Source organism: Metabacillus crassostreae, from assembly GCF_016908395.1.
GTDB lineage: Bacteria > Bacillota > Bacilli > Bacillales > Bacillaceae > Metabacillus > Metabacillus crassostreae.
Window position 1 is genome coordinate 461,372 of the sequence record NZ_JAFBDU010000001.1, and the last position, 57,671, is coordinate 519,042.

Below are 57,671 nucleotides of genomic sequence, written 5' to 3' on the forward strand. Positions count from 1 at the left end.
ATTGCTTACAATACATGTAAACGATGGAGTGGTTTGTTTTTGTCTTTTTCGACATGTATGGTAAAATATTGAAAATAGTATAATGTTATTTTAAAAGAATTCCTTTTAAGTTGTGATATTTGTATGAATGAATTTACATTGTCTAATCGGAGGCTTCACGATGAAGAAGATTGCGATAATTTTAACTGCTTTAAGTGTTCTACTAATTTCAGCTTGTGGAAATAAAGATGAATTTGATGTGAAAGGTCATATTTTAGAAATAGAGGATTCAACAAGTATTGTTGTTGGAACTGGAAATGGAGATCCAACAGCAACCTATCCAGCATATACTATTTTTGTACAAGAAAATACCTCGTTTTCAGGTGATGTTCACAAATTTTCAGATTTAAAAGTAGCACAACGTGTACAAATATCAATTGAAGGGGATAAGGTAATAGATAAGGTTGAAGGTGATATTGTAGCAACCGAAATTTTTGTAGACTGATTGTTTTATATTTTTTCTATATAAAAGAGGTAAAACATAATCAAATTAATTAATCAATCTACAAAGATGAATTAATCCAAAGTATTCTGAAATATTTATTAATTAGTTTAGTCGGAAAAATATGATCGATTCATTTCGCTGCAGACACTTGCTTTCCTCTACACCCGCAGGAGTCAAGTGTCTTTCGCTCCATTCCACTAGTTCTTAAAAATAGTATGCAAAACACAAAACAAAAAATCTATTGATGATAGCAATTTCGACCCGAACTTTTAGGTGAAAGTATATTGAACTAAAACCTACTAATTCGGGATTATCATAAGCTTACTTAAGTCCCAGCACCTACATAGTTAAACTTCATGCTAGCAGCTCTTTTCAAAGGTAAATTAGTTTACCCAATTGCCTCTAATGTTTCATAATAACGCCTTGAAACCTTGTTTCTACCAGCATTTTTGGAATCATAAAGAGCTTTATCACAAATAACGTAAAGAGATTCCATTGAGATATTTTCGGTAGGAACAACCGTTATAATACCGATACTTAACGAATACTCAATAGGTAATTCTTCAAGAGTATATATTTTCTTAGAACTTAGAATTTTTTCTGCAAATAGAGAAGATTGTTTTTCGTCTGTGTTCGGAAGAAAAATAGCAAACTCATCACCACCTTACCGACCAAATAAACTACCTTTTTCCATTGCCTCATAAATATGGGAGGATATATCTTTAAGTACACGGTCACCTACTTCATGTCCATACTGGTCATTTATCTGTTTAAAGTAATCAAGATCGAAAAGAAGTAAAGATACTGGTTTTTGTAATTTTTGATATTGAGTTAAATATAGTTTTGATTGCTGAATAAAGCTTCTACGATTTAACGCATTTGTTAGATCATCATATAGAGATAATTTTATTAACTCTTCATCCGCTCTTTCTTTTAACAGTAAAATGAAGCCGATATTACCTAAAATCATCGATAAATATAGAGATAGGAACGACACACTTTGAGTAATACTTGGTGTAAACAATCCCATTGCATAATCATTTAATGCAGAAATGCCCCTAAAGATGAGAGAAAACAGTACGAGAAAATAAAGAGAACCTAATACTTTTTTTAATGGTGCTGTAGATTGATGAAATAGTAATTTATAGGCAGGTAGAATGATAACTAAGGCAGAGCCAATGGAAGCGAATGCGATTCTAGCATTCTCTAGATTGTAAAATAGGATAATGAAATGAAAGCCAATAGTATTGATTAGCGTTAAGAAAATATAGATTTTCTTAACACGCTTAGTAAAGGCCTGCAAAAGCATTTTTAATAGTAAACAAAAATAGGCTTAGATCAGTATAAAATAAATTCATACTAAAGTAAGCTGTTTAAATAATTAGTATTTGGACATTTTAGATATATCTAGTTAATCTATTAAGTCGAGGTGCTATTAACGTATGACTTCAAAAAAACATAATATCTTTAATGCTTTAATGATTGCTCTGCCGTGGATATCTGTTTTGTTTATAGGTAAGCGTAGTATCAAGCGCTATTCTTTATCAAGCGTTGTGATCGGAATTTATGAAATCATAAGTCATCTTTATGGTCGTAAGAAAAAGTATTGGAAATTCTATGATAAGCCACAAAAATTTATAAGAGATGAACTCCCGTTTGATATTGGTCCATATGTACCGATATCGATGTGGATCCTAAAATATACTTATGGAAACTTTAAAAAGTTTGTCCTTGTTAATGTGATTTTTAATCTATTCTTTGCTTTTATTTTTATAGCTTTTCTAAAGAAAATAAAAATTTTACGTTTATATCGATTAAATTATTTTCAATTTTTTATATACATACACTATAAAGCATATTTACTATATGCTGTGCAGTTTTTGATGGAAAAGGTGAAGAGAAGAAGAGGGATGTATAGCGCTACAAAGAAGGACGAAAAAATACCTAGCTAGAATTTTTTTAACGATACGTTCAAATATTTTTCACGATACGTGGGCAAAAAGAAAAAGAAAAAGAAAAACAACAAAAAAGCTTTTAACCAGTGTTGGTAGTGACGTTTCTTACAAAAGTAAGGAACGTTTTTTATTTAGGTTGAAAATTCAAAGGAAGAATGAAAATAAAGTAAATTAATCAGAAATTGCTGATTGAGATTAAGTATAAAAATATTTTTTTAAAACACACGCTACTCAATTTGTTTTTTTCTATATATACAAAATGGAAAGAAACTTACATAAAAAAGGTAGTGATGATAGATGGCTTTATATCGAATGATACGTTGTGATTTTTGGGACGATCTAGAAATATTAGATGAGATGACGATAGAGGATCGGTACTTTTATTTTTTTCTATTAACAAACATTAGAACAACTCAAATTGGAATTTATAAAATATCCAAAAAAAAGATATCTGCTGAATCAGATCTTTCGATTGAGAAGGTTCATTCACTTGTCGATCGTTTCGTTAACCATCATAAGTTAATCCGATACAATCCGGTAACAAGAGAGATTGCCATTAGAAACTGGGGTAAACATAACCTGAATAAGGGTGGTAAGCCAATGGTGGATTGTATTAAGTCTGAATTAAAGCAGGTAATTGACATTTCGCTCATTCCATTTATCTCAGAAGCAATTGAGAAAAAGGAAATGCGCAGTCTATATGATGATTATTATCATGAAAAACAAGTAAATCAAGATAGTAGCAATCAAGTTGAAGCACATACATATCAGGATTCAAAAAGTGATGATGTTGATGAAAAAGAAACCCTCATTGCTTCTGCTTTAGAACAAGACAAACTAGATCAAGAAGATAATACGAACGCAGAAAATGATGTAAATATAAAACAGCTTCCACAAAAAAAAGCAACAAAAGATGTAAGTGAAATTGTTGGATTTTGGGACAATAATGGCTTTGGTTTGTCAAACGTGAATGCAAAAGAGCAGCTGTTATCCTGGCTTGAGCATTCAAATTTTTTACAGCCGAAGAAAGTAATCTTAAAGGCTTTGACGATAGCTTGTGCGAATAATAAGCGGAAATTAAACTATGTGGTTGGTATTCTTAAAAACTGGGATCATCAATCATTACGGACGGTTGAAGAGATTGATTTATATCAAGAAAAGCAAACTAAAAATCAAAAGCATAATACATACAATCAAAAAGCTGGAAGGGCGATACCTGGAGAATTTGTTTTGGATATAACAGCAGGTGAAGATGGATGAGTATCGCAGAAAAAGCATTCTTGGGAAGCTTGATGAAGGCAGAGTATCTCCTAAAGGATACTGTTATTAGGCCTGATCATTTGGAAAGCATAAAACATAAAGAATTAATGCGAAGTATGGTCGATTATCACCGATGTGGTAAAAATATTGATTTAATCTCGTTAACTACCTTACCAGATCTTGATTCCTTCGGTGGGATGTCCTATCTTTCTGAGCTGTTATCTTATGGTGATGTAGAGAGGTTTGAAGGAATTGAAAGGATTATTCTTGATCTTTGGAAAGAGCGAGAAAAGAGGAATATATTAACAATAGCAAATATGAATGATTGGGATATATCAAAGGTTATTACTAGCTTGGATAAAATTAATCAAAGTAAAATGGATGATCACACGTCCCTACAACATGCGTTGTCATCAATCTATGAAGCACCATGGGAGGATCAAGAAAATTTAGATCATGCAACAACTGGAATTAAAAAGCTAGATGAAGTAACAGGTGGATTTCAAAACGGAGAAGTAACAATTTTAGCTGCAAGGCCATCAATGGGGAAAACAGATGTGATGCTTCATTTTGCCAAAATGGTAGGCTGGGATGGATATTTGCCACTTGTCTTTTCCTTAGAAATGCCGGAAAAATTAATTACTAAACGATTAATAGCTTCAACAGGGAGCTTTAATCGCTCAAAAATGCGAGACCCGAAAAATATGTTAACAGCTACTCAAAAAAATAAATGGTCAGATGTAATTCATGACTTAAATGAAACAAATATCCACATCTTTGATGGTGCTGGACAAACAGTTGCTGAAATGAGAGCAAAAACAAGAAAAATGATTCATCAATACCCAAACAAAAAACCAATTCTTTTTATTGATTACTTAACACTCATCTCTCCTAGTGATGTTTATGGAGGGAATTCTCATTTACAAGTAACAGAAATATCAAAATCTCTGAAAATGATGGCAAAGGATTTTGATTGTCCTGTGATTTGTTTGGCCCAACTAAACAGGTCAGTCGAAACAAGAGCGAACAAACGACCGCTGATGTCTGATATCAGGGAGTCAGGCAGTCAGGCAGTGTTGAGCAAGACGCTGATGTCATTTTGTTTCTTTATCGTGAAGCCTATTATGACAAAGATACTCAAGATCATTCTCTTGAAATCATTGTCTCCAAAAATCGAAATGGTCCTGTTGGATTTATTAAAGTACATTACAACGAACATACAGGGAAAATTGAGGATCAAAAGACCCAAACATTAATCAAGGAATAATCTTTGTAATAAGGACGTTTACAAAAAATTTAAATGACAAGGTGTTGTATGAGATGATCATAAAAGAACTTTATCTTGAATCCCTTCTGCTGGAAGAATCTCCATTAGCGCATTACATATTCTATTTACTTAATGAAAAGAAAATATCTTTAAATGACGATGTGTCAAAATTGAACTTTGACTTGGCAGATCATCAAAAAGTAGCCGAATTAATAGAGAATAATGTTCTAGGTTTCCATAAAGTTGACATCTTCTCATTAAAGATGAATCAAAATGAATATGTTTTTATTTTTGCGGATAGCAAGCAAAAGGCTATTCAATTCTTCAAAGAAACTTTTGGTCACGTTCCAATGAATTGCCATGCGTATTCACTAGATTATGAACTTACTAGAGGAAATGAAGTGGTTTCGTTTCGGAAGATGAGGATGGAATATGAGTGTTTTCCAGTTGTAGCGGGTTTTTTTAATAGGGTGGGGATGAAGGAAGCTAGTGGGGTTAGATTATAAGAAGAGGTTAATTGAGAAGAGATTTGTCCAATAGGAAAGGATCTTAAAAGATCCTTTCCTATTGGTTATTCTGCAAATATAATCAATAAATACCAATTTATAGTTGACGTAAATTGTTTTAGAGTGGTATTATTTGTTAAATAGTAATGATTACGAATTGAGGGTGGTGATATATGAAAAATTTGGTTTATTTTTAGTTTTTAAATCGTAATAATTACGATTTTATCATTTTGAATGTAAAGGGGATTTGAATGAAAAGGGAAATTGATTTTATTAAATTAAATCCAACACAAAACATGACAATCCTTGTCAAAACTAATTATCCATCTGTAGAGCATAAGATTATTGCTTCTAAGATTATGTCATACGAGAGCGTGTTTGCAGAACAAGTAGGATTTATTGAAGAACCGAGAAGTGATTACGCTGCTGCTCATTTACAAATGGCTGGTGGAGAATTCTGTGGTAATGCTTGTATGGGCTTGGCAGCTTTAATTGCGTCAGAAAAGACGCTTAAGAAAAATGAAGTGATGGAAATCTTGTTAGATGTATCTGGTACAGATCAATTAATAAATTGCCAGGTAAAACGAAATTTAAATGTATTTTATTGTCATGTAACAATGCCTATCCCTATGAAGGTTGAGCAGAGAACCATAAAGTACGATGGTGTGGATTTGAATATGATTATCGTAAGATATAAAGAATTTATTCATATCGTTTTAGAAGTTGCTGAGGATCGTAAGGAGATGAAAGAGAAGGCACAATCATTAGCAAAGCTGCTAGGAGTAACGTTAGGATCTAACTTAATTGGTGTTTTATTATATAATCCGAAATCAAGAGAAATGGAACCACTTATTTATGTACCAAGTTTAGATAGTATGATGTGGGAAAGAGGATGTGGATCAGGAACAGCGTCTTTAGGAGCTTATTTAGCTTGGAAGAATAAAGGTGAAATTACAGCCGAGATAAAACAACCTGGTGGAGTTATCAATGTAGTTGCTAATTGGCAAGAAGGTGAAATTACAAACCTACAGATTGGAGGATCTGTTGACATAGTTGCTCAAGGTAAAGCATTTGTAGATATTTAAAGGAGTGAAATGGAATCATGATTGAATTAAGAACTTTTCACGATTGTTTACATGGCTATTTAGAAAAATTCGATAGTCTAATAACAAGATATGAACATACAACTAATACCTGTAGAGAATTTGAGAGTGTAATAGATGATTATTCAATATTTATTACAAGTGAGAGCAATAGAGAAACATGGGAACAAATAGCACAACAAGAAACTAGTGATTTTGATCAGCTTTTATCAAATTTGAGAAAAAAATCAGCACAATGTGTCGCTATTATGGAAAAAGATCGTGCTTTAAAGTTGTTGAACGGAAATGATGGGATGTCCGATTATTTTAAAAATATAGAGTCATGTATTGAGAAGGAATTCGGTGGTTTTCAGATCAATTCTGAATCAAAAGTATTATTAATCGGATCAGGTTCATTTCCTATGACACCTTTGTTAATAGCTAAGCAAACTGGTGCAGAAGTTGTTGGTATAGATATTGATAATGAGGCAATTAAGCTTGGGTTAAACGTTGTAAAGAGATTGGGTAGTGAGTTAAATATTAGACTTGAAAATAAGTTAATAGAAGATCTAAATTTTTCACATGAAGCAACCCATATTATTTTCAGTTCAACTGTTGAAAGAAAGTATGAAATACTAGATCAATTACATTCAATAACAAATCAAAATATTGTTGTGGCTATGAGATATGGTAATGGACTCAAATCCTTATTTAATTATCCAATGAAAAAAGTAAATGAACAAAAGTGGAAAATGGTTGATAATTTATTACGTCCAGATCATGTTTTTGACATTGCGTTATATAAGAAGGCTTAGCTTGTGTTTATAAGAAAGGGAGGATTGTATGAGTGATTTTAAGCGAGTCTTAATTTTAGGAACGGGTCCTACTTCTATTCAACTTGCTGTAAATTTAAAAAAACGATTGGATTGTTATGTAGGAATTGCTGGAAGAGAATCTGTCCGCTCAGATGCATTTTATTCTACACTCAAAAATAGTGATAATCGAATTCGTGTAAGTATTCAAAATGAAAAGCATAGAGCGATGAAAGGAGAATCCTCTATTGATCAGGTTTTCCAAGGCTATGAAACTATTCGCGGGGAATGGGATACTATCTTTCTATCTGTAACAACAGATGCCTATATTGAAGTATTAAAACAAATCAATAATCAGCTCTTAAAATTAGTAAGATGTATTGTTTTAATTTCTCCAACTTTCGGGTCAAATAATTTAATTCGGAATTTTATGAAGCAACATAATGCAAATCCAGAGATTATTAGTTTTTCGACATATTATGGTGATACTCGATGGATAAATAATAATCCCTCAAATCATGTTTTAACAACGGCAGTGAAGAAAAAAATATACATAGGTTCAACGAACGATTCTTCAGAAAATATTGAGAAACTACATAAGCTATGTGAGCAATTAGGCATAGAACTAGAAATGATGAATACTCCAATTGAGGCGGAAACAAGAAATATTTCTTTATATGTCCACCCACCGTTGTTTATGAATCACTTTTCTTTAGGTGCAATATTTGATGATTTAACTGTCAAAAGTTATGTGTATAAAATTTATCCTGAAGGGCCTATTACTCAATATTTAATTCGTGATATGTTGGCACAATGGAAAGAAATGATGCAGGTTTTAGAGAAAATAAATATAAAAGGTATAAACTTACTTAAATTTATGACGGATGATAATTATCCGATAAGATTGGAAAGTTTATCTAGATATGATATTGAAAACTTTAGTTATTTAGATAGTATTCACCAAGAGTACTTGTTATATGTTCGTTATACTTCACTGTTAATCGATCCTTTTTCAAAACCAGATAATGATGGAAAATATTATGATTTTTCAGCAGTCCCAATTAGAAAAATGTTTGTTAACAGAGAAGGGTATTTGGATATTCCTAGGATGCCAAAGGAAGATTATTATCGTATAAAAATAATTCAAGGAATTGCAAAGTATTTGGACTCTGATTGTCCAACAATAGATAAATTCATTAAAACATATGAAAGTAAAATTCAAGAAGTAGCTCAAACTCATGAAAATGAATTGTTATCTAATGCCTTTGTTGTTCAAAGCTTTGAGGAAGATTTAAATATGATCTGTAGTGAAATAGGAAAAAGTATAGGAAAAAAAGTAGGTTGAGTAGAACTTCTCTTCGACTTAGAGATAAATATTTTACGTAAATAGGAATAATTTCGTTTTATTATGACAGAATATTTTTTTACATATATAAATTAATTAAAGTTAAAGGGAGAGAGTGATTTTGTTCTTTAAAAAATATAAGTTAGTGAGTCTAGTAATTATGGTTTTATTTATAGTGTCTGCTTGCTCTGCAAATAACACTACTAGTGAGAAAAAGGACAATGAAGTTAATCGTGATAACGAGTTAGTTTATGCATCTGCGAAAGATATTAATGATATGAACCCGCATTTATACACAGGTTCAATGCCTGCACAAGGGATGGTGTATGAATCATTAGTTGAAAATACGAAAGAGGGTATCAAGCCTTTACTTGCGGAGTCCTGGGAGGTTTCGGAAGATGGTAAAGTATACACGTTTTTTTTAAGAAAAGATGTGAAATTTCATGATGGTGAGCAGTTTAACGCAGAGGCAGTGAAGAAAAATTTTGAAGCTGTTCAGAATAATGCAGAAAAGCATGCCTGGATTAAGTTATCTACAAAAATTGAAAGTGTGAAAATAGTAGATCAGTATACTGTTGAATTAATATTGTCTGAAGCATACTATCCAACATTGCTTGAATTGTCTATGACAAGACCTTATGTATTTATATCACCCAAAGATTTTAAAAATGGAGGGACGAAAGATGGTGTAAGTGGTTTTAACGGAACTGGCCCATATAAACTCACTGAACATAAAACCGAAGAATACGCTACTTTTAAAGCAAATGATAACTATTGGAATGGAAAACCTGAAATTAAGAGTATTACCTCTAAAGTACTTCCAGCTGGTGAAACGACATTGTTAGCATTACAAAAAGGAGAAGTCAACTTTGCATTTACAGATGATCGTGGTGCAGATAGTCTCGATGTTGAAGCAATGAATCAATTGGTCGATTCCGGAGATTATCAATTAGTAAGAAGTGAACCTATGAACACAAAAATGATTGTTGCTAATAGCAGTAAAGCTGACAATCCAATAAGTGAAACAGCTGTTCGTGAAGCGATATGGTATGCGATTGATAGAGAAACAATTAGTAAAGATATTTTAAATGGTACAGAATCAGTCGCTGATACATTATTTTCATCTAATGTAAATTATGCCAATGTTGAGTTAAAGAAGCGGGGATATGATGTAGAAAAAGCCAAGGAGATTTTAGCAGAAAATGGTTGGCAAATAGGAAGCGATAAAATGAGAATCAAAGACGGGAAAAAGTTAGCTATGAAGCTTTATTATGACAGCAATTCTTCTTCTCAGAAAACTCAAGCTGAATTTATTCAAGGTTCATTTAAAGAGATTGGTCTTGAATTGGAGATTATTGGTGAAGAGTCAACTTCAATTGCAAATAGAAGATCCACTGGTGACTATGATCTCTTATTCAACCAAACTTGGGGTCTAGCATATGACCCACAAAGTACAATCGCTGCTTTTGCATCTGAAGCTTCTTATTTGCACACAACAAAAGGCATTGAAAAGGCAGATGAACTATACAATACAATTGAACAAGTTATGGTATCAACAGACGAGGAAATTAGAAAATCATTGTACGCTAATATTTTAACAATTGTCCACGATGAAGCCGTCTTTATTCCAATTACAAATGGAAGTATGACAGTAATAGCCCCAAAAAATTTAGATGATGTATCATTTAAACAAACTCAGTTTGAACTGCCATTTGAATTGATGAACTTTAAGTAAGGCGCTTTTCTGAAAGCTTATTTAATTGACTTAATTATCTGTTGAAAAAAGTCTTTTTATCGGCAAATGGTACTTTTCTAGCAGAAAAGATGCCACTAGACATTATGTTATGTAGTTTCCTTCAAGTTTGCAAAGCAACAAAGTATACGAAAACAGTCTTAAATAGAAGGGGAATCTCCCCTTTTATTTTTAAGGAATTCGAACGTTATAATTTTAATAGAAAGGAGATTTTCTATGGGAAGTTATATTTTCAAAAGGATACTCATCTCCGTTCCTTTACTTTTAATCATCTCGTTTTTGACGTTTGTCCTTATTAATCTCTCTCCTTTAGATCCAGCTGAAGTGGTATTACAAGCGCAAGGTGTGCCACAAATAACAGAAGAGTTATTAAAACAAACAAAAGAAGAACTCGGTATGAATAAGCCATTTATTTTACGGTATTTTGATTGGTTAAGCTCATCTCTACAGTTGGACTTTGGAGTTTCATATATTAATGGTAAATCTGTGTGGTCATTAATTGGTCCAGCATTTTTAAATACATTCAAGTTAACTGTAGTTTCCTCTTTTTTCATAATCATGGTGTCAATTCTGTTAGGTGTTATTTGTGCTTTAAAGGAAGGGGAAATCATTGATAAATCGATAAGAGGAGTTTCTTTTTTCTTAACAGCAGTACCGTCATACTTATTGGCAACAATCTTGATTTGGTATGTCTCGGTCAAATTAAATTTGTTACCAACAAGTGGAATGGATTCTTATAGTAGTTATATTCTCCCGGTTATTGTTATCACTATAAGTTATGCTGGTATATATTTTAGAAATGTCCGAACTTCTTTTTTAAATAACTTAAATGAGGATTATGTTCTTTATGGAAGAGCATCTGGGTTACCTGAAAGTAAGATTATCCTCCATATCCTAAGAAATTCTTTGCAAGTCTCCATTTCAATATTTGCTATGGCCATACCTATTATATTAGGAAGTACAGTCGTAATAGAGAATGTTTTTGCTTGGCCAGGGTTAGGAAGTTTAAGTGTGAAGGCGATCTTAAGCAGAGACTTTCCTATTATACAAGCTTACGTGCTTATATTAGCAACAGCTTTTGTATTGTTTAATACACTTTCAGACATTTTTAATGCTGTATTGAATCCTAAGTTAAGGAATGAATTTTAGATGAGAGTATTGAAAAACCTACTTAAAGATAAGTTGGCAATGATGTCTTTACTGATCATTATATTGACTATAATTGTTGGTTTATTCGCACCGTTATTTTCACCACACGATCCTAATGAAATTACGATGAGTCTACGATATTCTTCACCTTCCTTTCAATACTTATTAGGTAATGATCATCTAGGGAGATGTATTTTATCAAGAATCATATATGGAATTCGACCAAGTGTGTTATGGGTATTATTGATCCTTTTCATATCTGTATTCATTGGAGTAATATTAGGGTTTCTAGCTGGTTATTTCAGAGGAAAAGTCGATATAATCATTATGAGAATATGTGACACAATGCTTTCGTTCCCAGGTTATGTGATGGCATTGGCGGTTATTGGAATATTAGGTGTAGGTCTAGAAAATATTTTAATAGCATTTGCTTTGATTAAATGGGCTTGGTTTGCTCGAGTAATTAGAACATCTGTCATGCAGTATGCTGAATTAGATTATGTAAAGTTTTCTAAAGCATCTGGTATTCGTGATCTAAGTATCATTTGCAGACACATTGTTCCAGTTACCTTCTCTGATATTGCTGTGATTTCAAGTGGATCTATTGGATCTATGATTCTACAAATATCGGGTTTTTCATTTTTGGGCTTAGGCATTCAAGCCCCAAATGCTGAATGGGGAATGATGTTAAATGAAGCGAGGGAAGTTATGTTTACGAGACCAGAATTATTGTTAGCTCCTGGTTTAGCGATTGTCATTGTTGTATCAGCGTTTAATTTTTTGTCAGATTCTCTACAAATTGCTCTAGATCCTAAATTAATAAACAATAAACACAAACATAAACAAATTTCACCACTTTCTAAGATGAAGGTTCAAGAAAAAGGGGTGGCTAATTAAATCATGAATATTTTAGAAGTTAACCATTTAAAGGTATGGGATGTTAATTCTGATAAAAAGATTATTCAAGATAGCTCTTTTCATTTAGAGTCCGGAAGCTGCTTAGCAATTGTAGGAGAAAGTGGAAGTGGTAAGTCTGTCACATGTAGGGCGATCATGAGATTGAATAGCCCATCACTTCACCAAGCGGGGGATGTCCTTTTAAAAGGAGAAAACATATCCAATCTTTCGACAAAAGAGATAAGAAAGAAAAGGGGCAGAAACGTTTGCATGATTTTACAAAATGGGATGAGTGCTTTCGACCCTTCTTGTGTTGTTGGTGTACATTTAAGGGAAACTCTAGCTGAACATTTTAATTGGAGTAAAAACGAAATAGAACGAAAAATAACAAGTGCAATGGAAAGCGTTATGTTGAAAAATCCGAGAGATGTGATGAATAAATATCCACATCAGCTGTCAGGAGGTATGCTACAACGAATGATGATTGCACTTGCCATTGCACTAGAGCCAGATATTATTATTGCAGATGAACCAACAACTGCTCTTGACACCATTTCACAGTTTGAAGTAGTTGATCAGTTTATCAAGTTGCGAGAAAGATTAGGATGCTCAATGATCTTTATTTCCCATGATTTAGGTGTTGTAAGAAAAATGGCTGATGATGTTATGGTTATGAAGAACGGGGAAATTATTGAACGAGGGCAAACTGAAACCATTTTCTCAATGCCCCAACATGAATACACAAAATATTTGGTATCTACGAGAAAAGTATTGAACGATCATTTTAAGAGAGTAATGGGGGAGGGGCTACTAGTTGCTCAAAGTTGAGAATATTGGGAAAACCTATAAACGAGCTGGATTGTTTTCTTCAGAGAGACAAAATGTTTTAAAGAATGTTAGCTTTGAATGTGAAGACGGAGAATGTCTGGGTATTATTGGGGAAAGTGGGAGTGGAAAATCAACGTTAGGTCGTTTGATTTTAGGAATTGAAAAACCTGATTACGGATTGGTTTCATTTAATGGGATGAATGTACAAGATAGAAAAGTAAGATTAGGCAATATAAGCGCTGTTTTTCAAGACTATAAATCCTCGATTAATCCATTTTTTACTGTTGAAGATGCGATCTTAGAGCCGTTAAATATTAATAACAGAAGTAAAAAAGAGAACAAAGACAAAATTGATAATCTATTAAATCAAGTAGGCTTGCCTTCGTTTTATCGAACCAAATATCCTCATGAGTTATCAGGGGGAGAAGTTCAGAGAGTATGTATAGCAAGAGCTATTTCAACAGAACCAAAATGTATTCTATTAGATGAAGCAATCAGTTCTTTGGATGTATCTGTTCAAATACAAGTTCTTGATTTACTTAAGGATCTTAAAACAATCTACAACATGAGTTACATATTTATCACACATGACTTACAGGCTGCCGCCTATATTTGTAATCGAGTGATTATTTTTAAGGATGGAAGTATAGAAGAAATAGTTAAAATTGAACACTTAAAGAACGTAAAATCCTTTTATGCAAGAAAATTATTGCAATCATTGATCACGTTTTAATCAGGTTAATTGACTGATAGGTTTGGAGGAGAAGAAATTTTGAGTGGAGCTTTGTCATGGCCCTTTCTACGATTATATCTTTTGGTGCTTCTTTATTTTAGTGCCAATTCTATACTAAATGTTATTATACCTTTGAAAGGAGATGCATTAGGAGCCACCAACACAACAATAGGTTTGATTATGGGGGCATATTTATTTACAACTATGTTTTTTAGACCTTGGGCAGGACATATTATTCAAAAGCATGGTTCAATAAAAGTATTGCGCTTGATCCTTATTATTAATGGTTTTGCTTTAATTTTATATACAGTAACTGGGCTAGGTGGTTATCTAGTTGCTCGTATGTTACAAGGAGTATCAACAGCTTTCTTTTCAATGGCCTTACAGATCGGAATTATTGATGCCCTGCCAGAAAAAGATCGTTCTCAGGGGATATCACTTTATTCTTTATTTTCTTATATACCAGGTATTATTGGTCCAATATTGGCAATAGGTATTTGGCAAGGAGGAATGGAATACTTTGCATTCGTGATGATCGGAATTACCATCTTTACTGGAGTGGTGGGCTATAGTGCCAAAATGGATAAACAGGAAGCACAAACTGTTACAAAGAATTCAGAGCAAGGTATAAATATGTTCCATTCTTTTGGCCAGTTAGTGAAAAATTCATATTTGTTTACATGTAGTGTTCTTATGTTAGTTGGTTCAATTATATTCGGTGCAACGACGATCTTTATTCCCCTATATGCTGACGTGATAAAAAACGGAAATGCTGGAATTTTCCTCATGATCATGGCAGGAACTGTTGTCTTATCTCGGTTTGCTTTAAGAAAGAAAATCCCTTCTGACGGAAAGTGGCATCCAGGTTTTATTATGGGTACGATGCTTCTATTAGCAACGGGAACACAATGTGTGAGTTTTGCTATAAATGGTGGAGCTAGCTTTTTTTATGTTGGTGCCTTTCTAATTGGGATAGCGCAAGCTCTTTTGTATCCGACATTAACAACCTATTTAAGCTTTGTCTTACCACAGGTGAATCGAAATGTGTTACTAGGGTTATTTATAGCTATGGCTGATCTCGGTGTATCTCTAGGAGGAGTAATGATGGGACCTATAGCCGATATGTCATCATACTCAATGATGTATACGCTTTGTGCTGGGTTAGGCGTAATAATGATTGTATTTACTTATTTTCGAAGAAACATATTTAATGGGGATTTACAATGAAGACTAGGAGTACTGACTTTTACATATTTTCACTGATGTTACTGATGTGAAATTCACCAAACAATAGCTTGAAATTTATCGATTGAAGATATGAATAAGTACTACGTGAGAAGAATGATGAAATACTTGCAAGTGATATTAATTAACACAACTAAATCTTATCAACAAAGGAGGAAACACCATTATCAAAAACTCCTTCATGTGTATCACTTAATAAATTTACTTTTATTTCCACAAATAAGCTTCCTTAACTTGTTATAACTTTTCAAATGTAGCTTTAATGATAGGAATAGCTGCTGTATAATGGTTGTGAAAGTAAGTAATTGTTAAAAATGGAGGGGTTTGGTTGGTTAAACAATGGATTCTTGAGGAGAAATTTGAAAGTGAACAATTAAATAGCTTACTAGAATGGCGTTGTGAACCTAAGAATTGGTTTGTTGATACAACGAGTTCTCAATTGGTTTTAGGAACCGATCTGGAAACAGATTACTGGCAAAAAACACATTACGGCTTTGAAGCAGATAATGGTCATTTTCTATATATGAATACTGATAAAAATTTTAGGATGACCACAAAGGTCAAAACTTTTCCAAAGTCAAAATACGACCACGCAGGGTTGATGATTCGCTTTTCAAAGGATGTTTGGGTTAAAACTTCTTTAGAATATATAACAATTACTTTGAGTAAATTGGGTACAGTAGTAACAAATCGAGGATATTCTGACTGGTCGACACAAAATATGGAGTCTAAAGAGATTGACCTATTCTTTAGAGTATCTAGAATTGCTCAAAATTGTTATGTTGATTTTTCCTTGGATGGGGAAGAATGGATGCAAATACGGCTAGCTCACCTGGATATTCCCTGTGACTCAACAATTTCAGCTGGATTATTCGCATGCAGTCCTCAAGGAAAAGATCAAACTGTGCGTTTTGATTTTCTTACGATTGAAGAGCTTTCTTCTGATCCAAGTGAAGCTTATCTTTAACAAGTACATAATTAATGGCGTAATTACTGCGCTAAATTACTGAAGATAGACAAACTCTAAGTTTTTTTTGTTAGGTATAAGTATGACAATGGAAAATTTCAAACAGAAAGAAATAATTAGGTGAGAAAGAACTTTCCTGCTCACTGTTACTACATTATTTTTGTTACAATCACAAAATAACAAACAACATAGTCACCTTTACTATGTCGGTTATATACGCATTAAAGATTTCTTTTTTTTTACCAATCCCAAGTTCTTTTGATTCTTGCAAAAAGTACCTCATGAGAAAAAAAGCGAAGATCGTATACCTAACCAAATGTAAAAAACTATATACTGCTTTTTCATGAACTGACCTTCCATATATTTTTAAACTTATTTAGCAGTAACTGCGATTTATAAAGTAGCAATCACTAACCAATTATCTACTGGAGATTTCTTTTAATAAAAAATAACCCACCACTGAACTTCTTCATGCAATGGGGTGAGTTATTTCAAATTAAGGTTAAGTGAATCTGTAAGAATTGAACCAAGAGGTATGTCCATTTTGCCAAACAATTTTTAATATGAATTGTTTGGTGTATTCGTGTTATCTTCATTTTTTAACTTCATTAAATGAATATCTCTTACAATTTGAATAAGAGAACGGAAAACCATAAGGAAACTACCAGCGATAAAAAAGGAAATAGCGTATACTTCGTTAAATTTTGATAAAAAAAGAATACTACCGGTCAAATATAACAACCCTTGGAGAATATTGTTAAGGTAGTAAACCATTTGATAACGATTTTGGATGACCATATTTTTTTTTCCTAAATGAATTTGAATCGTTTCTTGATCAAGTGTTGTTCGATTTTTTAATCTTTTAAACATTTTATTCACCCATTTGCAACTGTAGTATTTTAATGTTATTTACCTTTCTATGCGATGATTAAAACATAGAATTAACTAGTACGAAGTAACAAGGGTTTCACTTCTCTTATACTGTTCATTAGATATACTATAGAAAATAATTCATCATGTAGATTTTTTAAAAAGTCGAAATTTTCAGCTGTTTTTCTACACAGTTACCTCTTCATTTTAGGTTACTTGATTAAATAATTGACAATTGTAACAGCAAGTAAATGTGTAATTTATCTATTATCTATTACTTTTATAAAGAGAAATTTTCTGCTAAAAAACGATAAAAAAATCAATGTTAAGAATTATTTGTATTCAGTAAATAATTCTTAACATTGATACTGAGTCAACAATAAACTAGTGATATCATAAAGATAAGGAGGTATAACAATGGATACAATCATTTTTGATGTTGATGATACATTATATGATCAAGCACAATCTTTTCATAAAACGGTTAGGAAGCTATTTGAAGAGCCATTTACTGACAAAGAAATTGACTTTTTGTATAAAGCTAGTCGAAAGTATAGCGAGATATTATTTGATAAAAGTGAAAATGGTGAAATATCACAATTTGAATGGCAAACAGGAAGAATTATTGCTGCTTGTAAGGACTTTAATATTCCGATTGATACGGAAAAAGCAGCTATTTTTCATGAAACATATGTTGCCGAACAAAATAACATTACATTGTTTCCGGAAGTGGAAGAACTATTAAATGTTCTGTACAAAGAAGGAAAACAGCTTGGTATTCTCACCAATGGTGAGGAAAAACACCAAAAGATGAAAATAAAGCAGCTATGCCTTAGTCGCTGGTTTTCTGCAGAAAAAACCTTTATTTCTGGAACAATCGGTCATGCAAAACCGAAAAGAGAAGTGTTTGATTATATTGAAGAGAAAATGAACCTTGATTCATCAGAAACGGTTTATATTGGTGACAATTTTGAAAAAGATATTATCGGAGCAAAACAAGCAGGCTGGCAGGCAATCTGGATGAATCATCGAAAAAAAGATTTACCTGAAAATGCGTTCTATAAACCAGATAAAGAAGTACATAGTGCAAAGGAATTGTTGAATTTATTTGTAAAATAAGCCTGAATTACATTTAAGAGCTGTTTTGTTATGGAGTTTACTATTTTATTTATTTGACCGTTTGGTGTTAACCAGCGGTCTTTTTTAGTATATGGTTATAGTAAGGATAACTATAACTATAACTAAATTGAATACCTGATGAAATTAGTTCAAAGTATGTATGAAAAGAAAATTGTTTTTTTGAATAATACATCTCAACTAATAGGTGCGTTCATTTTACAATGGACGCATTTTTTTCACTTAAAAAGGGAATTAATGTTAAAATTATGAAACAAATATTTTTAGATTGTGAAAAGGGGTGACTCTGATATGAAGCAATGGATATTATCTATCGGGGTAATTATTACTATTATTTTTGGTGGAGGGTTCTTAATTCGATTGATGAGAGATGGAGAATTTTATATCGCTGAGTTCATTGGTGGCATGTTCGGTATTGTTATGTTACTAATCTGGTTATTCAAAAAAGGTTCTTTGAAGTCTGATAATATCTAATTAAAGTAATTGGTAGTGAGTTCAATAAATATTTTTAGTATTTCGTGTAAATAGCACGATAATTAATATATTTTTTAGGAGGTTGATTATGACATATAGTAAATGGTCAATAATCGCTATACTTTTTGGATTGCTTTCTTTTGGATTAAATTGGATAGTAGTAGGTTACTATGAACCCATTGTACTTATAGGAGCACTTTTTTTATTGATAGGAGCTTTATTCAGTTTTATAGCAATCTCTAGGAAGGAAAAAGGTCGTATAAAATATATATCGCTTACTTTCTTTTTTATAATCTTATTTTTAGTTACTTGGTATGAGCCATTTCAATTTATTCGTATATTAACTTGGCTAAAAAATATTACTTAACAAACTGCTGCTTAAATTCCAAGAATAGTTAATCCAGGCAGCTTTCTTGGTGAATGAAAGGTTAATTATTGGTAACTATTCAGCAGCATTCATTTAAATGTAAATTTGAATAGTTTTTAAATAATTGGCCCTGTTAAACTTTGTTGTTGATTTCCGTTACAGGCATTCGCTTTCCCGGGAAAAAAGCAGTTCGTTTTTTCCTAGGTCCGGGAGCCTCCTCGTAAGCTGCGGCCTGTGGGGTCTCCCTTTGACACGCTTCTCTAAGTAGGAGTCTCATATATTCACCTCTAATCAACAATGTGCTAAAAAACAACATTAACTTTTAACTAGTACAATAATTAAAAGGATAAAGATACATATTTGAGCAATGCCGACAAATTATAGAATTAAATGAGTTATTTATACAGTAGTAATCCAAGATAAAGGTTAACGTTTGTAGAAAGTATAGGATGCGAGTTTACAATAAAGTTATCATTCAAAGTTAACGAAGTAGTTAAAATATGTAGCTAAAGGAGAAATGCATGAACTTAGTATTGTTATTATTAATTCTAGTTTTAATAATATTTGTAACAGAGAAATTAACATACAAAATACTTGGAGTGCAAAAGAAAAATATTGATGATATACGAGGTGAAAATATAGACCGTTGGGGTAGAGGTATTATACTTGTCATCTTCTTATGTACATTATGGTTTGTGAGTAATAAAGATTCGGATAACATAATGAAGTTGTTTTGGATGGCCTACTTTACATTATTATTTGGTTTTCAGGCTGTTATGGAGTTTATCTTTATAAAAGATTCAAAGCAATATATGGGTACAGCTATTATACTAATATTAGGTCTCATTATTATATATAATTTAGATTATCTTTTTTCTATAATTAATTAAGACCATCGTGGCTTTAGTGAAAAAGGAGGGAAGAAGTATGAGTGGTGATGATTCCTCTAAATTAGCAAGATGGAGAGAGAAATATGGAGCTTTAGTTATTGCATTATGCTGTTTATGTAGTGCAATCACAGGCTGGGGGGATAACTGGATTCTTACAGGTATTTTACTATTGGGTGTTTTGATTTGTGGAACGATAGGAATCTTTGATATAAAGCGAGTACTAGAAAAAAAGAATTAAGAATGTTCTCTCAGTAATAGAAATAAATACTTTATTAATCTATGTAACTGTGTGCTTTGCTTGGGAGAAAGGTAATATAAATATTATTCTAAAATAGCTAATTTGATTGACATAGTATAACAGTCGATTTTAACTTTATAAAAAGATTATAAAACAAACCGTCAAGGATTGGTGATTTAGAAAATGATATATTTTTTAATTAGGGCTTCTTCAGGTATTGTCATTTTGTTATTTTTATTATATGTAGCCCCTAATTTTAATATAGATTGGGTTCAAGAGGGTAATCCAAAACGAATATTTGCTGTGCCGATTGCTTTAGTTGGTGGTTGGCTGAGTTTGTATTTTTATAAGGCAATAAAGAGAAATTAAAAGTTTGTGAAACGATTTACATAACTGAACAATAATCATCTATCTAAAAACATAAATGGGGTTACTATGGTTGTATGGGGGAAAAACGGTGTTTAAGATTTCTAAATTTCAAGTTTATATAAACTATTTTATTATTACCATTGTTGTTATTCCTATTTCTTATAATGCTTGGAATGATAATAAGATGTTTTTATTTTACTTCTTTTTAGTAGCTGGAATTTTATCTTTAATAGTTAATTTCATTGCTTTAATTAATATTAGAAAGCAAGACAACTTCTAATAATGAAAATGAATACTTATATTAAATTGGTCTAGAGCTGAAAATAAGCTAGTGCCAGCAACCCTTTGACCTTAATAACACTAAAGACTTTTTAACAAAGTATTATTGTTTTAATGAAAAAGGATAGCTGAAGAAGAAGACATCGTATAATAGAAGATCCAATTAATCAATTCTTTGCTTAGTAGGTGGGAATTTGGCAGAAAGAAAATATGAATTAATAAAAGCATTTCCAAGAGAGATGAAAAATGATGTTATGACGGTTGTAGATAGGATGTTTAAAGCAAGCGATTTAGATTTTTCTGATTGTTTTAAGGTGGATTTTTGTGAAAATCAGCTTTTGATACCTGAACGAATTTATTATCATGAACCTTCAAAAATACAATTTAATTCCTTAACAAAAAGGCAACAAGTAATCGCAGGTTGTTTATTTACAAGACATCACAACGGTTTTGTTAGAGAATATAATTTAAAAAGGATTATTCCCCAAAGTAATGAGTATCATTTTATTATTCCTTATTTAATTCGTTTAGTTGGAGAATATGTTTTTGAAATACTACAAGAAATTAAAGTGAATTTGAATACCATTAACAAAAGTAAAATAAAAGAATTTATTTCAGATAATCCGCAATTTTATAATACAACTGTAAGCCAAGTAATCAGTTATTGGAATTGCTATTATAGGAGTGAATTTCCCAATATAAAAAGTTATGTTGGCTATGAGATTATTGATTATTTTAATTCTATATAATGCTTAACAGTGCTTTTTAGCAATAGGTAAATGGTTAGGAGTGGTAATCGTGAATGAAAAAGGCTCAGAAGAAAATATTAAATTTAATGCAGTATTTTCTTTAATTATAGGGATTATATCGATTTTTGGACTTATTTTTGTTAAAGAAGGAACGTTTCTTAGCATTGCTGGACTAATATGGGGTTTAATGAGTTTAAAAGAATCCAATGTTAAACAAAGAGGAAGGAAACTAGCTTTAGTGGCCATTGCTTTTAATTTCATAGGCTTTATTGGAGTGATCACTTTAACAGTTTAAGTATTATAAAAGTTCAAAAAATAACTAGGACTCTATAAGAGCTAAATCGGTATTTAATCAAATATGTTTAAAAGTTAATAAACGAAAAATAGCCAAGCCTTTACTATCAGGTTTGGCTATTTTTCTAGCATTAAATAATATTATTATGTTAACTAGAATTTTAGAGTTTTCATTTTATCCTTGGGCAGTAAAGTTAAATGAAAAATGGTAAAATTAGTATAAGTTAGATAAAGCGTTAGGGAGGTTAAGCTAATGTACGTTAAAATAATGCGATTTATTACTTTATATATGGTTGCTGGAATTGGTTTAGGTCTCATCTTAACATATGCTCCCAGTGCAGCTCCAATTGTATATTGGTTATCAATTATATTATTGGGCATTTGTTTTGGATGCCTATTATATTATTACGGTAGTAAACTACGAAAAAATACAAAGAAATCTTAATAAAAATGCTGAACTAATTATAAACGGTAAATTGATGGAAACTAATAATTGGTCGGGGGCTTCCGAATAAAATGGAATTCCATTTTATTATGAGCTTGTTCTATAAATAAGTGGTTGGAAAAAAGGTGAGAGAGAGCTTATCCAAGTTCAATAAGAGATTACAAAATTTTAATTTTAGCAAATGATAGCAAGCTCTTAATAAAACAATAATCAGTGCATTGATAATGAAGCAAGTTTCTGAACGATAGTTTTCCAAAAAGAGGAGAGCACTAATTTGAAAACAGAAAATAAGGTAGCGACCATTGTAGTATGTATTATGCTAATTGTTGCTTTCATAAAATTTATTGAAGAGGAGGATTTGTGGGATTTAAACGAAAAACGATTTAAAGAAAAAATCCTTTCCATAGATGAATCTGTTGAAAAGGTGAATTTAATAGATGTCACCCCGTTTGAGTGGGATGTTGCCTATTCATTTAATCCCTACACAAGTAATGAAGATGTATACGAAATGGTTGGGTACAAGTGGGCTGACATTACAGAAACCATCAATGAGGGTATGAACCAAATTGTTTTTATGAAGGATGAAGAGGTCGTTTGTTATGTATACGGATATCCAGAGAATAATGGGTACGGACTCTATTTTAATACACTGATGGTTACATCTGATTCGCAATTGGTTTTTCAGGTAGACAGGAGTAGTGGATTAAACTATCTATATCGTGAATAGGTTAAGGAACGTTACTGTCTAGGAAGGGAGTATCTTTAAAAAGAAGAGATTATTTGGGATTCTGGTGCTAGTATATTTTTTTGTTTTTTTATAAGTAGATTTATTCAATTATCGTAAGTCTATAGCTTCAACATCTTCATCATCTGAAGATGTTGAAGCTTGTATAACTACACTAAAATGCAAGTGTTCAAGTATTGAAATAGAAATTGCTTACTAAAAGATTTAGTGTATATCAGGGGAGAATTGGAGAAGTTATCTACATTGAACAAAAATAAAAAGTTAAATACCATGTATTTATTCTTCTTAATTAAAGAGAATATAAATGTATGAATGATAAAAGTAAACAATATGAAATATTTTTAGAAAGCCCTATACCAATGAGCATGTCCTTTTACACTGCCATGAAAATATACTACATAACTTCTTAAACATAATAAGACTAAAGTTTGCTTTAATTTTGATTCAAAGTTAGTGGTTGATCGAATAAATGTCTTAATAAATCAGCAACTGCTCCTAACCTTTAAAATAAAGTAAATCTGAGATTCTTAAATTCATTTTTTAAATGATGAATTTGAACTTGATTCAGTTGCTAAAAAAATAACTTTAACTACTGGATAAATACATCTATATTGATTTATTTTATTAATCATACAAAAAGGTTGTAGAAGACTATGACAATTGAGCAATTTATTATGTTTTTTTTATTCATTATACCAATTGCTTCTTTATTGTATATTCCACGGGAGAAGTTAAGGTTAGCAATAGTAAGTTTTTTAGTGTTTCATGCATTTACATGGGCAGGTTGTATTATTTTAGTCCAAACAGGCTCTATTGAATATCCTGTAAGAATTTTCACATATTCAACTAAAGTGGGATTTACTCAAAACTTCCTGTTTATTCCGATGGTTTTCACATGGTTTATTCTTATTTTTCCAATTAACTCATCATTTACCAAAAAAGTACTTCATTATTTTATATTTATTTCTATCATTGTTTGGTTTATTTACTTTATTTCGATATATACAAACTTACAAGAATTCCTCAAAGAAACAGAAAAGTCACAACCTATGCGTTTATATATTAATTTTGCTTTTTATTTTGTCATTTGTCATTTATATGTTGATTGGTTTTCCAAAAAAGCAATTGAAGGAAAGGGAAACTACTATGATTGAAAAAATGATCCTCAATGGAACATTGGTTATATATTTGACTGCAATATTGTTTATCCCTTACAAAAAAGCAGATAAAGCCTCATTCATTTTCTTTATGTCCCAATTTTTCACTTGGATTTTAGGATTGAGTGTTGTTGAATTAGGTTGGTTAGAATATCCTGTTCGTGAATTTGCAGAAGTAAATAAAACTAGTTTATTATTTGAGTATGTAGTCTTTCCAATCACAACTATTTTCTTCATTCTTCATTATCCACGAAAAAAAACACTTAAGATAAGATCGGGATATTATTTTACTATTATTTCGTTTTTTACGATCATAGAGTATTTACTAGAGAAATACACAATGGTTATCGAATATCACTCATGGGACTGGTATTGGACCTGGATTAGTTTGTTTTCTTTATTTTATATTGAGATGGTGATATATAAATGGTTTTTTAAATTGAAACAAGTTTTTTCTATTTAGTATAAGAGGGGCTTCATTGAAGAATCTTACATTAATGTTCATTTTGTGTTGTAATGTTTTTATTATTTCAGAATATAACACAGATAGGTTAATCAAAGAAAAAAATTGCGAAGATAATAGCTCGACTTTTACTAATGAATATGGCGAAATGTTTGGAAAAGAAAATAGTATTGGAATTATTGGTGAGAAAAATTTTACAGCAAATGGTCATAAATGAAGATTTGCGATATTGTGAAGTTCTTCACTTAAACTAACGGGCAGTAGAGTTGAATAAGAACTTTGATGAGTTTTAGTCAGATAATGTAATATAATCTAAAATTATTTGGTGGGTGAAGTAATGGAGATTAGGTTAAAAAAAGCAACAGATAATGATGCACAATCTATTTTTGATATTCAAGTTAAGGCATTTTTGCCATTGTTGGATAAGTATAAAGACTATGATACTAATCCAGCAAATGAAACTATCGACAGGGTATTAACGAGAATAAATAGACCTGATGGTGGTTTCTATAAGATATTGGCTGATAATAAACTTGTAGGTGCTATCTGTGTTTTTTGGATAGAAGATGTACATTTTTGGATTAGTCCAATGTTTATTTTACCTACTTATCAAAGAAAAGGAATAGCTCAGAAGGCTATAATTTTAATTGAAGAAATGTTCCCTCAAGCAACCAGTTGGGAATTAGCTACAATATTAGGGGAAGCAGGAAATTGTTATTTATATGAAAAAATGGGCTATAACCAAACAGGAGATAGCAAGACAATAAATGATAAAACAACCCTTATTTTTTATAAAAAGGTTTGTTAAGCTAACGTGCGAGTGTTCAATAAGAACAGTCGCTTTTTCACTATCGGAGCAGTTTGGTTTAAAGGAACGGATAAGGATAATTGGGATTAGAATTTCCCATTTATCCACCCTTTAAATCCTAAAAAATGTTAATCGATTCCTATGATTTAGGTCTCCAATGGAAAGGAACAGTTGTGTTATGATTATTAGCCCATTTAAGAAAGCCATCTATATTCCTAACTCCAAATTCTAATACGGCTTGATAAATAAAAATGGACGAATACTCTTCGTTTAACAGAAGTAATGCTTCTTTAATATCAAGAATCGATTTTCTTGTATCTTCGGTTAAGTTATTTTTCATAAAAGGTACTAAATCCCTTGAGAGTGCACCTTTCCGTTTATTTGAGAAAAACCACATATCAATATTCCATTCAAGTTCCTCTGCTTGATAAATCAATTTAAAGTAATGACCATTAAAATCTGTCCTTGTGTAATCTCTATATTTAAGTTCAATTACGTTTTTATTTAAAGTCAGTAATGCTAATTCACGCATAATTTCATATGGATTAGGGACCTCACTGAATATTTCTAAATCAATATCGGGTGTAACAATTAAATCATAAGCAACTGCACCTACTATAAAACAGTTACCTACTGATTCCCATTTCTGTACCAATTTTAATTTATTTAAGATATCATCTGCTTGCTGTTTTCGTATAGCTGCCTTTTCAAGACTGTTCATTAGTCCACCTTCTTTTATTTTTGAGTAATATAATAGAATACAAAATTAAACAAATAATTGCAAATAAGAATTATAAACACTTGGCATACTTGGGATTTAACAAATCTAATTAATTGCTATTAATCTCTAAAGAGAGATTTTTTCTTTTTTACTGACAAGGGTTTATTAAAAGAAACGGCAAAAGACAAGTTTGTGGAGGAATCTACTTAAACAAACGGGGGCGTTTAGCCAAGAAGGGATTGACGCTATTTTTATAGAATCTATTGTGCTAACGGATCAGGTTTGTATAACAAGGGGGGATAAAATGAAACCATTTGATGTGGTTAGAATTACAAAAGACAAGCCACATGAAGCCATCACCAAAGGGCAAATTGGGACAATTTTAGAAGTTTATGATGAGAAAAAATTTGAAGTAGAAATATGTGATAGTAATGGAACAACGTTATTCTTAGGTGCGTTATCACGAGAATTTCTTGAAGTTGTTGTTTAACTAAGGTTTCATTGTAGGTTGGTTTAATGAAGGAAAACTTGAATGAATCGGTCTTGTTAAACTAACAGGGGTGTTTCTAGCAGAAACGCTTATTGCACTATTGTGGGCATTTCTTTAATCAGGAATGCCTTTTCTATGTAAGTGAAAAGGAAATTAATGTTAAACTAATGTGAGCAGCTAAGGAAAACGGAAAATATTCAAAAGAAGGAGACATTATCCTTAAGATGTTTAGGATAGTTGGAGAAGGGGCTGGAGAATAGATGAAAAAAGGACAAATTCGAGCAATTGCTATTTGTGTATTTAGGAAAAACGATTCAATACTTGTCTGTGAAGGATTTGATGAGGTAAAGCAAGATTATTATTATCGTCCAATTGGAGGAGGAATTGAATACGGGGAGACAAGTTCTAATGCTTTAAAGAGAGAAGTCCTTGAAGAGATTGGGGCCAATATAACAAACGTAATCTTCTTAGGAACTCTTGAAAATATATTTACTTATAATGGGGACCTTGGGCACGAAATAGTATTTGTATATAATGCTGAATTTGTTGAAAAGTCCTTTTATGAAAAACCTTCTTTTGTAGGGTATGAAGATAATGGGGTACAATTCAAATTGTATTGGAAGCCAATTAGCCAATTTACAAATGAGAAATTAAGGTTAGTTCCAGAGGGACTATCAACTTTGCTTTAGAAAGTAAAATTGGTTGAAAACTTCTTATTGCACTAACGGGTAGCATTCCTTAAAGAAAGAAAGGATTGCCCTTTGTCTTATTGAAGTATAGGTGCAGTTTAGTGTAATAAGGCATTTGGGTTTTATGGTAAAATTAAACACGAACATTTAGGGGGGGATCTATCAAGTGATCAAAGGGATATATGAAGCTCATTTACCTGTTAGTAATCTAAAACGATCCATTGAGTTTTATAAAAAATTAGATTTAGAAATAGCCTATCAACAAGAAAAATTAGTGTTTTTCTGGATTGAAAAAGGAAGAAGCTGGTTAGGGTTGTGGGAAACAGATAAGGTTAAGACATCTTACCATCCATCGTTAAGGCATATAGCTTTCCAAATTGATAAAGATAATATGCAAAATATTAAAGAATGGTTAGAAGAAAGGGACATAGAGATCTCTACTAATTTTGGCTTTCCATCTGAAAAACAACCACTAGTATTACCTAATAATCCACAAGCTCACGCAGCAATTTATTTTAAAGATCCAGATGGCAATAGTATTGAACTAATTGCCCCGTTAAGATTGGATTTCGAAGAAGAATTTAAAATGATGACATTAGAAGAATGGAATCAAACAAAATAAATTATTAACTTTTGTGAAGAAATGTACTTAAACAAACGGGTGCATTTCTTCAAGAAGAAGAAGTGCTTTTTTGTGAAAATTATTAAGTTTGCGGAGCAGAATAATGTAAGAAGAAATAATGAATTTCTGCTTTAGTCTTTGAATTTAAGGGGGAGACAAATGATTATATCAGATGAAATTTACGGTATATTTGAAGTAGATAGTGTATTAGAAGAATTAATTTTAAGTGACCCAATTCAAAGGTTAAAGGGAATTCATCAAGGCGGAGCAAGTTACTTAGTTAATGAAAAGTGGAATGTAACTCGTTTTGACCACTCGATAGGTGTCATGTTGTTAATAAGAAAACTTGGTGGAACAGTCGAAGAGCAATTGCAGGGTTATTGCATGATGTCTCCCACACAGCATTTTCTCATGTAATTGATTTCGTATTTGAAAATAAGGAAGAAGACTATCATGAAAAAATATATAGTTCAGTAATTGACAACTCTGTAATCCCAACAATTTTAGCCAAGTATGATTACAATTATGAAGATGTTTTGTTTGATGATACTAATTGGACATTGTTGGAACAGCCAGCACCCGAATTATGTGCAGATAGAGTAGATTATACTCTTCGTGATATGTATGTGTACGAAAATATCTCATTAGACGAAGTAAATCGTTTTTTGCAGAACTTAACCGTTGTCGAAGGGAAAATGTATCTTCAAAACATTGAAATGGCTGAATGGTTTGTCGAAACGTATTACAAAGAAGTAATTGACTTCTTTCTGGATCCGTTAAATATCTATGGCTATGATATGCTAGCTAAGACTTTGAAACTATCTTTAGAAAAGAATATATTAAACCCTAATGATTTCCATGGTAAAGATGACGAAATAATAAATAAAATAAAATCATCAGAAGATAAGGAATTACTTAGTTTTTTAAGTAAACTCAATCCAAATGTGAAAGTACAAGAGGATAGAGAAAATTATCATTTACATCTGATAAAAAAACTTCGGATGATTGACCCTTCTATTTTAAAGGATGGAGAATTAAAGCGAGTGTCAGAACTATCAGAAAGAGTAAAGATTATGAACAATACAGCATATAAGAAAGCAAAAAAAGGAATGTATGTAAGAATACTCTCAAACTAAGTTAGTATAGATGTTAGTCACCATCGTGTGCGTTGATCCAAGAAGGATTGACGCTATTTGTATAGAATTTATTGTACTAACTGTGCAGTTTAGTGAAACAAGAAAATAATGATAGGAGAATTTATATGTGGAATAAAATCAAATTTGTTTTGTTCTTAATTGGAGCTATTTCAATTATTGTGGGTATGCCTTATTTATTAGGAAAGTCAACAAATGAAATATTAAGATATCCTTTATATATTGGTTTAATTATGTTTACAGCATTCTTCCCTGCAAGACAAATTACAAGAATGATAACAAAGTCGAATTAGTAATGTTCCGATATGATTCTTAACTGAAGTAATTGGAAGCAATTCTGGAACAGTGGTAATGATTTTTTCTTATTCAAGTAACGGTCAGAATAGTTCAATAAACGATATTATAATTTACGAATGGATATTCAATTGGGGGGATATTTTTGAGTAACTTTGAAAAGGAATATCTTACAATTGCGATTGGGCAATTTAAACACTTTAAAGATCGTGCAGAAAAAGGAATACAACAATTATCAGAAGAAGAATTACACTGGGAGCCAAGTGAAGAATCCAATAGCATTGCAATTATAATCAAACATTTAAGTGGGAATATGCACTCTCGGTGGGTAAATTTTCTGATTACAGATGGGGAGAAATCTTATAGAAATAGAGACTTGGAATTTGTTAATGCTAATGAATCCAAGGAACATCTAATGCAAATTTGGGAAGCAGGGTGGCTATTACTTTTTAATACAATTGAAAACCTTAGAGCAGAGGATTTAGTTAAAACAGTTACTATTAGACAACAACCTTTAAGTGTACTTCAAGCGATTCAAACCGAAGTGGCTCATATTAGCAATCACTTAGGACAAATTCTTTATATTGGAAAACAAATAAAAGACAAAGATTGGACTATTTAAGCATTCCTAAGAATGAATCTAAAGAATCTTATCAGAAGTTATCAGATAAAAAGGTATAAAAAAGATTTTTTCGCCTTTTTTAGTTGTACAATTTTACAATTAAAGTACGGGGGGTTAATCCAAGAAGATTAATGTTTTTATTGAATTTATTGAACTATTGGGGCGAGATTGTTGAATAAAGATAAAGAACACAGGAGTGGATAATATGAGTTTGTATTCTCAAAACTATTCAATGGTGCTAAAAAAGAATTTTATGTTAGTTATAATAGCATCAGTTTTATTATTTTTCACCTTCTTTATATGGGCGGGAGTTCCTGTTTTTATAATTGGGAATTTTATCTCAGAATTAACTTCCAATTTGCCAATAATTTATCTTTGTATTTCAATTTCAGGAGGATTTCTGTTTTCTTTATTTTTTGTGCCAATCAATCTAAAAGTTGCCAAAAATATTGCTAATATAAAGAATCGTAGTGTAATAATTTCCTTTATGCGTATAGAAGTAATATGGATATTATTTTGTTCTTTAATTTTTGCACTAATTTTTAGTATCCTTATTCAACTATAGAGGAGCTTTAACTCAATAAGGAAAAAAATAAAGAGCCGAAAATATGCAAGTTTTTATGTATTACTTAATTTTCAGGTTTTTATCATAAAACATACTGCCATAATCAGCATTATGTGATACCAAATAAAAATAAAAGGAGTTTAACATATTAAATATATAAAATATGTTAAACACCTTTCGGTGTTTGGGATAAACATCAATGACCTAAAGATAAATTTGAGTTGGTTTCAATTCTTAGATATTGTGTTAAACACCGAAGTGACAATGCATCTATTAGCAAAATAATTGTCGAAAGTTGCTTATTCTCAACTAATACAACCTACGATAGTCTTAGAGTATCACTTTATGCCAATTGATATAGGGGGAATAAATGAAAAGTTCTGATTCTCAGTTAAAAAGTCGTGGGAAAATTACAAGCGAAGATTATTTACAACAATATAGTAATCATACACAAATTGAACTATTGGAAATGCTTAAATCCAAAGAAGCATATAAAAGAACTATTGCTGTAAAAATATTATCAGAGAAGTATGATTTGAACGATGACTTGATTCGTTTGTTTCTTCATACTCTTAAACAAGAGAAAAAACTTTATACAAAGATTGAATTATGTGACGCACTTTCAAAAGGTGATGTTCAGTCTGCAAAGATTATGGTCGAATATTTAGGACAGATAGGTAATAATCAACATACAGTATTACCTACAAATGGTTTCAATAAGAAAAGCTATCCTTTACCGAGGGATATTATCGCTCGAACTTTAGCTCATATGAAAGATGATATTCTACCAGTTTTAATGGATGTACTAAAGACAAATAACATCCCTACAATTAGAGAAGTTATTGATGCAATAGGATTCATTTGTTTTTACAACAAAATACATTCTAATACTCAAATTATTGATGCACTTTTTCTATGTTTAAGAAACAATTACAACGATAATATTATCCGATGGAAATTGGTCAGAGCATTTGAAAGTTTTAACGACATCAATATCACTAAAACTCTTATGGAAATCGAACAAAACGATAGTCAATTGTTTATAAGGAATGAAGCCAAGAGGTCACTGAAAATTATTAATAACCGTATTAAAAGTAAAAATGACTTATCAAGAGAATAAGTGTTTTTAATCGTAAATATCAACATTATATTTTAACAAAGCCTTTGGAATAATAAAACTATAATCTAGAATCTGACTAAATCTTATTAAATTAACTGGTAGCTTATTTTTAATAAGAAAAAGGAAAAACAACAGATTCACTTGCTGCGCAGTACAAATAAATAGTGTAGGAGAAATCTTCAGCAATAAGAGCGTAAGTGTTGAAGATCTAATTTCACATTATTAATTATTTATCCAGTTGGATATAATTGTAACTGTAAAAAGGACAAAAAAAATTTGTGCAATTTTTTATTGTACATAAACGGAAGAGAGGGAGGGCATCTCCCTAGTATTCTTAAAGATTAAACTTCGTGTAAAATATCTATTAAACAACTAAAAAAAAGTAGTTAAAACATCTCGAATCCTTGATATTACTGGGGTTGAGATGTTTTTTTATTGGAGAAAGAACGAAAGAGAAGTGTTATTAACACTTCTGGGGAGTGAAATACAAGATTCTTTCCTTTTTACGCCAAAGATCAAAACGCATAGGGAATTATTTGTTACGTAGTAGACTGATTTTATGCAATAACGATTTAGTTAAATGTGAAAAATACTCTTGGAATCTATTAATAAAAAGAATAGGTTGAAGATTTTGAAATATAATCCAATTTTAAATTGTCTATTTTGAAATTGGAGCATACATAATATTTACGATCATTACACATAATCAAATTTTCACATAAAGTACGCATCCATACATATAGCTATTGTATGAATTGATTATTAAACTATATTATGGAAAAATATAGTTTTTTTGGTTTAATTATGGTAATATGAAAAAGTTAAAAAAGTTGAATAGGAGAGTTGCATGTGTTTAAAAATTTAAATTATGTTTCATTTTTTCTATGTTTCTTGCTTTTTTCATCTGCTGTACTACCTAATGCAGCATCTGCTGCAACTGAAGCTAATTCTGATGAAACAGAAATCAAAATTGGCTTTGGAGAGGAATTCACTTCAGATGAAGTGCTATATAAAGAAGAGTTGCCTGCCGAATTACAAGAACTGGAAGATGAAATTGGTGACTATCTTGAAGAATTTGAATATACCGAAGAAGATTATGAGAATATGAGTATCGCAGAAATTGACCAAGTATACAATGAGATATTCAATAGCCAAGAATTTTTGGATCTGGAAAAGAATTATGAAAAAGAGTTTGCACAATATGAAGTAGAACTTAATCAAGGTAAAATCCAACCTTTTATCGCACCAATCCTTGTCCCTATTGCTGCAGCTGCAGCTAGAGTGGCTTTACAGACCATTGTGAAACAAGGTACAAAAATAGCATCTAAGTATCTTAAAAATAAATTAAAATCCGTAGGGAAAAATTATACATTGGTTTGGAACGCTAAGAATAGTAAAGATAAAATCACATCTTTGCTCAAAATTCAGCATAAGCGAACGAAACAAATAGTCTTTAGAATTGACAACGGTACTATTCCATTGAAACCAGGTTCATCAGACTGGTATTGGCATTACCACATTGGAGACACTCCTACTAAAATGAAGCATCATTATTCATTACGTTCCCTTGTCCCATCAAAGCATAAGCCTGGTCCTGGCACCACATTATATTAAAATGAAAAGAAGAGTGTCTATCACTCTTCTTTTTTATCTTCATCTGGAAATAGTATAACTGGAGAGTAAGGTGCTTTTTTATCTTGTTTTAAATTTATGAAGTAATTATGGTTATTACGTTCCCCGAATTGTTCCGTGTAAGGCATTTCTAATGAATTAAACATATCTTCATTTTCTACTACCCCTACATATAACTGGTATCCCTCTTCATCAGAAGGAAAGAAATCACCCATGGATGTATTGTTAACCAAAGCCTTATCTATTAAAGCTCTAAGCTCAATCAATGCTTCTCTATTTCCTACGATAAAAGATTCATGATGATGAGAATGCTGGGCATATACATGCAAATACTTATAATCTTTCCAAGACATACTATAATCTCCTTTAATGTTTTGCTAAATTATACCATAAAATCATTCTACTTTGAGTAGAAAATAGAACTAGAGTTATTTACAAAACGATATATAAATAATTATCAAGGTAGTTATGCAGATTTAGAAAAGCTATTTATCATATTAATTGGGTAATACGCTAGGTAGAATCCACTGATTTGAACAAATTGACTTTTGGGCCTAGAGCAAATCGCTCTGGGCTTTTTGGGTAGATAAAATAGGTAATTAAATCAAAATAAATTGTTTCTTAGGAATTATTTATTAATGGAGTTTTGCTTGTTTATTAGTACGATATACCATTGTACTTATCTAATTCTCCCTTATATTTTTTCCTTAGGACAATTTAATGTAATAAATATCAATCTGCTTACAATTAAAATTACTTAGAAAGGAGGGATGTGGACATGATTTTTATCAAGATGAAACTCAATGATGCTTTTCTTATTTCTCATAGAAGTAATCAAATAATCAACCAACTATGTCCAACTCTTTCTTATAGATGTAATCATAAGCAGATTTTAAGTACAATTAAACGGTGCAATCATATGATTGCAACAGCGAATTAACACTGCTAAATGAGTTATTTTGATTTTGGTGATAATATTGAAGGATAAACCAAGATCTAAAGAAGTAATGGATAATTCTTATTTGGATATGTGTAAAAGAAAAATGAATGAGTTCATTAATGATGAGCGAACCGAAGAAGATTATATAAGAGTTCATGAAGATTCTTTAGGGCGTAATACTCTTGCTTGGCCAGAATTATTAGATGTTAGAAAAGATATGGATATCTATAGGGAATTTTTATTGAAATTATCAATGGAAAATAGAAGATTAGTATTATTAAATGAAGAGGTAATTAGCTTTTCGCAACGGGAACTCTATTATAATTATGGAATAAGTTTTAATCCATTGCGACGTTATTTTGGTAGTAAAAAATCTGTGTCTAAACCTGTAATTAGCCCACCTAATATAAGGAAAATTATAACCAGTGGAGCATTGGATAGACAATTTATAGCATTTGCTGCACTTTTAGCAAGAGTTCCCATTGATTGGTTGGAAAGAGAAAAACCTAGTAAAAAGTGGAGTGTGGAGTATTTCGATTTTTTACCTAGTCCAAGAATGAACGAAAAAGAATTCTTAAGTTTAATTAATTCCGTTAAAGGTAACCTTCATGATGTAAGAGGAATTATTATTGAAAATAAAGAAATCGGTGATATATATATTCGTTTAGAACTGATAGATGGTGGATTTATCATAGAGATATTAAATAAGAATAGTCCATTTCAATATGTCTCGTATGCATTAAATTTACTTAAAGATTTTAATATCCATTTTGGTAGTATGCAAACAGTCATTTCTTCACAAGTAAATTTTATATGTTTTTCTAAATCGTTAAAGAATATTGATTTTCCTGAATTTACCCCTGTGCAATTATAAGAGTGCATTGTAATTTAAGTGGAAGAATAACAACCTCCTATAAAAGGAGGTTGTGTCTTTGTCGATTAATCGAGATACTAAAGTAGATGAAGAAAAGAAAAAGAGTGTACTAAAATTAATAGAAAAATGGATGTTGGAGCTGGAGCAAAATAAATCTGGGAAAGAAGAGTTAGAAATAAATAAAAAGGAAAATATTAGAGATGAGTAAAAAGCTATCTATAGGAGATTTTCCAATAATTTTAACCGCAAAAGATATAAGCGATATTTTACATGTTTCAAAACCAACAGCATATGAAATTATGAATAGGTCCGACTTTCCTTTAATGAGGATTGGCAGGTGTAAAAGGGTATTAAGAGATGAGTTTTTTAATTGGGTAAAAAGTAAAGGTGTATTAAGATGAAAGATAAAAGTCCACCTCATTTTCAAAAGGTGGACTTTCTTGGAATTTTCTAGATTTAACCTGTCATTGGCCATGTGGGAGATTAATTAACACTATTGATTCCAAGCAATTATTGACAGGTTAGGGGTCGGGGGGATTCCCTCTCGGATCATCAAAATGAGAAGCTTCAGTTCCTTATATAGGGATTGGAGCTTTTATAATTTTCCCTTGTGCTAAAATTTTTTGCGTACAATTACTAAGAATATTTTCTTAGATACATATTATAAGTCTTTTTTACATTTCACTGTATCTTTCTTACTCTGACGATAAGTGTTATTAACACGTCTTGGGGGAGAAACACCATGATTCTATTTTTTTTTCGGCAACAAAACGAGAATTTAGCATAACCCAATTAATGCCTAGTAGACATATACTACACAGTAGGTAGAATTTACAAAAATGTGGCAAAATGGACAATAATTTAATATCTTCTGATAAGATTATAATTAGAAGATAAGTGATATTGTGAAGGTTTTTACTTAAACTAACGGCGCAGGATAGTTTAATAAGGGTTCTGAATATTGTGATTTAACATTAGGGGAACTTAGATGAGAAAAAAATTAAAAAAGACCCAAAAAGGGTCAATTTGATACTGATACATTTGATTTAATAAAAAAATTAATCTTTAAGCTGTCGAAGAACATCATTTACATCAACATGTGATCTTTTCTCAATGATTTTACCATCTTCAATTCGTAACTTCATCATAAGAGAGAATCTAACGGTTTTTCCAGTAGCAGGAACACCCAACAACGGGATACCTGTATGAGTTCCTTCAAAGATGAGATATGCTGCTACTTGATCACCTTCAACTATTATGGATTGAATAGGCATTTTAAAGCCAGGGAATGCATCAAAGTTTTTTTTCTCTGATTCTACAAGTCCTTCTAAACCAGGAAAAGGTGTATCCAGTTGTGGATAGAATACAAAGTTCTCATGGCAATAATCTTTAAGTGCCTCATAATTTTCTTGTTCGATGGTTTCATAAAAGCGACGGACCAATTCCTTGTTTGCCTCAACCGACACAACTATCACTCCTTCATAATCTTCCAATATTATTTAAAATGTGTATGATTCACCGTCATTTGGTACTAATACATTAGAGGCGATTTCTTTTTCTTTAGTAAAGCTCTTCAGTTCCTCTTTAGATAGTCCCCAGTGGTTAACAGCTTCCATGTGAACACAAATGATTTTTGCTTCTGGAGCAGCTTTCTTCACTTCATAGACATCATGTTTCCCCATGACTAGAGAACCACCCTGGAAGAATTGATTATCACCAGCATTTACAACAATTACTTCTGGTTTGTTCGTCTCAATTACTTTTTGGACTTCTTCATACCATACAGTATCTCCTGCAACATATAATGTTTTCTCCGTTTGGTGTTTAAATATAACGCCACATACAAGACCAGCAAGTTTTAAGATTTCTCCTTTTCCATGCTCGCCTTTTGTTTTCACTAATTGGATACCTTCAAACTTTGTATCGTCTTGTAAAACCTCTACATTTTGGAAACCAGCGTTTCGAATCTCTGTCGCATCTTCTTCATTTTGGGCAAATATTTTGGTCTGTTTTGGTAAAGCTTCTTTAGCAGCATCATCCCAATGATCATAGTGCAAATGAGTAACAATAACTGCATCTATATCTTTTATAAAATTGTCAATGGATGTTGGTAAGCTTACTAAAGGATTGTTTTGATCTTGCCTTGGCGAATTTGGGAAAGGTGGGTAGGTACCTTTTTCCGCTAACATTGGATCGATTAAAAACTTTTTCCCTGCGTATTCCACAACGATTGTTGCATTACGAATTTGATGTATATTCATGTTTATTATCTCCTTTTATAAAATAATTTCCTTCGAACAATTTATAATCTATACTATGGTTAATGACCGATACATGGATTAAATAAAGTGTTTTGGTTGTTTGACTTTATTTATGAAAGGAATTAGATAGATGTTAGATAACACGGATCTGCTTATCCTAGATGAACTATCCAAGAACAGTCGTATAACAATGAAAGAGTTAGGTGAGAAAGTCCACTTGACTGGACCAGCTACTTCAGCTAGAGTGGCAAAGTTAGAGGATAGCGGAATCATTGAAGGATATACCATTAAAATTAATCAAGTAAAGTTGGGCTATTCAATTCACGCAATGATAAGTATTATTACAAATAGCTCGTATCACGAACCTTATCTGACATTCTTAAATGCACAAATAGAATATGTAATAAATAACTATAAAATTAGTGGGGATAGTTGCTACCTTTTAGAATGTAAATTCCCCTCCACTAAAGAATTAGATGAGTTCTTAGTAAGTTTGAATAAGCATGTGAACTATAAATTATCAATAATTATAAATAAATAGTACTTTTTAAAGAGATAATTTGTGAAGAAATATACTTAAAGTAACGGGTTGCATTCCTTCAAAAAGGGGTGCTTTTTTCTATGTCAATAAAAAGGAAATTAATGTTAAACTAAAGGTGCAGGATAGTTTAATAAAAATTAACAACAATAATTAGAATTTATAGTAATAATGTATAAGATTCCACTATGGGGGGATTGACGTTTGTATTTCCAGAGCTATTTATCTGTGTTAAAAAGTAATTATATGTTACTAGTAATTGCGTCATTATTATCATTTCTAACTTTCTTTATTTGGGCGGGTTTACCTGTCTTTATAATAGGAACTGCTGTAGCAGAATTAACTACTAATTTGGGAGTTATTCATTTTTTCATTTGTGTTTCAGGAGGATTTCTATTCTCAGTAATGTTTATACCAATCAATCTTCAAGTAGCTAAAAAAATTGCTGAGCTTAAGAATCGAAGTGTGGTGAGTTTTTTTTTACGTATTGAAACGATATGGATATTAATTGTCTCTGTAAATTTTGAGACCTTTTTTGTTATTCTAATTGTTCTTCAACTATAGGTGCAGTAGAGTTTAATAAGGTTTAAATTATAGGGGGGATTGAAATGCACAACGATAAGGAAACTCCTAAAATAAGAAGAGAGAAAATGAGGCAAGAAGAATTAAAAAATCCTTCTAGCAGTATACACGGAAGTAATCTCGCTGATTTATTCGGTGGATTAGGATGGAGAGGTGCAGGAATACTTATTCTCTTAATAGTTGTTGGTGGTATTTATCTTTTATTGAAGTTTAATCCACCATTGGAGATTGGCACTATTGCTTCAAGCGAGGATAATAAATCAGTTGTAATTGGTATTGGTAATAATGGCTTTCGTGAAGTACAAATACTAGATGTTTCGGTAAATAATAATGAAAAGCCTTTAGAGACAAGGTTACAAGTTAGTAATGCGTTACAAGGTTTTATCATAACGGATGATTATAAAAGTGAAAAAGGGAAAAAATTTGGCTTTACCGATATAGATGAGATAGCCATTAAAACAGGAACTTCACCTTCTTCCAATTATGAAGAATTAGATAATGGAACTGCATCAAAAGACGATGAAATTTATGGGGTTAGTGTAATTCATAATGAAGAAATAAATAATGTTCATATAGAATATAGTCATTTTGGAATGACGTTTAATGATACTGTGTATTTCAACAATTATTGATATATAAGTGGTTTTAAAGATTTCAGTATTTTCACTAACGGTGAGCGATTGCTCAATAAAGAGTTATCTCTTCTTCTTGTTGAAGTAACGGAGCAGGTTAAAGAAACAATCAAAAATGAAAATGCCCTTAAGTTTGATTGAGAGGTAGTGATTAAAAAGGGGTAGGTATAGGAGGTATTAAAGTGTCTATCTGGAAAGCATATGCTGTTACACTACTTGAAATAGTAATATTTTTATTTATTGGCTTCATTTTAACTGAAAATGTATTAAGAGTAGTTTATGGGAATTTAGGGATTAGGTTTAATGGTAACGTTTGGGTAAATTGGTTTGGAGTTTCATATATCCTTTTTGTAACTTATACAATTGTTCGAATAGTCATAAGTAAAAATAACTTTTTGATAAAAGAACGCACAAGGTCTATTCTTTTTTGGTTGCTATTTTTAGGTTCAATTGTAGTTGTTTTTATACCTTTTATAATAGGCAGAAATCCTTTTTAGGACATTGTGAAATATGAAATATTGTACTTAAATTAACGGTGAGCGATTGCTCAATAAAGGGTTATCGCTTCTTCTTGTTGAAGAAACGGTGCAGTTTAATACAATAAGGTCATCATAAAACGAGAAAAATGGGGTTCATTATTATGGAATTAAGGGAATACCTAAATAATATTTTTCCAGAACTATGTTTGAAACCAAGCCTTTATAATCAATAGGATATAGGAATTCACTTTGAATTAGGGGAAGGAATGTATCAGTTTAAAGATGGTGATAGGCTTAATCTTGATATGTTTGAACGAGTTTATAGTCAAGCATTGTCTATTTTTAATTATCTCTTCTCTGAACAAGATGAAATTTTTCTCGATACAAATGTTTATCATCGAAAAAGTAATAAAAAAAGGATAAATCCAACAAAGGTTTATGACCGTTTCTTCAAAAATAAAGAATTAAAACTTAAATTAAGGCAAGAAACTTTGCCATTCGTTTTTGACGTTGAAGAAGAACCAGAAGAGTATTACACTTCACAGTTTTACCTAAAGTGCAAAAAAACGAGATTTAGATTACCTTTTACTAATTAAAGCAACTTGTAACGAAGACTGCCCATTGAAATCTAAATTGGGTCATATTATCCAGATGTATCTTTCATTAATACTTCTAAGAATATCATCTTCTTCATTTATGATGATAGAGGTTGCGAAGTTATCGCAGATAAAAAAGAAGCCATAATGCCATTATATAAAGACTACAAGCCTAGGGTTGCCGAATATAACCGAGAAGAGATAGAACAAAATCTTCAAATAACATAAATGACTTTTGTAATTGTGCTAACGGGTGCGTTTCTGCAATTAGACAGGGACGCTTTTTCTATGCCAATAGAAAGGAAATTAATGTTAAACTGAAGAGCAGGACTGTTTAAGAGGTACTGGAACTTTTCTGTAGGCGCTTCGTATGTGAAATATGAAAAATTTAAGTTAGGAGCTTTGCTTTTTATGTTTGATATTACATTTTTATTGATTATGGCTTTTGCTGGGGGAACTATAGCTTTCATTAGTATTTTGGTTATTTTAGGTAGAAGAATTACGGAACCTAAGAAAGAAATCCAACAGAAAGTTAAAAACCTCGAAGAAGAAGTTCAGAAGCTAAAGAATGAGAAATAGAAAGCTAATCTATTTTACTATCGGATGCAAGTGTTCAATAAGAATAGTCACTTTTTCACGAACGGAGCAGGATAGCATAAGATGGTATTCGATTATAAAACATAGAATTTTAATAGTAACTTAAAGTCTGAGAGGGAAAAATGAAACCACCAAATAATGAACTTATTTTGAGTTGCCAAAGGTCTTTGTTAGGTTCAATTCCATACAAATTAAGAGGTCTAAAGGTAAAAGTAGAAAACAACACGTTTTATTGGAAAGGTTATTTCGACGGTGAACCAACTGAGGAAGAAAAGGAAATATTAAGCATCGCCTGTACAGAGGTAATTGCTGATTTTCCAATAATTGAAGAGGTTGTAGAGGAATATATAAATCATACGTTTCCTTTAAAAATGGAAATGATGCAATTTTGGGCTTTCCTAAGAGGGGAACAAGATTAAATATTCTATTCAAAAATGAAGAGTAGTTGCATGCTTTTAAAATTTGAGAAACAGTTTAGTATAACACCTTCATATATTCATTTATCATTTCTTTTATACTGTTGTTAGTTTTCTTAGATAGAACGAAATATACAACAGATATAAATGGACTGGGTTCAATGGAAAAACATCTTATCTAGATTTCATTAGCATCTGCTGAGGGTACTAGCGCTTGGTCCAAAGCAGGAATTACGCCAAAGGGAGACATTAAAAATAATGATGGGAACTATTCGGACTTAAATTTTTATTGAAGTATAGAGGCAGTTCAGTTTAATTATTACTTTCAAATTGTAAAATACTTGAGAATTAGATAATGGAGGTGTTTATGTGAGTCGTCCGTTTTTGATTTTTATAACATTTATAATAGCAGTAATTGTGTTTACGCACGGATTGACTTTTTTAATAGAAATGAATGTTCAATTGGCTAACACTATGTATTTCGCTGGGCATAACTTAGTAACCTATCTATAAGATATATTCAATTAAAGGATGCGTTATTTTAAGAAAGGTTGGATATGATAGCGACCAGTTTTAAAAGAAAGGGAAGAAACTCCCTATTATTCTTAGAAACTCAATTTCGCGTTAAATAATAATTAAAACAACTAAATGTGATTAGATAAAAACGCTTAAACCATTGGTAACAATGGATTGAGGCGTTTTGTTTTATTACAGGAACTAACGAAAAGTGCTATTAACACGTCCTGGGGAAGAAACACCAGATTTTAAACATACTTTCTACTGCATATTGCGCAGTAGTCTTTTTACTGAGCAACAACCACCCCATAATTATGGGGAATATAGACAACAATTTGTTATATTCTGTTATTATTTAGTTAGAAAGCATGTGATATTGTGAAGCTTTTCACTTAAACTAACGGTGCAATATGTTGAAAAGAATGAGTGGAATATTATAAAAAAAATAATGAATAAAGATGCCATCTTATACTAAACCTAAAATGAAAATTTTAGGAGGAGATTATATGCCAGAAAAATCAGCAATTACGTCTTCTGAATTAGGTGTCTTATGGCTTACATATCAGGAAAAAACAATGATTTTACGAATATTAGAATATTTTGTAGAAAAAGCCGATGACGAAAGTGCCAAGGATATAATGACCAATTTATATGGAGAGATTGACCATTATGTTGGTATCATCACAGAAACTTTAGAAAATGAAGGAGCTGTAATACCAATTGGGTACACTGCTCAAGATGTTAACAAAGGGGTACCGAAATTATACGATAATGGTTTTGACATCATGTTTGTACGCCTATTGAAAGAAATTAGTATGGGGCTTCACTCATTAAATATAACGATGGCTTATCGAGAAGATATTGTACTGATTTTTAAAGAACTGACTGCTATTACTCAAAAGTATTACAACCTTTGTACACAATATTTGCTTGAAAAGGGATTGCTTGTTAAATCTCCTCATGTTTCCATGCCACAGTCAGTTGAAATTGTTAAAGATAAGAACTATTTGGGTGGACTATCTGTTAATCCATTTAGCGAAAAACGGTCTTTAAATTCAGTGGAAGTTGCTCAGCTTCATCACTCCATCGAATCAAATGTTGCTGGGCTTCAAATGATTACAGGTTTTGCTCAATGTGCGAATGAAGGCGAGGTTAAAAGATACTTTAATGATGGGGCTGAACTTGCCAAAAGTATTATTAAGGAATTAAGTGAAACCTTACTTCAAGACAATATACAAGCTCCTCAAACAGCTGGTGGTAATGCAACACGTTCAACAGTAGCACCCTTTTCCGATAAGTTGATGCTGTATTGTACAAGTCTTTTTTGCAGTTTTTCTATGGGAAGTGGCTCATTAGGTACTGCTTTTAGTTTGCGCAATGATTTACCAGCTAAAATGACTATTTTTATGAAAGATATATTTGAATATGCTCATAAAGGTGCAAAAATAATGATTAAAAATGGTTGGATGGAAGAACCACCTCAAATGGAAGAACGTAACCAAATGCTGAATTGAGTGATACAGGGTGAAGGATTATAGAAAGCCTAAAAAACATGAGGCTTTATTATGGAGTATAGCTTTACCAGGATTCGGTCAGTTTCTAAATGGAAGTTTATTTAAAGGATGTGTATTCATTTTTTTGGAGATTCTCGTTAATGTTTTAAGTAACTTCAATTTAGCGATTATACATTCATTTACAGGAGAAATACAAAAAGCCATTGATGTTACAAACTTTCAATGGCTTATGTTTTACCCTTGTTTATATATGTTTGCCATGTGGGAAGCATACCGTAATGCCGATGGAGAAGTGAACTGCTTTTCCTACATACCTTTTGTATTTGGAGCATTCTTTATTACAATAGGCTTAATATATTCAACCTCATTAAAAATATTTGGTGTGATAATTGGTCCTGTTTTTTTACCTATGCTCTCTTTAGTACCTGGGCTTTTGGTAGGGTTTATAATTTATAAATTAGTTATTATCTACAAGACTTAAAAACTTTTCTGTTGTTCAACTAACGGCGTGCGTTAGTTGAATAAGGATTACTGGAAGTAATCAAAATTATTCTGCTACAAAACAAATCATTTTGATCAATCTTATTTCAAAATGGTTTGTTTTAATTTATTGAATAATGTTGGTCTAAAAGGTACTTATGATTAAGGTTTATTTTGAATTCCCGACATAAAATAGATGTTGAACCAGTATCAAGATATATAAAGGCTATTTTGGTTTTCCCTCGAATGTCTCTTCGAGGGAAATTCAAAGTCAAAAGAGAAATAGGTATCTCCTTAATAGCGATTAATAGTAGAAAAAAGCGATCAAATTGTTTTCTCAACATTTTTGTTCGCTTTTTTTACTATTGGAATTATTTATGTTTATGTCCCAGACTCTTTCTTGATTACATTGTTATGTATTGTCAAATTTTTTTCAATTTCTAACAAATTCAGACTCAGGTACCAAATATAACTCATTTATGATCTATTTATAAATATGATTCCTAATGAGGCCTTGCTAGATAAACAGCAAAAAGAATGAGAATGATTCCTAGCACTATGAAAAACTTGTATAAAAAGTTACGTTTCCTACGAGAAACACCCAGAATGGTAAAGAATATGCCAAGTATGAATGACAAGATCATTGTAAAGAAACCCATTTTATTCATTCCTTTCGAGAGTAATTATTCGTTCATGACGATGGGCTAAATCTAAATCATGAGTCACTGTAATAACAGTAGTATTAAATTCTTTATTCATATCAAAAAGTAGATTGATAATTTTTTCTTTATTTTCTAAGTCTAAAGACGCAGTTGGTTCATCTGATAAAATTATTTGAGGATTCATAATCACAGCTCTGGCAAAAACAGCTCTAGATCGTTGGCCGCCAGAACATTCAAGCGGTTTTTTTTTCAAAATGGGCTCAATTCCAATTTTATTAATAATTCGTTTAAAGTGATCTTGGACAGTTAAGTCTTTTTCAATGTTAGCATACAGAAGGGGCAGTTTAATATTATCCTCTATGGTCAAAGAATTAATTAGTGCGGACTCCTGAAGAACAAAACCAATTCTTTGATTACGCCACTCAGCTAGTTTATTTCGTGATAAATCCTTAACAGATGAATCAAAAAGCTTATAGCTCCCTTGATATTGTGTATCAAGTAGACCCATAATATTAAGCAAAGAAGTTTTTCCAACTCCAGACTCCCCTATAATAGAAAGTCTTTCCCCAGGTTCAACTTCCAACTCAAAATCATTTAAGATAGAAAAACCTTTCTTCTTGAATGTTTTTTTCTGGATTTCTAGTTTAATTATACTATTCAATTTAACACCCCCACGGAGATCGGAATCCTTTTTATTTTTTTAATCGTAAGTTCAACAATCGTAAACCCAATAATAAAATCTATAAAAAGAACAATAACGAAAGCAATCCAATCCATACTTATTAAGCCAAATATTCCGTAAGTAGCAAACATTGTGTCTTTTCTTAACCAAAAGCCGTATCTATTGAAAGCGGTTATCGCAAATAATATGGCTAGATTAATAGAAAACAATATTCCAAAATAAATATAAAAAATGGCTCTTAGTTTTGAATAACTTAATCCGACTAATAAATTGATTGTAAAATCTTTTATCATTAATCGAATACTTATCAAAGTATTCCAGGTAGCTAGACAAACAATGATTATGAGTAAAATTAAGGTGATAGTACAGATGATTTTTAATGAATAAACATAATAATCTTCAAAGTAATTAAAGTTTTCTTGTTGATTAAAAAAGTTAAATTTTAAACCTAGATTTTCCTGGATATGTTCTTTTAAATTCATTGCTTTCTCTTCTGTCGAATCAAGAAGCGCAATGTCCATCAAACCATTAACGTGGAGGTCAAGACCCGCACTTTGAATAAATTCTTGATTTACAGGGAGAAAAATTGAAAAATTGAAATAATTCTTTGAATTGGGAGCATAAAAATTAGAACGATGAGTATTCTCCTTCAAGACTCCTTGAACTTTTAAATTGACTAATTGTTGGGTGACAGGATCTGTAATCTCAATATTTGACCCTACAGGATATGTTGTGGCCAGTCCTGCACCTACTAAAACAGGTATTTTTTCTTTATTAAATTTATAATTGAAGTTTAAGTGGTTTCCTTGAGATAATCTATATTGATTTATCTTATAAGCCTCTTCATTGATATAATTGAAAGAAACTTCCATCTTATATTCATTATATAATGAAGTGATAAAACCATCGGCTTGCAGAGCATAAGTATAATTGTTGTTTAAATATTCATATACTTTTTGTGTTTCATCTATATTAATTTTCTCAAAATCAGTTTTACTATCTGGGTCTAGATTAGCAATAAAAGTTCCTTCTTGATTCATAGTTTCTATTTCTTGATAACCTTCAAAAGTTGAAATAATTGAACGAGCAGTAGTAAACGAAAGATAATTAGCTAAAAAAAGTAATATTATCATACCCAAAACAAGTATCCATCTTTTTAAAAATATTTTAGTTATAAAAAATCGTAAAATTCTCATTCTTTTTTCACCTGACCTGCACTAATTAATATATATATAATAAAAATAAAAACTAAGTAGAGATTGCTTGTTACATTCAGCTCTAAATAGAAGTTTAATGAAAGTGATAGTAAAAAGCTAAACACTAATATAGCTAGACTATTCAAGATATATAGGATGATAATATTTACCATTGTATCTCCTACAAGTATTCGGCAGGATATTTCTGTTTTCCTACGGTTTAAAAATTGATAGTGAAATACGATTATAATAAATGTAAGAAGAATATTTATAATAAGTTGATAATCTATAATACTTTCAACAAAAGACTTTAAAATAAAAGAACCTTCTAAATTCAACGTTTGTACATAAGTAAATATTAAGTTTGAAGCAAAACAGATTAGGTAGATAGCAAACGCCTCAAAAACGTCGATAAATCTAAATAAAGAATATTTCATAAACTACTCCTTAAAGATGGTATCTATAAATTTATAGTATCACCTTTTAATAAATACCAACTACGCAGCTGTAAAAACAATAAGTTATTATTCATAATTAAAGGAATGCGGTACTTTATAAGATATAAAAGTCGATAGAATTATATCTATTTAAAATCGGGCACTGTAGGAAAATACCTATCAGGCCCGAACCATTTCCTCTAATTCATTAATAATTGAATCTCATAGATATTTCATTAAATTTTGTTAAGCAAATATTTAATAAATTCAAACAGGGAAAAATTATTTACGTGCTCCACGGTCCCAAGTATATTTCGTAGTATACACTTCACCACTTTAAGATGAGCCACTATCAAAAACCTCACAATCATCAGTAGCAGCCATGAACTGATCTTTCCTAAATGTACTAATTCCCACGATTCATGCTGATTGGGATACTGCCACGCGCCGAGAAAAGTAGCGATATTTTCTCCAATCCATATTAAAAAACCTATGAGCAGTAAGAACATGAGAATTGTAATTGGTAACTGAAAATGACGGTTACTCACTTTATAGGTTAGCTGCGCCTGATAGAAAGTCAGTGCTATAAGCACAAACAAAAGCGTAAGTCCATCATGTAATGATGCGTAAAAAAGTTCAGATAGATTGCAGCTGCCAGCGGTACAGCAAAAATCAGTGAAGGTCAATTAATTAGTTCAACATCAAATTTACTTTGAAAATCTCCATCCGAGACCGATTAAGTGGAAAACGGTTATCACTTTTAGCTCACCTATACTCTCAATTCTAAAACGGACCATCAATACCTGCATAAGCAGGCAAAAGAAGAGCAGCCAGTCATACCGGTCAAATAAAGGTAAGTCAATGAACTGTGTCATCCCTAAGCAAATAAAGATATAAATCGAGAATATAGTAGATTTAAATTGATCGCCTGCGAAGGACCAAAGATCAACTAAAGCGTTTTTGCTTTTACTTTCCGAGTACGAGTTAATGGTTATCCCTCCCTAACAATTTTTATAACTAGATAATATCACCAAATTTATCGAAAAACAATAAATAATTATTAAAAATAAATAAAATTATATTAATAAGCGATTTAATTTAAGGATCTTATATAATGTGATTTTCTTATATGACTGCGGTTTTTAAATATGATTGGAGAGAGTCATAACCTGAAGCATTAGGGAGGTGAAAAATGCGGAGTTGAAATAAGCACTGATTCAATCCACACTTACACTAAAACTTCCAAGTACTTAAGAATTCTGACCCTGTGACAGACTCAATTCCCACACAATTCTATTTGATTATATAACTCAAATGAATTGTGTATGAATTGTTTTCAGGACAGGGAACATAATGAAGAGTGGTACTGTAAAATAAATAGAATTTTTAGAAAAAATGTTTATAGCTTTGAAATAAAGTTGAGATGTTTGCAAAAAAGTTACGATGCTTTGCCCCTTTGGATTTTTATCTAAAGGGGCTATTTCGTTGTAAAAGGACTTACCTAATTAAGTGTTAGAGTGTAAACTGATTTTATGTAAATTAAAACATTGTGCAATTTGTGATTTTTCTCAATTAAACTAACGGTGCAGTTTAGTTGAAGAAGCAAAAAAGAGATGGTGCATGATCCAAGAAGGATTTATACACCTTTTTATTGAAATTTATGTATACAACAATGTAAAGGAATGACAATCGTGAATATTAATTTTAAAGAGTTTGTCTTTAAAAATGAAATTGATATAGCAATAATAAATGATGCAAATTGGATTATATCTACAAGAAAGTCTAATTTGAGTTTAATGACTGAAGGAGAAAAAACAATTACTCTTATACTTAAACTTAATGGTGAAGTAGGCAATGGAGGATTTGAACAATACTTTTATAATACTCAAGGACACCTAATAAGAGAGACAATTAATTCTTTAATGTGGGTTAATGATTCAAGTATTACAATATTCGAAGAAGCAATTGAAACTTTCCAGTCAGATAAAGATGAGTCGACGAAAGAAGAAGAGTGGGACAAATTAGATAAACAATTTTACAAGTGTGATAATAATCTTTATAAGCTAATGGTAGCGTACATAAAGAATAATATTGAACAGTTTGTCTAATGTGCAAACTTTATATTTCAGCTAAAGGAGCAGTAATGTGGAATAAGGAAGGGCATTTTCTTATTGCGTAGTAGACAGATACTGTGCAATAACAATTACTGTAACACAAAATATTTAAATCGGACTGGAAGCACTTTTATATTGTTATACAAAAGGTGCACTATAACTGAGTGCACCTTTTGTGTTTATGAATTATATATTTCTCTGTTTGTTCTAACAATGTCCTTATGTGAAAATTCCTTTTTTTCTGCAAAGAGCTCTTCAAACCTTTCCATTACCTTATCTCGTAGTATTGGAGCTTTTTCTTTATTTGCCTTTTTCAACGCTTTCGTAAGTTGGTCTTTCGTTAGCTCTGTGCAGTAAGCGGGAGTTCCTGGCTGTTGTCTCCAAGAATCACTTAAAGAACCACTGTCTACTGCGTCGAAGCCTAGCTCGTTTACCACGCCCATGATTACTTGTTTTTGTGATAGATTATCACCGGCAACTGTCATCGCAATTCGTCCACTAGAATCTTCGGTTGTTCCTTCATTTTCTAAAGTATAGGCTAATAAATTGTTAAAAGCTTTAATGATAGGTCTGTCTAATTGATTTGAAACCCAAACACTTTCAACCATCCCGTTCTCGATTTCTTCAATTTTGCCGTCTCTAAAAGGATAGTAATTTGAAGTGTCTACAATGATTACTTCCTCCGCGACTTGTTCGATAATGTTTCGAATGCTTGGTAGTGCTCTTGTAGGGAGTGATATGATAAGAACATTAATATTATTAATTGCATCCTCTACAGGCACAGCTGTTCCAGCAAGCTCTTTCCCTTCTAGACGTTCAATTCCTCGTGCATCTGCAATTTTTACAGCATGTCCACTTTCAACTAATTTTTTAGAAATAATTGACCCAATTGGCCCTGCACCTATAATTCCAAATCTCATTACTGTTCCTCCTAAGAAAATAGTATATAAAAGAAATATTCTGCTTAAAGTTACACAATCATATGATTATCAGACGGTAACCATATATTCACTACAAATTAAAAAGGTATTGAGTATTTCTGTTACATATACTAGAATAAAATGATTTCTCTTCTAATTGAAGTAGGCAATTTAAATTGACGTAGTACATTTTTTTGTACTTAACAGTAGAAAGCAGGTGTTTAGGTGTCTAGGATATGTAAGGATGGATTTGATAAAGAGTGTATAAAGGAACAAAGAGAATTTTATGGTATTGCTTATACCCAAAATGTACTCTCCGGACGTTGGAAATATGTAATTCTTTGGTTTCTAAAGTCCACAGAGCGTCGTTATAGTGAAATTAAAGCTTTTTTAGGGGACATTTCACAGGGTTCTCTTACAAAGCAACTTAGAGAATTGGAAACAGATGGTTTAATTAATCGCAAAGTTTTTCCGGAGGTTCCTCCTCGCGTAGAGTATTCATTAACCTCAAAGGGGGGAGATTTGGTTCCTATTATTGATTTGATGGAAGAGTTTGGGAAGAAGTATGGGGAGCAATTAGATTAACCGATGCTCCTTATTCATAGTTTACCGTTGAGAATTCAAAAACTAAATTGAGTTTATGATAAAAGTCTGTGAAGAAATATATATAGTAACGAGCATGAATTATAAGATCCGAATCTGTTTTAATCTGTGGTAGTTTTTTTACTGACTTAGCATGTTAATACAATAAGAGATTCCTCTAAGTACAAAAAAATGTACTAGATCTATTTTTATTGCCCTCTTAACAAAGGTGTGAAATGATTATATTCTAGTGCATGTAACAAAATCACTCAATACAACATTAAAAGGCAAGTATGTATTCAACAATAGGTGAAACATATGATCCTCATCAACTGTTTCATACCTAATTGTCAAGATTTATTTAATACTTCGTTTTGAATGGGCCCGATAATTTGTAAGGAGGCCTTAAGTTGACAACTAAATTTTCACCGTGATATAGTTAGCTTGCTAAATATATTTAGTAGTGGAGGAACATCTATGAACAATAGTGTTGATTGCGATATTCGTCAGTCGTTAGATAAAATCTCATTTCAAATGCGTCGAGATTATAGTGAAAGTCTTAGAGAACTTAATCTCTATGTAGGTCAAGATAATTTACTCTTTCGTTTGTGGCAAGAAGATGGGGTAACGCAAATGCAGCTATGTGAACACTTAAAATGTGAACCGCCTACGGTTACAAATATGGTTAAATCATTGGAGCAAAACGGATTTATATACCGTAAACGTGATGAACAAGATGCGAGGGTTATGCGAATCTTTCTAACGGACAAAGGCAAAGAATTAGAGAAACCGGTTGATCTCAAATGGAAACAGCAGCAAGAAAAATTGCTCCATTCATTCTTACCGGAAGAACGTCTATTATTGAGGGATTTTATGAAGAGAATGGAGAGAAACTTGCTCTAAGTTTCCTCTGTGTAGATATTTAGCATGCTAAATAATTGTATAGCAACCTAAATATATTAAATAGTACAATGTCACTTGTGATACCTAACAAGTAAGGAAATTAAAAGTAGAAACTGTTAGATGATTACCTTTAACAAATTAGTTAGTAAGCTAAATATTACTCGTTTTGCCCTGCTTAGAGTGATTTAATTCTGACTCTTTTAGTTACTTTTAGAAAATAAAAAGGAGAAATATACATGGAAAAAAGAAAAGAAATGCAATTAGCACTACAAATGATTTCTGGATACGGAGCCGAATTCAGCGCCTGGAGAATGCCTAGTACAGATCCAGCAGCCTACACAAATACGGATAGTTACGTGGAACGAGCTAAAATAGCTGAAAAAGGAAAATTTCAAATGATCTTTATCGCTGATACTCCGGCATTGACCGTCGATTTAGGACCTCAGACTCCTATGTTCCCTATGGACCCTATGTTAGCACTAATGGCTGTAGCTAGAGAGACGAAACATATTGGACTTGTGGCGACACATTCAACGACATTCAATTATCCATACAACATTGCACGTCAGTTCAAGGCACTCGATGTTATAAGTAATGGGCGTGTAGGATGGAATGCGGTGACTTCATCCCTCCCAGTAGCGGCAGCAAATTTTGGTATTAAAGTTGCCAGTCGCAAAGAACGCTATGATATGGCACATGAATCCATCCAAATTGTTCAAGCATTATGGGGGAGTTGGGAACAAGATGCGTGGACGTTAGATGCAGAAGGAGGAAAATTTGCCGACATGGACAAAATTCAGCCTATCAATCTTGAAGGGCAATATTATTCATCCCGTGGTCCTTTGCCTATCCCACCCTCTGAGCAAGGCCAACCGGTTATTTTCCAAGCAGGTGGAGGAAAAGAAGGACTGGAATTGGCGGGGAGCTACGCTTCTGGGGTCTACGCTAACCCTTATGATATAGAATCTGCTCGTGAACATAGGCAAGCACTTCGCCAAAGTGCAACTCGTTTTGGTCGAAATCCCGATGACATTAAGATGTACGCAGGTTTTATGTTTTCCATCGGTTCAACGGAAGAAGAAAGTTTAGAACGACGAAGACAGCTTATGAGTTTTAATCCAGAGGAGATACCAGGAAGGGTAAGTTACCTTGGTTCAATGGTAGGTTTACCATTATCAGTGAATTCGGTAGATATTGATCAACCTTTATCAGCTGACTTGTTGAAAAAGGCATATGCCAACCCAATGGATCCACGTTCCCACAGAGCTTTAGAGCTACTAGGAAAAGGGCTATCGATTCGAGATGTTCTTGCACATGGGGTCATTAACTATCATCCAGTCGTGGCAGGTACCCCCGTACAAGTTGCTGATTTCTTGGAAGAATGGTTTTTGGCTGGTGCATGTGACGGCTTCTCGGTTGTTCCGGATATAGCCTATGATGGAGTTGCTGATTTTGTGGAACATGTTGTCCCAATTTTGCAGGACCGTGGTTTGTTTCACAAAGATTATGAAGGAAAAACACTACGTGAGAATATGGGAGTTCCTTATCAATACGGTAGACTGAAAGATAATAATAAATAATAGAGGAGAGGATTCAAATGAATAAAACCCTTGAATTGCTTCAAGATCATACATCCATTCGTTCTTTTACAAATCAACCACTGACAGAGGAACAACGAGATGCAATCTTTAAGGCAGCTAATCAAACGTCATCTTTCAGCCTTTTGCAGGTGGTTTCTATTATTAGGATTACAGACCCAAATCTTCGAAAAAAAGTGATGCAACTCTCTGTAAATCAACCGTATATCGAAGAAGCAGCAGAGTTTTGGATTTTTTGTGCAGATTTTAACCGAAATCATGAAATTGCTCCCAACGTAGACCTTGACTATATTGAATACCTATTAATAGGATCATTCGATGCTGGGCTCATGGCTCAAAATGCTTTAACTGCAGCAGAATCAATGGGGCTCGGTGGTGTCTACATCGGCGGAGTAAGGGCTAATATTACAGAATTAAGCGAGGTATTAAAATTACCAAAGTATGTGATTCCTTTAGTAGGGCTATGCATAGGACATCCTGCTGGAGAGAAGCCTGAACTAAAACCACGTTTGCCTCAATCGATGGTCATGTTTGATAATCAATATCAACCTTTAGATAAAGAAAAATTAGCAACTTATGACCAACAGATGCGTGAATATTACCAAAATCGACCTGTTAAAGCGCCTTTCACAGTGAAGAAAGTAAAGGGCTGGAAAGATCATATTGAGGATCATCTTGAAAGAAGCAAGTTGCCCTTCATGCTCGAGTATTTAAACAAACAGGGATTTGCTAAAAAATAAATTGTTATTAATTTAATGAATTTACGAGGAGATAAAAATGAAGAATCAATACAATACGCGTGCCATTATGGCAGCACTACTTATGTGCGGTTTCGTCGGTATGTTCAGCGAAACTGCTCTCAATATTGCAATGACTAACTTAATGGAAGTGTTCCAAATTTCGACCACAACCGCACATTGGTTAACAACTGGGTTCTTATTAACACTCGGCATTTTAATGCCAATGAGCGGGTTACTGCTACAAATGTTTACGACGAGGCAGCTGTTCGTAGGTTCTCTCATCAGTTTAATTTTAGGTACATTGATTGCAGCGCTCGCGTTTAGTTTTGAAATGTTAATGATCGGCCGAGTTTTACAGGCCGTTGGTATGGGCTTGTTGCTTCCACTCATGTTTAATACTGTTCTTGTCATCTATCCGCCTGAAAAGCGGGGGGCTGCTATGGGATTTGTTGGACTTGTTATAATGTTCGCTCCAGCAACCGGACCGACCATAGGTGGTCTATTAATCCAATATTTAACATGGCATTACATTTTCTGGTTATCGCTGCCACTTTTGGTTATAGGGTTATTAATAGGACTAAAGTACTTGGAAAACGTTACGGATGTCACTAAGCCTAGAATCGATCTGCTATCTGTTTTATTGTCAACAATCGGTTTTGGAGGAGTTGTCTATGGCTTCAGTAAGGCGGGCGAAGGAGCTGAAGGTTGGAGCGGCATGATTGTTATCGTCGTTGGACTTATCGCTCTGGTGTTGTTCATACTAAGGCAGAACTTAATGCACGAACCGATGTTAAATCTGAGGGTTTTCAAATATCCGATGTATGTTATTGGGATGCTTCTAGTACTGTCATGTATGATGATTATTATGTCAAGCATGATTATTCTGCCGATGTTTCTGCAAACTGGTGCAGGATTATCTGTTTTCATCGCCGGCCTCATGCTTTTACCGGGCAGCGCGTTGAACGGTATCCTATCACCACTAGTGGGGCGTTTATTTGATAAGTATGGACCGAAATGGCTCGTTACTCCCGGCCTCATTCTCGTTACAGTGATGTTATGGTTCTTTACAACCCTATCCCCGGTTTCTTCAGTAGCCTTTATCGTGGCTTTGCATATCGGCCTAATGGTGGGAGTAGCTATGATTTGGATGCCTGCACAAACGAACGGACTAAATCAATTACCGCCGGAATTATACCCGCATGGTACGGCAGTCTTAAACACACTGCAGCAGGTTGCGGGCGCGATTGGTATAGCGATCGCAATCAGTATCCTTAATGGTGGGATGGAGAAATACTTGCATAGCTCCTCCGATCCTACTAAGCTGACCGAAATAGCAAACGCGATGACGGCAGGATCACAAAGTGTGTTCTGGTTCACAATGATCATTGCATTGATTGGATTGATCTTGGCATTTTTCATTCGCCGCGTAGTCAATCACGAGGAGCGATATTCAGCGCATTGATGCTACTATAAATAAGAACAGGGTCACTTAGAAAATTAATATATAAGTTGACCCTGTGCATTTATCTTTTCCAGGTGTTTCACTTGTTTTATACCCGATAACTGTAAAAGAAAAAAGTTCTTATACGCGATCTTTCATTTCAATCACTAGAGGAAGCCCGTAAGTATGTTTAAACATTACAGGAAGAGGAAGCCCGTAAGTATGTTTAAACATTACAGGAAGAGGAAGCCCGTAAGTATGTTTAAACATTACAGGAAGAGGAAGCCCGTCAATATAATAAAGTTCGTTTTGTTATTGGGAGTGTAGCCAATGTTACTGAAAAGATAAAACGATTGGCAAAAGAAGCTTTAGTAGATGAAATTATAATCGCTGATTTTTATCCTAGTCTAGAAAGCAGACTAAACGGACATCAATTACTAGCATAAGCATTTGATATAAATTTAAATAGCTATCAAGATTAGAACGAAAGCAGGTGAATTGAATGAAAGAAAAAAAACAACTTAAAATAGCCGGGACTATAGATGGGGTAGGCTGGAATTACATGGGCTGGCGCCACCCAGATATGCCAGCAAATGCTAGTGAAAGCATTGATTACTATGTACAAAAAGCAAAAAGATTAGAAGAGGGAAAGTTTGACACAATCTTTTTAACTGACGTTAGCCATATTGGTCCAGGAATGATTCCTCATTACCTTAGTATGTTTGAAGGTGTAAGTATTCTGTCTGCCTTAAGCATGGTGACGCATTCCATAGGACTTACTGCCACTATTGCAACTTCCTATGCGGATCCATTCACTGTTTCCCGTCAAATGGCTTCTCTTGACAAAATCAGTAATGGTCGAGCAGGATGGAATGCTGTCACTTCTAATCCAGGAGGACTAGCAAATTATAGTCGCACTCATCTTTCTAAAGCAGATTTGTATCCAATGAAAAAAGAGTTTTTAGAGATTGTCGAAGGTCTTTGGGACTCCTATGAGGATGACGCATTTATACGGGATAAAAAAAGTGGCGTATTCTTTGATCCACAAAAAATGCATGCTCTAAATTATAGAGGTAACTATTTTTCTGTGGATGGTCCTTTAAATATTAGTCGTTCCAGACAAGGAAGACCGGTTATTTTCCAAGCTGGAACTTCTTCAGATTTCATGAATATTGCCTCAAAGCATGCCGACGGTGTATTTCTCCCTGCTGATAATTTAGAAGATGCAAAAGCTTTTAGTCAAGAGTTAAAGAGAAGAGTGGAATTGGAAGGGCGTTCGTTTGATGATTTCCTACTTACGATTTCACATAATCCGATTGTAGGAAGAACAGAAAGAGAAGCTGAAGAAAAATTTCAGGAACTTCAAGAGCTGATGCCGATTTACCGTCTCCCAAAACCGAAAATTTTTGGTTCGGCAGAAAAGGTAGCAGATCAAATTCAACACTGGTACGAGGCAGGGGCGATGGATCTATTGCTGCTAAGACAGGAGCATCCTTCAGGGTTTGATGACTTTATTGAATTAGTCGTCCCTATCTTACAAGAAAGAGGAATTTTCCGTAAAGAATATGAATCGAACACCTTACGTGGAAATTTGGGTTTACCTTATCCAGAACATAGATATTCTATCTAGTTATACTTTGATTAAACAGAGGAGAGGTGTGACCAATGAAAATGGAGGACATTATCCTCACTAGTATAAAAGAACACCCAGGAATAAGTGCAAAGAAGATTGTTTCATGTTTGGATTCAAAAACAAACAATTTATTAGTAACGGAAGAAACGAATCCTCAAGCTTCTATTTTTAAACAATTAAGGACCCTGAAGAAAAAAGGGAATCTTCATAACAGAGGTGATCGCTGGTACTTTATGAATCGAAATATTGTATAATTGGCATTTGATGGTTCTTTATGGGTTGTAATTGATTAACTATTTAGTATACTAAATATGTTTATTTACTGAGCAACTTCAGTATTCGTGCCACTGCCACTACCCGAAGTATGTCGACATCATCGACAAAATACGGTGGTTAAAGGCACTTTTTGTGATCGTTTAGTGAATTCTCTATAAAAGAAATAATCTTAATGTAATTGGAAAAAATTGAGTTGATTTTGAAGAAGACCTCATAAAAGAAACTTCTTTACTGCACAGTACAACGATACTATTCATTAGGGAAATAAAGGTCGATCACCATAAAATTGGTGCTCGTCCTTGTTCAACTATCGGGTGCGTTCATTTAATAAAAAATGCCTTTTATCAATGCAATAAAGAGGAAATGATGTTCAATAAAGAAACGTGTTTCTTATAAGGTAACTTATTTCAAGAAAATCCTTCATTGTAAGATTCCGTGATATAATAAAAAATAAACTATTCGTGGAAGAGGTGAACGCATTATGAATACAGCTAAGGAGCGTTTACTTAAAATTATTGATGAAATACCTGAACAAGAAGTGGATAAAATCCTGGATTTTGCAGAGTACCTTAAAATAAAAAGAGA

Annotated in this window: 67 protein-coding genes and 6 pseudogenes (1 of these 73 cut by a window edge); 62 read left to right on the forward strand and 11 right to left on the reverse strand. The window is 32.3% G+C overall.

The genetic code is table 11. From position 1 onward, the window contains the following. Positions 1–160: 160 nt before the first annotated feature. Positions 161–484 (forward strand): hypothetical protein, encoded by a 324-nt coding sequence (locus tag JOC75_RS02480; protein WP_204952539.1) that lies wholly within the window; start codon positions 161–163, stop codon positions 482–484. 388 nt (positions 485–872) lie between these two features. Here the strand turns inward: JOC75_RS02480 and JOC75_RS24325 are convergent. Further along, positions 873–1,793 (reverse strand): annotated as a pseudogene (locus JOC75_RS24325) (GGDEF domain-containing protein). Between the two features lie 133 nt (positions 1,794–1,926). On the opposite strand from JOC75_RS24325, the gene JOC75_RS02495 reads away from it, so the two are divergent. The 15 genes and pseudogenes from JOC75_RS02495 (at position 1,927) to JOC75_RS02560 (ending at position 16,283) form a co-directional block, all read left to right on the forward strand. After that, positions 1,927–2,436, forward strand: coding sequence for a hypothetical protein (locus JOC75_RS02495; protein WP_204952541.1), 510 nt, complete (start codon positions 1,927–1,929; stop codon positions 2,434–2,436). Between the two features lie 300 nt (positions 2,437–2,736). Further along, a complete protein-coding gene (locus JOC75_RS02500; protein ID WP_239589248.1) occupies positions 2,737–3,699 on the forward strand; it encodes a DnaD domain-containing protein in 963 nt (320 codons plus the stop codon). Positions 3,700–3,731: 32 nt separating this feature from the next. Further along, positions 3,732–4,688: pseudogene (locus JOC75_RS02505) on the forward strand (replicative DNA helicase); the annotation flags it as partial. Positions 4,689–4,798: 110 nt separating this feature from the next. Next, positions 4,799–4,966: a DnaB-like helicase C-terminal domain-containing protein gene (locus JOC75_RS24135; RefSeq protein WP_275580235.1), complete on the forward strand. Its 168-nt coding sequence runs from the start codon at positions 4,799–4,801 to the stop codon at positions 4,964–4,966. Positions 4,967–5,019: 53 nt separating this feature from the next. Continuing rightward, positions 5,020–5,472, forward strand: a complete 453-nt coding sequence (locus tag JOC75_RS02510) for a hypothetical protein (RefSeq protein ID WP_204952542.1) — start codon at positions 5,020–5,022, stop codon at positions 5,470–5,472. Positions 5,473–5,723: 251 nt separating this feature from the next. Beyond that, the gene (locus tag JOC75_RS02515) at positions 5,724–6,557 is read left to right on the forward strand and encodes a histidine racemase CntK family protein (protein WP_204952543.1); all 834 of its coding nucleotides are present in this window, start codon (positions 5,724–5,726) and stop codon (positions 6,555–6,557) included. 17 nt (positions 6,558–6,574) lie between these two features. Then, a complete protein-coding gene (locus tag JOC75_RS02520; protein WP_204952544.1) occupies positions 6,575–7,369 on the forward strand; it encodes a nicotianamine synthase family protein in 795 nt (264 codons plus the stop codon). 28 nt (positions 7,370–7,397) lie between these two features. Next, entirely contained in the window at positions 7,398–8,711 is a 1,314-nt protein-coding gene (locus tag JOC75_RS02525; RefSeq protein ID WP_204952545.1) for an opine metallophore biosynthesis dehydrogenase, read from the forward strand. A 160-nt stretch (positions 8,712–8,871) separates the two neighbouring features. Beyond that, positions 8,872–10,446 carry a staphylopine-dependent metal ABC transporter substrate-binding lipoprotein gene (cntA, locus tag JOC75_RS02530; RefSeq protein ID WP_204953486.1) on the forward strand — a complete coding sequence of 525 codons (1,575 nt, stop codon included), beginning with the start codon at positions 8,872–8,874 and terminating at the stop codon, positions 10,444–10,446. Positions 10,447–10,680: 234 nt separating this feature from the next. After that, positions 10,681–11,613: a nickel/cobalt ABC transporter permease gene (opp1B, locus tag JOC75_RS02535; protein ID WP_204952546.1), complete on the forward strand. Its 933-nt coding sequence runs from the start codon at positions 10,681–10,683 to the stop codon at positions 11,611–11,613. Beyond that, positions 11,614–12,510, forward strand: coding sequence for a staphylopine uptake ABC transporter permease subunit CntC (gene cntC, locus JOC75_RS02540; protein ID WP_204952547.1), 897 nt, complete (start codon positions 11,614–11,616; stop codon positions 12,508–12,510). A gap of 3 nt (positions 12,511–12,513) precedes the next feature. Next, positions 12,514–13,338 (forward strand): staphylopine uptake ABC transporter ATP-binding protein CntD, encoded by an 825-nt coding sequence (cntD, locus tag JOC75_RS02545; RefSeq protein ID WP_204952548.1) that lies wholly within the window; start codon positions 12,514–12,516, stop codon positions 13,336–13,338. Continuing rightward, on the forward strand, positions 13,325–14,071 hold the full coding sequence (locus JOC75_RS02550) for an ABC transporter ATP-binding protein (RefSeq protein ID WP_204952549.1): 747 nt from the start codon (positions 13,325–13,327) through the stop codon (positions 14,069–14,071). Before cntD ends, JOC75_RS02550 begins: the two co-directional genes overlap by 14 nt. Before the next feature lie 39 nt (positions 14,072–14,110). Further along, entirely contained in the window at positions 14,111–15,298 is a 1,188-nt protein-coding gene (gene cntE / locus JOC75_RS02555; protein ID WP_204952550.1) for a staphylopine family metallophore export MFS transporter CntE, read from the forward strand. Positions 15,299–15,644: 346 nt separating this feature from the next. Then, complete coding sequence (locus JOC75_RS02560) at positions 15,645–16,283, forward strand: DUF1349 domain-containing protein (RefSeq protein WP_204952551.1); 639 nt, start codon at positions 15,645–15,647, stop codon at positions 16,281–16,283. Between the two features lie 558 nt (positions 16,284–16,841). Here JOC75_RS02560 and JOC75_RS02565 read toward each other — a convergent pair. After that, positions 16,842–17,153 (reverse strand): YrhK family protein, encoded by a 312-nt coding sequence (locus JOC75_RS02565; protein ID WP_204952552.1) that lies wholly within the window; start codon positions 17,151–17,153, stop codon positions 16,842–16,844. 417 nt (positions 17,154–17,570) lie between these two features. Here JOC75_RS02565 and JOC75_RS02570 point away from each other — a divergent pair, with 417 nt between their 5' ends. The 15 genes from JOC75_RS02570 (at position 17,571) to JOC75_RS02640 (ending at position 25,568) form a co-directional block, all read left to right on the forward strand. Next, a complete protein-coding gene (locus JOC75_RS02570; protein WP_204952553.1) occupies positions 17,571–18,272 on the forward strand; it encodes an HAD family hydrolase in 702 nt (233 codons plus the stop codon). A gap of 309 nt (positions 18,273–18,581) precedes the next feature. Continuing rightward, entirely contained in the window at positions 18,582–18,764 is a 183-nt protein-coding gene (locus JOC75_RS02575; RefSeq protein WP_204952554.1) for a hypothetical protein, read from the forward strand. Between the two features lie 88 nt (positions 18,765–18,852). After that, entirely contained in the window at positions 18,853–19,131 is a 279-nt protein-coding gene (locus JOC75_RS02580; RefSeq protein WP_239589250.1) for a hypothetical protein, read from the forward strand. Positions 19,132–19,652: 521 nt separating this feature from the next. Then, on the forward strand, positions 19,653–20,021 hold the full coding sequence (locus JOC75_RS02585) for a DUF4181 domain-containing protein (protein ID WP_204952555.1): 369 nt from the start codon (positions 19,653–19,655) through the stop codon (positions 20,019–20,021). A 37-nt stretch (positions 20,022–20,058) separates the two neighbouring features. Beyond that, a complete protein-coding gene (locus tag JOC75_RS02590) occupies positions 20,059–20,259 on the forward strand; it encodes a hypothetical protein (RefSeq protein WP_204952556.1) in 201 nt (66 codons plus the stop codon). 183 nt (positions 20,260–20,442) lie between these two features. Then, a complete protein-coding gene (locus JOC75_RS02595; protein WP_204952557.1) occupies positions 20,443–20,628 on the forward strand; it encodes a hypothetical protein in 186 nt (61 codons plus the stop codon). 88 nt (positions 20,629–20,716) lie between these two features. Then, entirely contained in the window at positions 20,717–20,908 is a 192-nt protein-coding gene (locus tag JOC75_RS02600) for a hypothetical protein (protein WP_204952558.1), read from the forward strand. Positions 20,909–21,101: 193 nt separating this feature from the next. Further along, positions 21,102–21,656: a hypothetical protein gene (locus JOC75_RS02605; RefSeq protein WP_204952559.1), complete on the forward strand. Its 555-nt coding sequence runs from the start codon at positions 21,102–21,104 to the stop codon at positions 21,654–21,656. A gap of 49 nt (positions 21,657–21,705) precedes the next feature. After that, positions 21,706–21,951 (forward strand): DUF4190 domain-containing protein, encoded by a 246-nt coding sequence (locus tag JOC75_RS02610; protein ID WP_204952560.1) that lies wholly within the window; start codon positions 21,706–21,708, stop codon positions 21,949–21,951. 252 nt (positions 21,952–22,203) lie between these two features. Continuing rightward, positions 22,204–22,395, forward strand: coding sequence for a hypothetical protein (locus JOC75_RS02615; protein WP_204952561.1), 192 nt, complete (start codon positions 22,204–22,206; stop codon positions 22,393–22,395). Positions 22,396–22,669: 274 nt separating this feature from the next. Continuing rightward, positions 22,670–23,122, forward strand: a complete 453-nt coding sequence (locus JOC75_RS02620; RefSeq protein WP_204952562.1) for a hypothetical protein — start codon at positions 22,670–22,672, stop codon at positions 23,120–23,122. A gap of 671 nt (positions 23,123–23,793) precedes the next feature. Then, a complete protein-coding gene (locus JOC75_RS02625) occupies positions 23,794–24,294 on the forward strand; it encodes a CBO0543 family protein (RefSeq protein ID WP_204952563.1) in 501 nt (166 codons plus the stop codon). Further along, a complete protein-coding gene (locus JOC75_RS02630) occupies positions 24,287–24,760 on the forward strand; it encodes a CBO0543 family protein (protein WP_204952564.1) in 474 nt (157 codons plus the stop codon). The genes JOC75_RS02625 and JOC75_RS02630 overlap by 8 nt, the downstream gene beginning before the upstream one ends. Before the next feature lie 16 nt (positions 24,761–24,776). Beyond that, complete coding sequence (locus tag JOC75_RS02635) at positions 24,777–24,977, forward strand: hypothetical protein (RefSeq protein ID WP_204952565.1); 201 nt, start codon at positions 24,777–24,779, stop codon at positions 24,975–24,977. A gap of 120 nt (positions 24,978–25,097) precedes the next feature. Then, on the forward strand, positions 25,098–25,568 hold the full coding sequence (locus tag JOC75_RS02640; RefSeq protein WP_204952566.1) for a GNAT family N-acetyltransferase: 471 nt from the start codon (positions 25,098–25,100) through the stop codon (positions 25,566–25,568). 139 nt (positions 25,569–25,707) lie between these two features. Here the strand turns inward: JOC75_RS02640 and JOC75_RS02645 are convergent, their stop codons facing one another. Beyond that, positions 25,708–26,289, reverse strand: coding sequence for a hypothetical protein (locus tag JOC75_RS02645; protein ID WP_204952567.1), 582 nt, complete (start codon positions 26,287–26,289; stop codon positions 25,708–25,710). A 304-nt stretch (positions 26,290–26,593) separates the two neighbouring features. On the opposite strand from JOC75_RS02645, the gene JOC75_RS02650 reads away from it, so the two are divergent. The 10 genes and pseudogenes from JOC75_RS02650 (at position 26,594) to JOC75_RS02695 (ending at position 33,459) form a co-directional block, all read left to right on the forward strand. Next, complete coding sequence (locus tag JOC75_RS02650) at positions 26,594–26,779, forward strand: DUF4926 domain-containing protein (protein WP_204952568.1); 186 nt, start codon at positions 26,594–26,596, stop codon at positions 26,777–26,779. A 260-nt stretch (positions 26,780–27,039) separates the two neighbouring features. Further along, complete coding sequence (locus tag JOC75_RS02655; protein ID WP_204952569.1) at positions 27,040–27,468, forward strand: NUDIX hydrolase; 429 nt, start codon at positions 27,040–27,042, stop codon at positions 27,466–27,468. 166 nt (positions 27,469–27,634) lie between these two features. Beyond that, complete coding sequence (locus tag JOC75_RS02660; RefSeq protein ID WP_204952570.1) at positions 27,635–28,090, forward strand: VOC family protein; 456 nt, start codon at positions 27,635–27,637, stop codon at positions 28,088–28,090. 159 nt (positions 28,091–28,249) lie between these two features. After that, positions 28,250–29,226, forward strand: a pseudogene (locus tag JOC75_RS02665) (HD domain-containing protein). A 125-nt stretch (positions 29,227–29,351) separates the two neighbouring features. Continuing rightward, on the forward strand, positions 29,352–29,537 hold the full coding sequence (locus JOC75_RS02670) for a hypothetical protein (protein WP_204952571.1): 186 nt from the start codon (positions 29,352–29,354) through the stop codon (positions 29,535–29,537). A gap of 146 nt (positions 29,538–29,683) precedes the next feature. Next, positions 29,684–30,160: a DUF1572 family protein gene (locus tag JOC75_RS02675; RefSeq protein ID WP_239589251.1), complete on the forward strand. Its 477-nt coding sequence runs from the start codon at positions 29,684–29,686 to the stop codon at positions 30,158–30,160. 205 nt (positions 30,161–30,365) lie between these two features. Beyond that, positions 30,366–30,725: a hypothetical protein gene (locus JOC75_RS02680; protein WP_204952572.1), complete on the forward strand. Its 360-nt coding sequence runs from the start codon at positions 30,366–30,368 to the stop codon at positions 30,723–30,725. A gap of 210 nt (positions 30,726–30,935) precedes the next feature. Then, positions 30,936–31,081 (forward strand): annotated as a pseudogene (locus JOC75_RS02685) (IS1595 family transposase); the annotation flags it as partial. Between the two features lie 14 nt (positions 31,082–31,095). Continuing rightward, positions 31,096–31,845, forward strand: a complete 750-nt coding sequence (locus tag JOC75_RS02690; protein WP_204952573.1) for a hypothetical protein — start codon at positions 31,096–31,098, stop codon at positions 31,843–31,845. A gap of 849 nt (positions 31,846–32,694) precedes the next feature. Beyond that, positions 32,695–33,459: a hypothetical protein gene (locus JOC75_RS02695; protein ID WP_204952574.1), complete on the forward strand. Its 765-nt coding sequence runs from the start codon at positions 32,695–32,697 to the stop codon at positions 33,457–33,459. Between the two features lie 20 nt (positions 33,460–33,479). Here the strand turns inward: JOC75_RS02695 and JOC75_RS02700 are convergent, their stop codons facing one another. Further along, positions 33,480–33,830, reverse strand: coding sequence for a hypothetical protein (locus JOC75_RS02700; RefSeq protein WP_204952575.1), 351 nt, complete (start codon positions 33,828–33,830; stop codon positions 33,480–33,482). A gap of 624 nt (positions 33,831–34,454) precedes the next feature. Here JOC75_RS02700 and JOC75_RS02705 point away from each other — a divergent pair. From JOC75_RS02705 to JOC75_RS02715, 3 genes are read left to right on the forward strand one after another with little or no spacing between them, the layout of a single operon-like run. After that, positions 34,455–35,291, forward strand: a complete 837-nt coding sequence (locus tag JOC75_RS02705) for a hypothetical protein (RefSeq protein ID WP_204952576.1) — start codon at positions 34,455–34,457, stop codon at positions 35,289–35,291. A gap of 58 nt (positions 35,292–35,349) precedes the next feature. Continuing rightward, positions 35,350–35,499, forward strand: coding sequence for a hypothetical protein (locus tag JOC75_RS02710; RefSeq protein ID WP_204952577.1), 150 nt, complete (start codon positions 35,350–35,352; stop codon positions 35,497–35,499). Beyond that, the gene (locus tag JOC75_RS02715) at positions 35,492–35,692 is read left to right on the forward strand and encodes a helix-turn-helix domain-containing protein (protein WP_204952578.1); all 201 of its coding nucleotides are present in this window, start codon (positions 35,492–35,494) and stop codon (positions 35,690–35,692) included. Before JOC75_RS02710 ends, JOC75_RS02715 begins: the two co-directional genes overlap by 8 nt. A gap of 657 nt (positions 35,693–36,349) precedes the next feature. Here JOC75_RS02715 and JOC75_RS02720 read toward each other — a convergent pair. Beyond that, entirely contained in the window at positions 36,350–36,757 is a 408-nt protein-coding gene (locus JOC75_RS02720) for an ester cyclase (protein WP_047974201.1), read from the reverse strand. Between the two features lie 33 nt (positions 36,758–36,790). After that, positions 36,791–37,552, reverse strand: a complete 762-nt coding sequence (locus JOC75_RS02725; RefSeq protein ID WP_204952579.1) for an MBL fold metallo-hydrolase — start codon at positions 37,550–37,552, stop codon at positions 36,791–36,793. 130 nt (positions 37,553–37,682) lie between these two features. Here JOC75_RS02725 and JOC75_RS02730 point away from each other — a divergent pair, with 130 nt between their 5' ends. The 9 genes and pseudogenes from JOC75_RS02730 (at position 37,683) to JOC75_RS02770 (ending at position 43,903) form a co-directional block, all read left to right on the forward strand. Beyond that, complete coding sequence (locus JOC75_RS02730) at positions 37,683–38,093, forward strand: Lrp/AsnC family transcriptional regulator (protein WP_204952580.1); 411 nt, start codon at positions 37,683–37,685, stop codon at positions 38,091–38,093. Positions 38,094–38,294: 201 nt separating this feature from the next. After that, complete coding sequence (locus tag JOC75_RS02735) at positions 38,295–38,654, forward strand: hypothetical protein (RefSeq protein WP_204952581.1); 360 nt, start codon at positions 38,295–38,297, stop codon at positions 38,652–38,654. Between the two features lie 44 nt (positions 38,655–38,698). Beyond that, positions 38,699–39,304 (forward strand): DUF6366 family protein, encoded by a 606-nt coding sequence (locus tag JOC75_RS24330; RefSeq protein WP_338036542.1) that lies wholly within the window; start codon positions 38,699–38,701, stop codon positions 39,302–39,304. A 182-nt stretch (positions 39,305–39,486) separates the two neighbouring features. After that, positions 39,487–39,801 carry a hypothetical protein gene (locus tag JOC75_RS02745; protein ID WP_204952582.1) on the forward strand — a complete coding sequence of 105 codons (315 nt, stop codon included), beginning with the start codon at positions 39,487–39,489 and terminating at the stop codon, positions 39,799–39,801. A 224-nt stretch (positions 39,802–40,025) separates the two neighbouring features. Beyond that, positions 40,026–40,607 (forward strand): annotated as a pseudogene (locus JOC75_RS24430) (DUF3885 domain-containing protein). Positions 40,608–40,751: 144 nt separating this feature from the next. Then, entirely contained in the window at positions 40,752–40,958 is a 207-nt protein-coding gene (locus JOC75_RS02755) for a hypothetical protein (RefSeq protein ID WP_204952583.1), read from the forward strand. A 140-nt stretch (positions 40,959–41,098) separates the two neighbouring features. After that, the gene (locus JOC75_RS02760; RefSeq protein ID WP_204952584.1) at positions 41,099–41,395 is read left to right on the forward strand and encodes a MafI2 family immunity protein; all 297 of its coding nucleotides are present in this window, start codon (positions 41,099–41,101) and stop codon (positions 41,393–41,395) included. 1,019 nt (positions 41,396–42,414) lie between these two features. Next, complete coding sequence (locus JOC75_RS02765) at positions 42,415–43,422, forward strand: DUF3231 family protein (RefSeq protein WP_204952585.1); 1,008 nt, start codon at positions 42,415–42,417, stop codon at positions 43,420–43,422. A 10-nt stretch (positions 43,423–43,432) separates the two neighbouring features. Continuing rightward, positions 43,433–43,903: a hypothetical protein gene (locus JOC75_RS02770; RefSeq protein WP_204952586.1), complete on the forward strand. Its 471-nt coding sequence runs from the start codon at positions 43,433–43,435 to the stop codon at positions 43,901–43,903. 659 nt (positions 43,904–44,562) lie between these two features. On the opposite strand, the gene JOC75_RS02775 is transcribed toward JOC75_RS02770, so the two are convergent. The 4 genes and pseudogenes from JOC75_RS02775 to JOC75_RS24435 form a co-directional block, all read right to left on the reverse strand. Further along, positions 44,563–45,225: an ABC transporter ATP-binding protein gene (locus JOC75_RS02775; RefSeq protein WP_204952587.1), complete on the reverse strand. Its 663-nt coding sequence runs from the start codon at positions 45,223–45,225 to the stop codon at positions 44,563–44,565. Further along, complete coding sequence (locus JOC75_RS02780) at positions 45,222–46,442, reverse strand: peptide ABC transporter permease (RefSeq protein WP_204952588.1); 1,221 nt, start codon at positions 46,440–46,442, stop codon at positions 45,222–45,224. The genes JOC75_RS02775 and JOC75_RS02780 overlap by 4 nt, the downstream gene beginning before the upstream one ends. Further along, positions 46,439–46,879 (reverse strand): hypothetical protein, encoded by a 441-nt coding sequence (locus JOC75_RS02785; RefSeq protein ID WP_204952589.1) that lies wholly within the window; start codon positions 46,877–46,879, stop codon positions 46,439–46,441. The genes JOC75_RS02780 and JOC75_RS02785 overlap by 4 nt, the downstream gene beginning before the upstream one ends. Positions 46,880–47,115: 236 nt before the next feature. After that, a pseudogene (locus JOC75_RS24435) lies at positions 47,116–47,868 on the reverse strand (DUF817 family protein). 693 nt (positions 47,869–48,561) lie between these two features. Here JOC75_RS24435 and JOC75_RS02795 point away from each other — a divergent pair. Further along, positions 48,562–48,987, forward strand: coding sequence for a DMP19 family protein (locus tag JOC75_RS02795; RefSeq protein WP_204952590.1), 426 nt, complete (start codon positions 48,562–48,564; stop codon positions 48,985–48,987). A gap of 185 nt (positions 48,988–49,172) precedes the next feature. Here the strand turns inward: JOC75_RS02795 and JOC75_RS02800 are convergent, their stop codons facing one another. Further along, entirely contained in the window at positions 49,173–49,913 is a 741-nt protein-coding gene (locus JOC75_RS02800; RefSeq protein WP_204952591.1) for an NADPH-dependent F420 reductase, read from the reverse strand. 225 nt (positions 49,914–50,138) lie between these two features. Here JOC75_RS02800 and JOC75_RS02805 point away from each other — a divergent pair, with 225 nt between their 5' ends. The 8 genes from JOC75_RS02805 to JOC75_RS02840 all read left to right on the forward strand — a co-directional run. Beyond that, entirely contained in the window at positions 50,139–50,498 is a 360-nt protein-coding gene (locus tag JOC75_RS02805; RefSeq protein ID WP_204952592.1) for a winged helix-turn-helix transcriptional regulator, read from the forward strand. Between the two features lie 474 nt (positions 50,499–50,972). Continuing rightward, on the forward strand, positions 50,973–51,398 hold the full coding sequence (locus JOC75_RS02810; RefSeq protein ID WP_204952593.1) for a MarR family winged helix-turn-helix transcriptional regulator: 426 nt from the start codon (positions 50,973–50,975) through the stop codon (positions 51,396–51,398). Between the two features lie 236 nt (positions 51,399–51,634). Then, a complete protein-coding gene (locus JOC75_RS02815) occupies positions 51,635–52,978 on the forward strand; it encodes an NtaA/DmoA family FMN-dependent monooxygenase (protein ID WP_239589254.1) in 1,344 nt (447 codons plus the stop codon). A 17-nt stretch (positions 52,979–52,995) separates the two neighbouring features. Further along, the gene (gene nfsA / locus JOC75_RS02820) at positions 52,996–53,736 is read left to right on the forward strand and encodes an oxygen-insensitive NADPH nitroreductase (protein WP_204952594.1); all 741 of its coding nucleotides are present in this window, start codon (positions 52,996–52,998) and stop codon (positions 53,734–53,736) included. A 37-nt stretch (positions 53,737–53,773) separates the two neighbouring features. Next, positions 53,774–55,198: a DHA2 family efflux MFS transporter permease subunit gene (locus tag JOC75_RS02825; RefSeq protein WP_204952595.1), complete on the forward strand. Its 1,425-nt coding sequence runs from the start codon at positions 53,774–53,776 to the stop codon at positions 55,196–55,198. Positions 55,199–55,679: 481 nt separating this feature from the next. Then, on the forward strand, positions 55,680–56,807 hold the full coding sequence (locus JOC75_RS02830; protein WP_204952596.1) for an NtaA/DmoA family FMN-dependent monooxygenase: 1,128 nt from the start codon (positions 55,680–55,682) through the stop codon (positions 56,805–56,807). Between the two features lie 35 nt (positions 56,808–56,842). After that, positions 56,843–57,064 carry a hypothetical protein gene (locus tag JOC75_RS02835; protein ID WP_204952597.1) on the forward strand — a complete coding sequence of 74 codons (222 nt, stop codon included), beginning with the start codon at positions 56,843–56,845 and terminating at the stop codon, positions 57,062–57,064. 503 nt (positions 57,065–57,567) lie between these two features. Next, a protein-coding gene (locus JOC75_RS02840) for a DUF2281 domain-containing protein (RefSeq protein ID WP_204952598.1) crosses the window boundary here: on the forward strand, positions 57,568–57,671 show its 5' portion. 94 nt of this gene lie beyond the right edge of the window; the window shows 104 of its 198 coding nt (coding positions 1–104); its start codon is at positions 57,568–57,570; its stop codon lies off the right edge, out of view.

Bases quoted from the DNA above. Each gene is read 5' to 3' on its own strand.
- JOC75_RS02480 (WP_204952539.1), top strand. From the start codon at position 161: ATGAAGAAGATTGCGATAATTTTAACTGCTTTAAGTGTTCTACTAATT.
- JOC75_RS02495 (WP_204952541.1), top strand. From the start codon at position 1,927: ATGACTTCAAAAAAACATAATATCTTTAATGCTTTAATGATTGCTCTG.
- JOC75_RS02500 (WP_239589248.1), top strand. From the start codon at position 2,737: ATGGCTTTATATCGAATGATACGTTGTGATTTTTGGGACGATCTAGAA.
- JOC75_RS02510 (WP_204952542.1), top strand. From the start codon at position 5,020: ATGATCATAAAAGAACTTTATCTTGAATCCCTTCTGCTGGAAGAATCT.
- JOC75_RS02515 (WP_204952543.1), top strand. From the start codon at position 5,724: ATGAAAAGGGAAATTGATTTTATTAAATTAAATCCAACACAAAACATG.
- JOC75_RS02520 (WP_204952544.1), top strand. From the start codon at position 6,575: ATGATTGAATTAAGAACTTTTCACGATTGTTTACATGGCTATTTAGAA.
- JOC75_RS02525 (WP_204952545.1), top strand. From the start codon at position 7,398: ATGAGTGATTTTAAGCGAGTCTTAATTTTAGGAACGGGTCCTACTTCT.
- cntA (WP_204953486.1), top strand. From the start codon at position 8,872: ATGGTTTTATTTATAGTGTCTGCTTGCTCTGCAAATAACACTACTAGT.
- opp1B (WP_204952546.1), top strand. From the start codon at position 10,681: ATGGGAAGTTATATTTTCAAAAGGATACTCATCTCCGTTCCTTTACTT.
- cntC (WP_204952547.1), top strand. From the start codon at position 11,614: ATGAGAGTATTGAAAAACCTACTTAAAGATAAGTTGGCAATGATGTCT.
- cntD (WP_204952548.1), top strand. From the start codon at position 12,514: ATGAATATTTTAGAAGTTAACCATTTAAAGGTATGGGATGTTAATTCT.
- JOC75_RS02565 (WP_204952552.1), bottom strand. From the start codon at position 17,153: ATGTTTAAAAGATTAAAAAATCGAACAACACTTGATCAAGAAACGATT.
- JOC75_RS02570 (WP_204952553.1), top strand. From the start codon at position 17,571: ATGGATACAATCATTTTTGATGTTGATGATACATTATATGATCAAGCA.
- JOC75_RS02575 (WP_204952554.1), top strand. From the start codon at position 18,582: ATGAAGCAATGGATATTATCTATCGGGGTAATTATTACTATTATTTTT.
- JOC75_RS02580 (WP_239589250.1), top strand. From the start codon at position 18,853: ATGACATATAGTAAATGGTCAATAATCGCTATACTTTTTGGATTGCTT.
- JOC75_RS02585 (WP_204952555.1), top strand. From the start codon at position 19,653: ATGAACTTAGTATTGTTATTATTAATTCTAGTTTTAATAATATTTGTA.
- JOC75_RS02590 (WP_204952556.1), top strand. From the start codon at position 20,059: ATGAGTGGTGATGATTCCTCTAAATTAGCAAGATGGAGAGAGAAATAT.
- JOC75_RS02595 (WP_204952557.1), top strand. From the start codon at position 20,443: ATGATATATTTTTTAATTAGGGCTTCTTCAGGTATTGTCATTTTGTTA.
- JOC75_RS02615 (WP_204952561.1), top strand. From the start codon at position 22,204: ATGTACGTTAAAATAATGCGATTTATTACTTTATATATGGTTGCTGGA.
- JOC75_RS02625 (WP_204952563.1), top strand. From the start codon at position 23,794: ATGACAATTGAGCAATTTATTATGTTTTTTTTATTCATTATACCAATT.
- JOC75_RS02630 (WP_204952564.1), top strand. From the start codon at position 24,287: ATGATTGAAAAAATGATCCTCAATGGAACATTGGTTATATATTTGACT.
- JOC75_RS02640 (WP_204952566.1), top strand. From the start codon at position 25,098: ATGGAGATTAGGTTAAAAAAAGCAACAGATAATGATGCACAATCTATT.
- JOC75_RS02645 (WP_204952567.1), bottom strand. From the start codon at position 26,289: ATGAACAGTCTTGAAAAGGCAGCTATACGAAAACAGCAAGCAGATGAT.
- JOC75_RS02650 (WP_204952568.1), top strand. From the start codon at position 26,594: ATGAAACCATTTGATGTGGTTAGAATTACAAAAGACAAGCCACATGAA.
- JOC75_RS02655 (WP_204952569.1), top strand. From the start codon at position 27,040: ATGAAAAAAGGACAAATTCGAGCAATTGCTATTTGTGTATTTAGGAAA.
- JOC75_RS02670 (WP_204952571.1), top strand. From the start codon at position 29,352: ATGTGGAATAAAATCAAATTTGTTTTGTTCTTAATTGGAGCTATTTCA.
- JOC75_RS02680 (WP_204952572.1), top strand. From the start codon at position 30,366: ATGAGTTTGTATTCTCAAAACTATTCAATGGTGCTAAAAAAGAATTTT.
- JOC75_RS02690 (WP_204952573.1), top strand. From the start codon at position 31,096: ATGAAAAGTTCTGATTCTCAGTTAAAAAGTCGTGGGAAAATTACAAGC.
- JOC75_RS02700 (WP_204952575.1), bottom strand. From the start codon at position 33,830: ATGTCTTGGAAAGATTATAAGTATTTGCATGTATATGCCCAGCATTCT.
- JOC75_RS02715 (WP_204952578.1), top strand. From the start codon at position 35,492: ATGAGTAAAAAGCTATCTATAGGAGATTTTCCAATAATTTTAACCGCA.
- JOC75_RS02725 (WP_204952579.1), bottom strand. From the start codon at position 37,552: ATGAATATACATCAAATTCGTAATGCAACAATCGTTGTGGAATACGCA.
- JOC75_RS02730 (WP_204952580.1), top strand. From the start codon at position 37,683: ATGTTAGATAACACGGATCTGCTTATCCTAGATGAACTATCCAAGAAC.
- JOC75_RS24330 (WP_338036542.1), top strand. From the start codon at position 38,699: ATGCACAACGATAAGGAAACTCCTAAAATAAGAAGAGAGAAAATGAGG.
- JOC75_RS02760 (WP_204952584.1), top strand. From the start codon at position 41,099: ATGAAACCACCAAATAATGAACTTATTTTGAGTTGCCAAAGGTCTTTG.
- JOC75_RS02765 (WP_204952585.1), top strand. From the start codon at position 42,415: ATGCCAGAAAAATCAGCAATTACGTCTTCTGAATTAGGTGTCTTATGG.
- JOC75_RS02780 (WP_204952588.1), bottom strand. From the start codon at position 46,442: ATGAGAATTTTACGATTTTTTATAACTAAAATATTTTTAAAAAGATGG.
- JOC75_RS02785 (WP_204952589.1), bottom strand. From the start codon at position 46,879: ATGAAATATTCTTTATTTAGATTTATCGACGTTTTTGAGGCGTTTGCT.
- JOC75_RS02795 (WP_204952590.1), top strand. From the start codon at position 48,562: ATGACAATCGTGAATATTAATTTTAAAGAGTTTGTCTTTAAAAATGAA.
- JOC75_RS02800 (WP_204952591.1), bottom strand. From the start codon at position 49,913: ATGAGATTTGGAATTATAGGTGCAGGGCCAATTGGGTCAATTATTTCT.
- JOC75_RS02810 (WP_204952593.1), top strand. From the start codon at position 50,973: ATGAACAATAGTGTTGATTGCGATATTCGTCAGTCGTTAGATAAAATC.
- JOC75_RS02815 (WP_239589254.1), top strand. From the start codon at position 51,635: ATGGAAAAAAGAAAAGAAATGCAATTAGCACTACAAATGATTTCTGGA.
- nfsA (WP_204952594.1), top strand. From the start codon at position 52,996: ATGAATAAAACCCTTGAATTGCTTCAAGATCATACATCCATTCGTTCT.
- JOC75_RS02825 (WP_204952595.1), top strand. From the start codon at position 53,774: ATGAAGAATCAATACAATACGCGTGCCATTATGGCAGCACTACTTATG.
- JOC75_RS02830 (WP_204952596.1), top strand. From the start codon at position 55,680: ATGAAAGAAAAAAAACAACTTAAAATAGCCGGGACTATAGATGGGGTA.
- JOC75_RS02835 (WP_204952597.1), top strand. From the start codon at position 56,843: ATGAAAATGGAGGACATTATCCTCACTAGTATAAAAGAACACCCAGGA.